Below are 54,529 nucleotides of genomic sequence, written 5' to 3' on the forward strand. Positions count from 1 at the left end.
GCCATCACCCTCCGGCACCGCGGCCCCTTCACCTCGCGCCTCTGGCTCCCCGCCATGGAGGTCGCATCCATCGACACCGCCACGGTCGACGACGTCACCTACGACGTCGCGACCGTCGACTTCGACCCTGACACCGGCTGGACGTCCCTCGTCGGCCGCCGCTGGGACGTCACCTACACGGCCGGCCACGAGGACGTCCCCGAGACCATCACGACGCTCGCGCTCCACATCGCGGCCCGTGCCCTCGGCTCCCCGCTCGGCATCACCCGCGAGCAGGCCGGCGCCGTCTCCGTCGGCCACACCCTCGTCGCACCCGGAGCGTCCGGCGGCACCGCGATCCTCCCGCACGAGGCCGAGCAGCTCGCCCCGTACCGCATCGGCGCGCTCCCGTGACCGGCCTGGTGCATCGGCACGCGCTCGCCCGCATCCGCCCCGTCATGATCGACGACGGCCGCGGCAACCAGGAGGCGACCTGGCCAGCCGACACCGAGGAGGAGCGCACCCTCCGCATCACCGGATGGGCGCTCGACTCCGGCACCACCACCGAGGACCTCGTCAACCGCGACGGCGACGAGGTCGCCTTCATCGCACGCGGCCCGATCGACGCCGACGTGCAGCGCGGCGACCGCATCCGCCTCGACTTCGACGGGCACCTCTACCTCATCGAGGGCGCGGTCGCTCGACAGCCCGGGCCCAGCCGCATCACCTCCCACACGGTGCTGCAGCTCAAGCGCTGGGAGGAGTGACCGATGGCAGGCAGCGTCATCCGCATCAGGCTGAACCGCGACGCCGTCATCGCGCTGCTCAACTCCGCCGAGGTCCGCGCCGACCTCGACCGGAGGGCACAGGCGATGCAGCAGGCCGCGCAGGCCTCCGCCGACGCGGGCGCCGAGTTCGCCGTCGTCCACACCACCATGCGCGACCGCGCCGCCGTCCGCGTCGTCACGAACAACTACGAGGCCCGGGCCGCCGAAGCTGAGCGAGGCGACCTCACGCGCGCGATCGACGCAGGCAGGGGATGACCGTGGCCGAGACCCTCGTACCCGTCGATGTCGAGGTCGAAGCGATCGCCGAGCTCAAGGCGCGCATGCCCGCACTGGGCTTCCCTGGCTTCGGCTACGGCACCCGCCTCAGCGCCGGCGACCACATCCGCGTCAACGCCATGGGCGGCGTCACCCGCGACCTCGTCACCGACCGGCCCACCATCCGGCTCGAGGTGTTCTCGGCCAGCGAGGGCACAGCGCAGCGCGCCTGCGCGTTCGCCGTCGCCGCCCTCCAAGCCGCCGGCCGCGACGGCCGCATCGGCGACGCCGTCTGCTACGGCGTCGACGTCGCCGCGCTCCCGCAGAACCTCCCGCACCCTCAGGTGCCCGACCGGTTCCGGTTCTTCGCCACGCTCACCGCCTCGCTGCGCCGCGCCACCGCCTGACCCCCACCACCCGCCCGCAGGGCATCCCCACCATGGAAGGAGCGCTCGCACATGGGCGTCAACCAGAACAACGTCTTCGTCGGCGCGCCCGACCAGGCGACGACCGGCGCGATCCTCACGGGCCCGCGCACCAACACCATCCCCGAGACCATCGACGACTTCGTCTGGGCCGGCCTCGACGACTCCGGCTACGTCGACGAGGAGGGCGTGACGATCACGCCGTCCGAGTCGACCGAGTCGATCCGCGACTGGTCGCTCCGCGTCATCCGCAAGGTGCTCACCGAGTTCGACGGCACCGTCGCCTGGTCGCACCTCGAGCTGTCGGAGGGCGCGCTCGAGAACTACATGGGCGAGGAGCAGGTCGACGTCACGCCCGCCGACGCCACCCACGGCAAGCGCACCCGCGCCGCCATCAGCGGCAAGCAGCGCCCCGTGAAGTCGTGGCACTGGAAGCTCAAGGACGGCGACCGCCGCGTGGTCGTCTTCGTGCCCCACGGCCAGGTCACCGAGCGCGGCGAGATCGCGCTGCTCGCGTCCGCGGCGATCAAGCTGCCCGTCACGCTCTCGACCTACCCCGACGCCGCCGGCAACAACATCTACATCTTCACCGACGACGGCGTCGTCGCGGCCTGACCCAGGCCGCGCCAGACAGGTGCCCGCGGCTCTCCGGGGGGTCAGCCGCGGGCACCACCACCCCTCACCTCGACCCCCACCACCCCTCGAAGGAGACCCCTCACCATGCTCGAGAAGTTCCACTACACGCTGCCCGACGGCCACCAGCTCACCCTGCCCCCGTTCGAGCAGGTGCCTGTCGGCCTCATCCGCTCGACCCGCAAGCTCGCCCCCGCCGACCAGGCCTTCACGCTCCTCGAGGGCATCATCACCGACGAGCAGGACTGGGAGCACCTCGACAAGCTCACCGGCCCCGAGTTCCAGGCCTTCCAGAAGGCGTGGAAGGAGGCCTCGCGCCTCTCGGTGGGGGAATCCTCGGCCTCCTCGACTTCGTAGAGCAGCACGAGGAGGCGGTCGAGTACGACCTGCTCACCCGCGGCTTCCGGCTCCGCGAATTCGGCAACGAACGCCACGACTGGCGCGACCTGTGGGTGCTCGTGCGGCGCCTGCAGGTCGAGCCCGGCACCGCCCTCCGGCACGCGGTGCACGGCGAGCTCTGGCCGGTCACCGACCAGCTGCTCGCCAACATCGTCGACGCGCTGAACCACGCCAACTGGCAGCGCGTTGGCAAGAAGAACGCGCCCAAGCCGAAGCGCACCCCCCGCCCCTGGGAGAAGACCAAGGCCCAGCGCATCGGCGCTGACCCCATCCCCATCTCCCAGTTCGACGACTGGTGGGAGTCGAAGTCCAAGCGGAGGTAGACCGTGGCCAACGGAGTGGAGCTCGCGACCGCCTGGGTGCGCCTCGTCCCCTCGATGGAGGGCGTGCAGGAGCAGATCGTCGGCCAGTTCGCTCCCGCCGAGCGGGCGGCGGAGGAGTCCGGGCGTCGCGCAGGCGGCCGCTTCTCCTCCGCCGCCTCCCTAGCCATCGGAGGCGCCGCGATCGGCGCCGGCCTCGTCGCTGGCTTCCGCGGCCTCTACGAGGTCGGCAGCATCTTCGACGACGTCTCCGACACCATCCGCGTCGGCACGGGCGCCGTCGGCGAGGACCTCGCCGCGCTCGAGCAGTCCGCTCGGAACGTCGGCACCACGGTGCCCGCCGAGTTCTCCGCCGTCGGCCAGACCGTCGCCGACCTCAACACCCGCATGGGCCTCACGGGCGAGGAGCTCGAGACCGTCGCCTCGCAGTACCTCGAGGCCGGCCGCATCCTCGGCCAGGACATCGACATCGCCTCCACGTCCGCCGCGTTCAACGCCTTCGGTGTCGAGCAGGACGGCGTCTCCGACGCCATGGACCGCTTCTTCCAGGTGTCGCAGGCCACGGGCGTCGGCATGAACGAGCTCGCCTCCGGCGTGCAGGCGAACGCGCCCGCGCTGCAGGCGCTCGGCTTCTCGCTCGACGACTCCGTCTCGCTCCTCGGCGCGCTCGACAAGGGCGGCCTCAACGCCAACCAGGTCATGTCGTCGCTGTCGCGCGGCCTCGTGAACCTCGCCCGCGACGGCGAGGAGCCCGCCGAGGCCTTCCAGCGCGTCACCGGCGAGCTGCAGGGCTTCGTCGACGAAGGCAACACGGCCGCCGCCATCGACCTCGCCTCGCAGGTGTTCGGCACCCGCGGCGCCTCGCAGTTCGTCGGCGCGCTGCAATCCGGCGTCCTCAACCTCGAGGACCTGCAGGCTTCCGTCGGCTCCACCGCCGACACCATCCTCGGCGCGGGCGAGGAGACGCAGGACTTCGCCGAGACCTGGCAGCTCGTGCAGAACCAGGCGCTCGCGGCGCTCGAGCCCCTCGCCTCCCAGGTGTTCGCCGCCATGGGCGAGGGCCTCGTCTTCCTGATGCCCTACCTCGAGGGCTTCGCCGCCTGGCTCGGCGAGAACCCCGACCTCCTCACCGCGCTCGCCATCGGCCTCGGCGTCGTCGCCGTCGCGCTCGGCGTCGCCGCCATCGCCCAGTGGGCGATGAACAGCGCCATGCTCGCGTCGCCGCTCACCTGGATCATCCTGGCCGTCGTCGCGCTCATCGCCGCCATCGTGCTGCTCGCCCTCAACTGGGACACCGTCGTCGCGTGGATCAGCGAGGTGTGGGGCGGCTTCGTCGGCTGGCTCACCGAGGTCGTCAACGGCTTCGTCGCATGGTGGAACAGCGTGTGGGGCGCCGTCGGCGCGTTCTTCACCGGCCTCTGGGACGGGCTCGTCGCCTGGGTCATCGAGGTGTGGGGCGGCTTCATCGGCTGGCTGCAGGACGTCGGCAACGGCCTCGCCGAGTGGTGGAACGGCCTGTGGTCCGGCATCGGTGACTTCTTCGCCGGAGTCTGGGACGGCATCGTCGCAGCCGCTCGCGGCGCCATCAACACCGTCATCGACCTCGTCAACGGCATCATCAACGCCATCAACGACGTCGCCGGCGTCATCGGCGGCGCCTTCGGCGTCGACTTCACCATCCCCAACGTGCCCCGCCTCGCGCAGGGCGCGACGATCAAGCCGCGCCGCGGCGGCACGCTCGCAGTCCTCGCCGAGGCCGGCCGGCCGGAGACCGTCGTCGACACCGGCCTCGTCAACCGGGCCCTCGCCGAGGGACTCGACGGCGAGAACGGCGGCAAATCCACCGACGCCGACCTCGCCGAGCGCATCGCCGACATCCTCTGGCAGCGCGAGCGCACCACCGCGCGAACGCTCGGGCAGGTCGCGCGCGGCTACACCGATGACGCCATGACAGGAGTGGTGCGGCGATGAGCCTGGTTCCCGGAGTGTCCCCGCTGGCCGCGTCGCTCGCGCCACGCATCACGTTCGGCTCGTTCGAGTTCGTGACCGCGTGGCACGAGCGGCCGCCCGCCGCGGCCGTCGTCGTCGCCAACGCGATGACCGGCTGGGACGACGCCCCACAGGACGACAGCGAGACGTTCGAGCACCCCTCCGGCGACGGCCTCGAGTCCGGCCTCGACCGGTACGGCGCCCGCACCATCACCGTCGCGGGCTTCATCGACGCCGACAACGTCGCGGCCCTGCAAGCGGCGAAGCGGCGCCTCAAGCGCGAGCGACGCGGCGTGCTCGTCGTCGACGACCGCGCAAGCCTCCTCGCGCTCGAGGCCGACGTGCGACGCCTCACCCTCACCTGGCAGCGCGTCACCGAGACCCACGAACGCTTCACGCTCGTGCTCCTCGCAGACGACCCGCTCCGCTACACGAACGCCACCCAGCGGCTCATCGTCGGCGCGAACACGCTGGCGAACGACGGTGACGAGCGGGCCTGGCCACTCCTCACCTTCACCGGCCCGACCGGAGCCGTCACCATCACCCATCCGGGGGGCGCCTGGACGCTCACCGCGACGGCCGCCGGCTCCACCCGCGTCGTCGACCTCCGCAACGGCGACATCTGGCAGGACGGCGTGCGCATCTTCGGCGCCGACTCCGGGCCCGCCCCGTCGATCGCGGCGGAAACCACCGCAACCTGGCAGGTCGCCAACCTCGGCTCCGGGCGGCTGGGGGCGCGACGGATCGGAGCGTACTCGTGAGGCTGCGCTACTGGATCGCCGACGCCAAGTCGGGCACCGTGCTCGCCGAAGTCAAGACGTCCGGCGGCGTGCAGCTCGGCTCGAAGCTTGGCGGCGGCACATGCTCCGTTCCCGTCTCGCTGTCGCATCTCACGACTCTGGACGGCGACCGCATGGACGTCGCCGCCGTCGTCCGCACCATGGGCTTCCTCGACGGCGGCCGCCGCACGATCGTCGCCACCGACCACGCGCAGCGGTGCGTCGGCGAGTGGCTCATCATCCGGCGGCCAAGGTCGACCGCCTCCGGCGTCGTCACCGTGACCGGCATGGAGTGGGACGGCTACCCCGCCCTCCGCTCCCTGAACGAGCACTTCGTCTACGGCGGCGCCGGCACCGATCAACTCACCCTCGCCCGGCTCCTCCTCGAGGGAGCCTTCAAGTCCTTCAACACGGGCATGGCCATCACCATCCCGACCGTCACCTCCGGCATCCGTCGGAAGATGGACCGCCGCGCCCGCTCCTGCTACTTCTCCGACGCGCTCAAGGAACTAGCGAGCCCTGACGACGGGTTCGAGTGGCGCGTCGACATCACGCCCACCTGGGACGGCACGCGGCTCGTCGCCGTCGCCCGGGCCGTCGTTTTCGGGCAGCCCACGCTCTCGCGCGTCACCTCGCTCGTGTTCGACGTCGCTGAGCCCGGCTCGCGCCGCGGCACCGCCACCGTCATCGAAGGCGGCGACGACTTCGCACGATACGCGCAGACCATCTACGGCATCGGTGCAGGGCAGGGCGACAAGCAGCTCATCGTCGGCCTCTCCGACCCGACGCTCACCAACGCCGGCTACCTGAACTCGACGAAGAACGTCTCCTTCCCCAGCGTCAAAGACGTGGACACGCTCACTGCCCTCGCGCGAGGCGCGCTCGTCGCCGCGCAGGACCTGCGAGACCCCTTCAAGGCGGTCGGCGTCCTCGAGAAGCTGCCCGACCTCCCGCGCAAGGGCGATCGCGTGCGGCTCAAGTCCGCGCCCACCTGGGCCTACCCCGAAGGCCTCGACGTCAGCGTCCGCATCGGCGAGGTCAGCCTCAACCCCAACGGCCACCAGGTGACGCTGGCGACCGTGCTGGCCATCTAGGAGGAGCGGCGTGCCCGAGTTCCCCTTCCCGACGGACGTGCACGCGGACCTCCGAGCGCTGTTCGAGCATGACCGCGTCGACGCTCAGGTCAACCACCTCGGCTACTCCTCGCTCAGCCCAGGCGAGGGCTCGGCCGAGGTGCGCGATGCATCAGGCGCCGTCATCGCCCAATTCGGGCACGCCGCGGGGAAGGCGGGCTTCCTCATGCCGCGGGGGAGCGGCTGGCAGACCATCCAGGAGTGGGTCGCCGAGGAGATAGCCTCCGGCACGCAGGCGCTCGGCACGCGCGTCACGACCCTCGAGGGGCGTGCTGACGCCCACGCCACTCGGCTGGGCTCCGCCGAGGGCCGTCTCGGCACGCTCGAGGGGCGCGCGGACTCGCACGCCTCACGCATCGGCGCGGCCGAGGGACGGCTCAACGACCACGCCACTCGCATCGGCGCGGCGGAGAACGTCAACACGGCGCAGACGAACCGGATCAACAACGTCATCGACTACGAGGCCGCCACCCGGGCGCTCCTGAAGTCGAACGTGGATGCCCTCTGGGAGCGCATCAACAGTGGCTCCGGCACGAAGCCCATCTTCCCGAGCGACCCGCCCCCCACGAAGGGATGACCGATGGACCAGTACACGCGCGAGCAGTTCCTCGCAGCGCTCGAAGCGCTCGGCCTCGACGCCGAGACCACCTCGAGCGTCTACATCGCACCCGACTGGGTCCGTGTCGAGCACACCGACCGGCCCGCCACGTCGATCCCCGTCAACACGCCCGACGAGCCCGACCAGACCGACTAGGAGCAGCAGTGCCAACCATCACCGGCAACATCGCCGACACCGGCACCACCCCGCTCGGAACCGCCCAGGACGCGCGCGTCGTCTTCCGGGTGCTCACGCCCGCGTCTGACTTCGCCGGGGCCGTCCACGTCACGCAGGACTTCGCCGTGCCTTGCACCGCGACCGGCACCTTCTCCGCCGACCTCCCCGAGTACGTCGGCGGCACCGAGGTCTGGGTCGGCATCACCTGGCGCCAGGACTCGTCCGACATCGCACCCGAGCGCGCCCGCCGCATCGACTGGCTGCCCCGCCCCATCTACCCGCCCGCCGCAGGCGGCGCGCTCGCCGACCTCCTCGGCGCCGACGCATCCACCGGCGTCTACTGGGAGGGTCCCACCCCGCCCCCCGGCCCCATGCTCTGGCTCTACATCGAGCCGAGCTTCGACCCCGACAGCGGCGCCCCGCTGCCGGTCTACACCGCCCCCGACGGCACGACCATCGAGCACGGCGAGCTCGTGGAATGGAGCGCATGACCATGGCTGGAGTTCGCAAGCGCCTCGGCATCCTCCGCGGCCCCAAGGGCACCAAGGGCGACGGCATCCGCAACCCGCGCATCAGCGGCGACAACCTCGTCGTCGACAGCGTCATCGAGGGCGCCTCGACGCCCCTCAACGTCGGCTCCGTCCGCGGCCCCCAGGGCCTCCCGGGCGCCAACGCCGTCCCCACGGCCGAGGCCATCCGCGACAACATCCTCCTCCCTGGCGTCGCCCGCACCGCCCTCGAGGCGGAGTTCACGACCCGCCGCGTCGGCGACGCAGGCCGCAAGCAGGCCGACCTGTTCGGACGCTTCCTGCGGAAGCTCGCCTACAACGAGCCCGTGCGCATCGCCTGCATGGGCGACTCGACGACCGGCGGCTACGACATCGTCTCCGCCGACAAGGTCACCGCGCCCCGCACCGCCTCCAACGGCGCCGTCGACAACTTCACGAAGTCCCCGAAGCCATGGCCGTCGGTCCTGCAGGACCGCCTCAACGACGCCTACCAGTCCGCCGTGACCGTCGTGAACCGAGGCTTCTCCGGCGACCAGGTCACCCACGCCTGGGACCACTGGAACGCCTCGGCCGGCGCAGACCTGACGACGCTCTGCTTCGGCATCAACGACAACAACTACAACGGCAGCGTGCAGGCCTTCATCGAGGGCTACGAGCGGCTCATCCTCCGCGAGCTCAACGACTACGGCTCGGCGGTCGTGATCCTCACCCCGATCAAGCAGCTCGAGACCGCGGGCGGCAAGCCCGGTATCGACGTGTACCGGCACGCGGTCATGCAGCTGGCCGAGAAGTACAGCATCCCCGTCATCGACACCAAGCAGTTCTTCGCCGGCTACGACTCGCGCACGCACTCCGACGCGCTCCACCTCAACACGTTCGGCAACAACGTCATGGGGTCGCGCCTCGCCGCCGCGTTCATCGGCTACGGGCCGCACTCGCCGTTCTCGGTGATGCACGGCAGCAAGCTCGCCGCGCGCCCCTACCTCGACAACCTGCAGATCGGCCGCAACGCGGTCGTCCAGTTCGGCGGGACCGCCACGCCCGCGGACGGCGGCGACGGCACCGGCGGGGTCCGCGCCAGGATCGGCGGCTCGCAGACCCTCGGCGTCGTCACCTACTCCTTCTACACGGAGACGGCCGACCTCGTCGCGATCCCGCAGTACATCGCGAACCCGGGCGCCGCCATCGAGATCCTGCTCGACTACAACATCGAGCAGGGCGACAACGTCAACGACCAGCTCATCGGCCTGACGCCGTCGCTCACGGACCGCGCCGTCTCGCGCATCCAGAAGACCTCCGGCGGCACCGCCATCACGCAGGCAGGGCACGCCACCGGCGTCGACGTCATCCGCATCGCTAACCCCGGATGGCACACGCTGCGCTTCTGGGGCGGCGCGTCGGGGTCGACCGCGACCGCGCTGGTCCTCGGCGTCGAGTTCGTCGACCACAACACGCTCCGCATGATGCAGCAGCTCGGCATCTGACCATCCATCACCGAGGGGGCACCGCAGCGCGCGGTGCCCCCTTCCGCGTCCCCAAGGAGACCCCGCCATGTCCGAGCCCACCGTGCCGCTCGAGCAGCAGCTCGTCGGCGAGACCGACCACTTCGACCTGCCCGACGTCGCGATCGACGTCGACGCGCAGATGCAGGAGGACGGCGTCGTGCCGACCTTCCTCGTCAGCGAGCACGACATCGCCCCCACGAGCCCCCTGGCGCCCACCGACGAGCAGGACGACGAGCAGCCCGACGACGACGGCGACGTCGATGAGGACGAGGAGGTTGCCCCGTGACCGTCTCCGCGCTCGCCGTCGGCCGCCTGCCGCTCGCCAAGACGGCCTCCGGTCACGACCGCTTCTACCGGCGCACCGGCAAGCCGCAGGGCGTCATCCTGCACCACGCCGCGACCACGTCCGACAGCGCACTCGCCGGCGCGTTCGTCTCGCCGAGGCGAGAGCTGTCCGCCAACTACGCGATGCTCCGCAACGGCGACCTCATGGCCGTGCTGCACGAGGAGTACCGCGCCTTCACGTCCGCTTCGCCGAAGGCCGACAGCTGGGGCATCACCATCGAGGTCGTCAACAGCAGCGGCGCCCCCGGCTGGCACATCAGCGAGCGGTCCTTCGACATGCTCGCCCGCTGGCTCGCCGACCTCTCCCAGCGGTGGGGGTTCCCCCTCAACCGGCACACGGTCATCGGCCACCGCGAGGTCCTCGCCCGCTTCGGGCAGGGCTACGCCACCGCCTGCCCCGGTGGAATCTGGCCCCGCATGGACGAGCTCATCGCGCTCGCCAACCGCTACCGCTCGGGCGCGTCCGGCCAGCCCGCTCCTGCCAAGCCGCCGACGCCCGCCAAGCCGTCGACACCCGCCCCGGCGAAGCCGAAGGGCGCCGCCCTCCTCGAGGGGCACGGCGTCGGCGACTCCGTCAACGTCTCGCGCTGGTACGCCTACAGCAACGCCGCCCTCACCAGCGGCAAGCGGCTGGTCAGCGGCACCTACCGCATCATCGGCGTCACCTACCGGCACCGCGGCGGCGAGCCCGTCCTGCACGTCCAGGACCCCCACGGCCGCAAGACGTGGATGCACTACTCCGCCATCGACGGCGTCATCAAGGGGGCGCCCGCGAAGCCCGCTCCGAAGCCCGCTCCCAAGCCGGCAGGCAAGAGCGTCGCGCAGATGGCCGCCGAGGTCCTCGCGGGCAAGCACGGCAACGGCCACGCGAACCGGCAGCGGTCGCTCGCCGTCAACGCCGCCACCTACGCGAAGGTGCGCGCCGAGGTCAACCGGCGCGTCTGAGGGGAGCCCCACGCATGGCGGAAGCCCCGAACCCCTGGGATCTCGTCCTCGGGCAGATCGGCAAGCTCGAGGAGAAGGTCGACCGCGTCGGCGAGCGCGTCGTGCCGCGCGACGAGTTCGAGCGGTACAAGACGCACCAGGAGAAGGCGCACGCCGAGCGCGCGGCCGCCGTCAAGGAGGTCGCGTCCGACCTCGCGGCGCACAAGGAGAAGCTCGCCGAGCGCGACCGCGCGGACACCGCGCGCGAGCAGGACGAGCGGGCACGGTGGCGGCTGTTCTGGGCGGGGGCGATCCTCTCGCCCGTCGTCGCCGGCGTGCTCGCGTGGCTGATCAGCGGAGGGATGGCCCGATGACCGACACCAGCACCCCCGAGCCGACCGAGCAGGTCGCGCTCGAGCCCATAGACGAGGCGCCACGGCCGAAGCGGAGCCTCGCCGTCGCCTCCTACGTCATGGTCGGCACGGCCGCGCTCGCGATCATCGCGCTGCCGATCGTGCTCGGCTACCTCCTCGCCGAGGAGCACGGGCGCTCCGACTACTGGCGCGCCCAGTTCATCCGGTACTGCGTCGAGGACACCGGATGCGACGCGCGCGCCGAGCTCGCGCAGGAGCCCGCCGCGCCCGCCCCCGCGGCCGAGCCACTGCCGGGGAGCCCGGCCGCGACGGCGCCCCCGGCCGTCCCGGCCGCGACGGCGTCGACGGCGAGGACGGTGAGCCGGGCGAGGACGGCCAGGACGGCCTCGACGGTGCCGCCGGGACCGCGGGCGCCGCCGGTGAGGCCGGGCCCCCGGGCGCCGACGGAGCCGCGGGCGCCGACGGCAGCCCAGGCGCGCCCGGTGTCGACGGCAAGGACGGCCGCGGCGTCGCCTCGATCACCTGCAGCACCGCGACGCCGCTCGAGCTGACGGTCACCTACACCGACGGCACCACCAGCACCATCGCCTGCACGACGCCCGTCGGGCCGGCGCCCACCACCCCGCCTGAGGAGCCAGCACCATGACCATCCCCGCCACCACCCAGCAGGCGCACCCGTGGCGCGCCGCCTGGCGTACCGCCGTCGAGGTGGGCGCCGTCCTCTCCGCTGCCGCGATCGCCGCGGGCCCGCTGCTCAGCGACTTCGTCGCGCACTTCTGGCCGGGCTCCGCAGTCGTCCCGTGGATCGCAGGCACCATCGCGTTCCTCTCGGCGCTCGCCGGACTGCTCGCCAAGCTCGCCGCGCTCCCGCAGGTCGACCGGCTCCTCGAGCTGCTCCGCCTCGGCTCGGCGCCCGGTGTCGGCCGTCACGCCAAGGAGCGCTGACCGCAACCCCATCGCACGACAACGCCCCTCCCTCGCAGGCTTCGGCCGCGAGGGAGGGGCGTTCTTCGTCGTCCGGCGCTAGTCCGCGCAGAAGATCGTGAGCGCCGACTCGATCATGAGCTCCTGGTTGGCCGGGTTGTCCGTGAACTGCGGCACGTTCACGCCCTGCCGCTTGCAGATGAGCAGAGCGGTCGCCTCGATCCAGTGGGGCTCGGGCGGGAGCGTGTCGACCCATCCGGCGGACACGGCCTCGACCAGACGGGCCTGGGCCTCCTCGACGTCGTAGGCGGCAGGCACGTTGACCTGCTGCGCGACGGGCGCAGCCGGCGCGGGCTGGGTCGTCGCGCAGCCCGCGAGGACAAGCGATGCGGTGAGGGCGGCGAGGACGAGCGCGGCAGACGGAATCGAGTTCACCTCACGAAGGTAGCGGGATGGGGGACGACACGTCGAAGACTTCTGCGGAATCCGCACCTTCCCTCATGGCGTACCACGGTGGTACGCTCACACCATGACGACCCCCGCCACCCCCCTCCGCTTCTACGTCGGCCCCCGCGGCGAGACCACGCCCGTCGTCGACATGAGCGGCGACCCGCTCGTCCCCGCTCTCCCCGCCCACATCTAGCCAGGCGGCTACGCTCGGGCGCGTGCCCGACCACTTCCTCACGCTCGCCGACATCGCCGAACGCGCGGGCCTCACGGTCGGCGCCGCCAGGCAGGCCCACAAGCGCGCGACAGCGAACCGCGCAGCAGGCGCCCCGGCCGCCGGCGACCTGCCACCCGAAGACATCCGGCTGGGGCTCACCCCCGGCTGGCGCGCCGAGCACGTCGCCGACTGGATCGCCGCGCGGCGCGACCGCTCGGGCTGACCGTCTACGCTCCCGCCATGCCGATCGCCGTACTCTGCCCGACGCATGGCCCCTTCGAGTCCCGGATGTTCCGGTCGAAGCGGGGCGGCACCGTGCAGCTGCTCAACAACCTGGAGGGATGCCCGCGCTGCGGTCGGCTGTCGCCCGTCATCGACGGCACCTACGCATTCGACGAGCGCGGCATCGCGACGGCCCTCTCGGCGCCCGCATGGTCGATCGACGCCCTCCGCGCGATCCAAGAGCCACTCCGACTCGTCGCCACGAAGCTCGCCGACCCGGCCGTCGCCGACGACGCAGCGGAGCGGATCGTCGAGCGCGTCGTGGAGATGCTCGAGAAGCGCGACGCCGCGACTGCAGCGGCCATGCGCGCGAGTACGAAGGGGAAGCCACGCAGCAAGGTGCTCGCGGTGGTCATGGCGATGCTCGTGGCTATCGGTGCGGTCGTCGACCTGCACGATGCGGGCGAGATTGCCGGCGACGTCGGTGCCGCGATCGCGGACGTCTTCGATGACCGGAAGGCGTCGAGCGACTAGGCGCGGCTGCTGTGCTTGGCGGGTCGGGCCGCGTAGCCCGGCCGATGGCCGGCGGGAGGTTCCTGCGGTGGGGCCTTCTGGGGCACGAGGGGGCGTGAGGGCGGGAGGTCGCCGCCGGAGAGCGAGCGGCGGCTGGCGTGCTCGTAGAGCGCGAGGACGCCGTCGTGGGCGTGGTCGAGGGTGCCCCAGTAACCGATGAGGCGTCGCTGGCTGCGGTCGGTCTCGGGGGAGACGGCGCGGTAGTAGGGCTCGCGGTTGGGGCCTAGGACGAGCAGCCGCACGACCGCGATGGGGCGGCCGTCGAGCGGGTGCAGCACGTCCCACTCGCACGGCCTGATCGTCACGGATTCGAACATACATTCGACCCGGCAGACACGCTAAGAGCGTCGATGCCTGATGGTCGGCCGCCAGCGTGCCGCCAGCGGTGCCCGCTGCAGGGAGTTGAGTGCGCGAGCACTGGCCCGCACGAGATCTCTCACCAGGTCGGATCCCTGACCGGCGTAACCGTGGCCATCGTTGGCGGCGTCTCGACGTGCCGAAGCCTCGCCGGCGTTCTTCGTTCGGCCGTAGCAGTCCTCGACGTTGCGGCGGAGAGCGCGCAGCGCGAGATGTTCCGCCTCGACCAAGTCTTCGATGCCGAGCGCGACGAGGGCTACCTCGACTCGCAGAAGCGCGTCCTCCATGCGGAGGCGAGCCGCGGTGATGTCCCGCCCCTTCTCGTCCCAGGCGGCTTGCCCGTCACCCGAAGGGCTCGCCGCGACGCGCGCGAAGTAGTGCCCGAATCGCACGAAGAAGTCTCGAGCTTCGTGCATGCTCGCGGCGAGAGCCGGTTCCGCGGCTTGGAGGCGACCGAGGCGATGAGCGCGGTCAGCGCGGAGCGCTTCGCCGCGCTGCGTGATGACGGCCACTGCTAGCGCTGCCACCGCGGCGATCAACGCGGCTGCGAGTGCCACCGTCGTGGCGTTGAGTTCCATGCTCGGAGTCTGCCAGTCGCGCGCCATCCCAGAAAAAGTGTTGCATCGTGTTGCACTCTAGTGCAACATCATGCTACACTTTAGATGTCGGCAGGGAAGCCGACAGGGAGGAGGAACCGGTGGAAATCATCGAGTTCCTGACCGCCACCGTTCAGGCGGCAACGGCGGTCATCCTCTTGATCGTGACACTTCGCGAAACGCGCAAGGTGCGCAAGCGGAGGAAGCGATAAGGGGAGGGCCCGAGGTGGAGAAATCACCTCGGGCCCGACCCCCACATCATAGGACCGGGAGGAGAACCATGGAAGGCCTGCAGACCATCACGCTTGTCATCTCGATCGTCGCGCTCATCGTCGCGATCGCCGCACTCGTCGTCGGGCGCCGTCGTGGCTGACGACTGGCTCAAGCGGCTCTCGACGGCGGCGGTGAACCTCGAGCAGGCGCGCAAGCAGCGGGACGAGCTGGTCGTCGAAGCTGCAGCCGCGAACGTGCCCCGCGCCCACATTGCCACCGCCGTCGGGCTCTCGCGCGCGCATGTCCACAGGCTCATCCGCGACGCCGCTGGCGCCGGCGGCGCTGATGCCTGACACCCTAAGTGGCACCCTACGGGCAGGACGATCCGCGCCGACCGGGTGCAACCGAGGGTGCTGACCCGCGGGAATCCGCTGAATCCGCGGCACCGATGACAACCGAGGCTCTGCGACCGCATCACTCGTAATGAATAGGTCGGGAGTTCGATTCTCCCAGGCGGCACCACGGAAGGCCCCCGCAGCAGCGGGGGCCTTCGTCGTGCTCGGGGCAGGCGGATTCCCAGGAAGCCGCGCTTGCCGCGCCGCGCGCGCTGCGGATATCGTTCGAGCATCGAACTTTTCGATCTTGAAAGGAAGCAGCATGGTGCGCAGCCTGGCCGATGCCCTCGGCGCTCCTGTCGAGTGGGCCCGCCCGAGCCACGACCTCTGGGTCGCGACGCAGCGCGAGGGGGAGCGCACCTGGTTCCTGGGCTTCATCGAGCTCGTCGACGACCTCCACGTCTGCGTCGACGGCTACGGCGACCTGCTCGGCAGGTTCGCGCAGATCGAGACCGCGCAGGCGGCCTTCGTCGCCGCGGCGGCGACCGCCGAGCCGGAGCCTGAGGTCGAGCTCGAGGCGGCGCCCGCTCGGGAGCCGGTGCTCGCGTGAGCATCGAGCTGCTCGTGGCGCTGCTGGCGTCCGGCGGCGGCGCCGGGCTGGTGGTGGCGGTGCTCGCCGCGCTGGAGCCTGTGCGCCCCCGGCCGCACTCCGCCCTCGACGACCGCCCTCGCCCCATCGTCTGAGCGCGGCGCGACGAGGCGGCGATCGGTAGTCTGCCCCCATGGCCCGTGGCATCCTCATCGTCGACGTCCAGAACGACTTCACCGAGGGCGGCGCCCTCGCGACCCAGGGCGGCGCCGCGGTGGCGGCGGCCATCAGCGAGCATCTGCGCACGCACGACTACGACCTCGTGATCGCGAGCCGCGACTGGCACGACGCCGACGGCGACAACGGCGGCCATTTCGCCGCGGGCGAGCCCGACTTCGTCGACTCCTGGCCCGTCCACTGCGTCGCCGGCTCGCCGGGGGCCGACTACCACCCCGCGCTCGACGCGCTCGCGATCGACGTCCACATCCGGAAGGGCCAGGGGCGGCCCGCCTACTCGGCCTTCGAGGGGGAGACCGAGGAGGGCGAGACCCTCGACGAGATCCTCGAGGAGCAGGGCATCGACGAGCTCGACGTCGTCGGCATCGCGACCGACCACTGCGTGAAGGCATCCGCCCTCGACGCCGTGCTCGCCGGTCGCGCGGTGCGCGTCATCGACGGCCTCACCTCCGCCGTCTCGGCCGAGACTCGCGCGGCGGCGCTCGACGAGCTGCGCGACAAGGGCGTGCAGGTGGTCGCGCACGCCTGAGCGCGCGTCAGGGTGGCCGGCACCCGCTTCGCCGAATAGGTAGCGTCGCTACATGTAGCATGTCTGCATGACCGAGGCTCCCGCTCCGCGCCGCCGCCTGCACACCTGGCTGCGCGTCCTCCTGCCCGCCCTGCTCGTCGTCGCCTGGATCGGGGCGGCCGCCGCGGGCGGGCCGCTCTTCGGCCGCATCGAGGAGGTCTCGTCGAACGACCAGACGAGCTTCCTGCCCGAGAGCGCCGAGTCGACGCAGGTGCAGGGGGTGCTCGGCGACTTCTTGGGCGACGACGAGCTGCCGGCGATCGTCGTCGCCGCGGCCGACCGCGCGCTCACCGACGACGACCTCGCCGCCCTCGAGGCGCTCGCGGCCGACGTCGCCGAGCAGGAGGGCGTCGTCGGCGCCTCGCCGCTCATCCCGAGCGACGACGGCCGAGCGGCCCAGCTCGTCGCGGTGCTCGACGCGTCCGAGGGCGCGCCCGAGCCGGGCGAGGCGGTGGAGGCGCTGCGCGCGGTCATCGCCGCTGCGGGGCTCCCCGCCGGCCTCGAGGTGGCCGTGACGGGCCCCGCGGGCTTCACGGCCGACATCGCCGAGGCCTTCTCCGGCATCGACGGCATCCTGCTCCTCGTGGCGCTCGCCGCGGTGCTCGTCATCCTCGTCGTGGTCTACCGCTCGCCGCTGCTGCCGATCCTCGTGCTCTCGACCTCGGTCGCGGCGCTCTCGCTCGCGATCCTCGTCGTCTTCTCGCTCGCGAAGGCCGGCGTGCTGACCCTGAGCGGCCAGACGCAGGGCATCCTCTTCATCCTCGTCGTCGGCGCCGCGACGGACTACGGCCTGCTCTACACCGCGCGCTTCCGCGAGGCGCTCGGCGAGGAGCGCTCGGCATGGCGCGCCACGGTGCGCGCGTGGCGCGGCTCGTGGGAGCCGATCCTCGCCTCGGGCGGCACCGTGATCGCGGGCCTGCTGTGCCTGCTGCTCTCGGACCTCGTCTCCAACCAGCAGCTCGGCCCCGTCGCCTCGATCGGCATCGCCGCCGCGATCCTCGCGGGCCTGACGATGCTCCCCGCGCTGCTGCTCGCGTTCGGGCGCGCCGCGTTCTGGCCGGTCGCGCCGACGCCCGAGCGCCCCCGCCGCGCCGATCCCGAGCGCGGCCTGTGGGGCCGGGTCGCCCGCCTGGTCGACCGGCGGGCCCGCGCCACCTGGATCGTCTCGGCGCTCGTGCTCGGCGCCGGCGCCGTGGGCCTCGTGCAGCTCGAGGCGGAGGGCGTGCCCTCGAGCGAGTTCGTGGTGGGGGAGTCGGAGGCCCGCGACGGCCAGGCGCTGCTCGGCGAGCACTTCCCGGGCGGCACGGGCACCCCCGCCTACGTCGTCGTCGACGAGGGGGACGCGGCGGCGGCCGCCGAGGTCGTGGGCGACGTCGAGGGCGTCGACGGCGTCGCGATCTCGAGCGCGGCCGCGCCGGGCGGTGCGATCCCCGTGCCGACGCCGCCCGGCCCCGCGTTCGCCGACGCGGCGCCCACCGTCGTCGACGGCCGCGTGCTGCTGCAGGCGACGCTCGCCGACGCCCCCGACTCCGAGGCCGCGCAGGCGACGGTCGTGGCGATCCGCGACGCCGTGCACGAGGCGAGCCCCGGCTCGCTCGTCGGCGGCACCACCGCCGCCTCGCTCGACACGAACACGACCTCCTCGCGCGACCGCGCGCTCATCATCCCCGTCGTGCTCGCCGTGATCGCGGTGATCCTCGCCCTGCTGCTGCGCTCGGTCGTCGCCGCGGCGCTGCTGCTCGTGACGACGGTGCTCTCGTTCGCCACCGCCCTCGGCGTCGGCGCGCTCATCCTGCACGCGCTCGGGATCCCGGCGATGGATCCCTCGGTGCCGCTGTTCGCCTTCGTGTTCCTCGTCGCGCTCGGCGTGGACTACAACATCTTCCTCATGACCAGGGTGCGCGAGGAGGTCGCGCACCGCGGGCACCGCGAGGGCGTCCTGGCGGGGCTGCGGGTGACGGGCGGGGTGATCACCTCGGCGGGCGTCGTGCTCGCGGCGACCTTCGCGGCGCTCGGCGTGATCCCCGTGCTGTTCCTGCTGCAGCTCGCGATCATCGTCGCGCTCGGCGTGCTCATCGACACGACGATCGTGCGCTCGCTGCTCGTGCCCGCGCTCGCGCTCGAGCTGGGGCCGCGCACCTGGTGGCCCTCGAAGCTGGCGCGCGAGCGCGCGGCCGCCGGGCGATAGCCTTGCCGAGGCGATCCCGGGCAGCCGGCCCGGTCGAGCGCCGCACCCGGAGGAGGAGCCCCATGACCGACGCCGCTCGCGAGACCGCAGTCCTCGACGCCGTCCACGGCAGCCTGTTCATCGACGGCGAGTGGATCGACGGCGAGGACGGCACGATCGAGGTGCGCGACCCCGCCACGGGCGAGGTCATCAAGACGATCGCGAACGGCTCGGTCGCCGACGGCGTGCGCGCGCTCGACGCCGCCGTCGCCGCGCAGGAGGACTGGGCGCGCACGCCCGCGCGCGTGCGCGGCGAGATCCTGCGGAAGGCCTTCGACCTGCTGCAGGAGCGCAAGGAGGAGTTCGCGCTCCTCATGACGCTCGAGATGGGCAAGCCCCTCGCGGAGGCCCGCGGCGAGGTCGCCTACGGCGGCGAGTTCCTGCGCTGGTTCTCGGAGGAGGCCGTGCGCATCGACGGCCGCTACACGATGACCCCCGAGGGCACGGGCCAGATGATCGTGAGCCACCGCCCCGTCGGCCCGTGCTTCCTCATCACGCCCTGGAACTTCCCGCTCGCGATGGCCACCCGCAAGCTCGGCCCCGCGCTCGCGGCGGGCTGCACGGCGGTCGTGAAGCCCGCGACCCTCACGCCGCTCACGACGCTCGCGCTCGTGGGGCTGCTCGAGGAGGCGGGACTGCCGAAGGGCGTCGTGAACGTCATCACGACGAAGTCGACGGGCGCGCTCTCGGAGCGGCTGCTCGGCGACGACCGCCTCCGCAAGGTCTCGTTCACGGGCTCGACGCCCGTGGGCGTGCAGCTGCTGAAGCTCGCGGCAGACAACGTGCTGAAGTCGTCGATGGAGCTCGGCGGCAACGCGCCCTTCGTCGTCTTCGAGGACGCCGACCTCGACAAGGCGGTCGAGGGCGCGATGCTCGCGAAGTTCCGCAACATCGGCCAGGCGTGCACCGCGGCCAACCGCTTCATCGTGCAGGAGTCGATCGCCGACGAGTTCGCGGCGCGCATCACCGCGAAGGTGCAGGCCATGAAGGTCGGCCGCGGCACCGAGGAGGGCGTCACCATCGGACCGCTCGTCGAGGACAAGGCGGTCGCGAACGCGAAGCGCCTCGTCGACGAGGCGGTCGCGAAGGGCGCGCGCGTCACGACGGGCGGCGAGGCCATCGACGGCCCGGGCTCGTTCTTCCAGCCCACCGTGCTCGACGGCGTCTCGCCCGACATGTCGGTCTCGATCGAGGAGATCTTCGGGCCCGTGGTCGGCATCCAGCGCTTCTCGACCGAGGACGACGCCGTGCGCCTCGCGAACGCGACGGAGTACGGCCTCGTCGGCTACGTCTTCACCGAGGACGCCAAGCGCGGCCAGCGCATGATCGAGCGGATCGACACGGGCATGATGGGCCTGAACGTGGGCGTCGTCTCGAACGCGGCGGGCCCCTTCGGCGGCGTGAAGCAGTCCGGCCTAGGCCGCGAGGGCGGCGCCGAGGGCATCCACGAGTACCTCGAGACGAAGTACACGCTCATGCCGAACCCCTTCGCCTGATCCGGCCGGCCGGCATCGTCCGGCCGGGGTCTGACGGAGGCCCGTCCCGCACCTGCGCGGGACGGGCCTCCGTCGCGTCAGACGAGATCGACGACGAGCTTGCCGGCGACGTGGCCGTCCATGAGGCGGCGGTAGGCCTCGGCGGCGCGCTCGAGCGGGAAGCGCTCGACGACGGGGATGTCGAGGTCGCCGGAGGCCGCGAGGGCCGCGAGCTCGTCGAGGGCGCCGGTGCGCTCGAGGTCGGTCGCGACGCCGCGGGCGCCGTGCGCGCCCTTCGTGGCGATCGCGATGCAGCGCTCGATCGTCACGTCGGCCTCGAGCGCCGCGGCGACCCCCTCCGCGTTCGCGCAGTCGAAGCACGCGTCGATGGGCTGCAGGTGCAGGAGGCGATCGGCGAGGCCCTCGCCGTACGCGACGGGCTCGGCGCCGAGCGACCGCAGCATCGCGTGGTTCGCGGGGCTCGCCGAGCCGATCACGCGCGCGCCGCGCAGCACCGCGAGCTGCACCGCGATGCGGCCGACGCCGCCCGCGGCGCCGTGCACGAAGAGCGTCTCGCCCGCGCGGATGCCGAGGCTCTCGACGGCGTCCCATGCGGTGCGGCCGGCGACGACGAGGCTCGCGGCGACGCCCGCGTCGAGGCCCTCGGGGATGCGCGCGATGCGCTCGCGCTCGGGCGTGACGACCGTCTGGTCCTGCATCGCGCGCGTGCGGGCGGAGCCGAGGACGCGATCGCCCACGGCCCAGCCCTCGACGCCCTCGCCGACCTCGTCGATCGTGCCGGCGATGTCGTTGCCGACCCCGAGCGGCGGCTCGAGCCCGCGCGCGGTCGCGGCGGGCGTGCCGCCGAAGATCTTCCAGTCGACGGGGTTGAGCGCTGCCGCCTCGACCCGGATCCGCACCTGGCCGGGGCCCGCGTGCGGCGCCTCGACCTCCCGCACCTCCAGGACCTCGGGGCCGCCGAACCGCTCGTGCATCACCGCTCGCATGCCCTCACGCTACGCCGCACGGGCGGCGGCGCGGCTCAGTCGGCGGGCGCGAGGAGCTGATGGGCCGCGAGCTCGCGGTAGAGCGGGGAGACGTCGAGCAGCTCGTCGTGCGTGCCCGTCGCGAGCACGCGGCCGCCGTCGAGCACGACGATCTGGTCGGCGTCGACGACCGTGGCCAGGCGATGCGCGATCACGAGCGTCGTGCGCCCCTCGCTCGCGAGGTCGAGCGCGGCCTTCAGCGAGGCCTCGTTGCGGGCGTCGAGGTTGGCGGTCGACTCGTCGAGCAGCAGCACGGGGGCGGAGGCGAGGAGCGCCCGGGCGATCGCGAGCCGCTGGCGCTCGCCGCCCGAGAGCAGCACGCCGCCCTCGCCGACCTCCGCGTCGAGCCCTGCCGGCGACCGCGAGACGAGCGAGGAGAGGTTCACGGAGGCGAGGGCCGCCTCGAGCTCGGCGTCGGTCGCGTCCGGCGCGCCGAGCCGCAGGTTGTCGCGGAGCGTGCCGGCGAGCACGGGGGCATCCTGCTCGACGTAGCCGATGCGGGCGCGGAGCGAGGCGCGGTCGACGTCGCGCACGTCGACGCCGCCGACGAGCACCCGGCCGCCCGTCGCGTCGTAGAAGCGCTCGACGAGCGCGAAGGTCGTCGACTTGCCGGCGCCCGAGGGGCCGACGATCGCCGTGCGCGTGCCCGCGGGCACCGCGAACGACACCTCATGCAGCACCTCGCGGCCCTCGCCGCCCGGGTAGGCGAAGCGCACGCCCTCGAACGCCACCATCGGCGCCGCGGGCACGGGCACGAGCGCCGCGTCGGCGTCGCCGTCAGCCTCGGAGGGCAGGCGCACGATCTCCTGGATGCGACCGAGGGCGCCGAGCGCGACCGAGATCGCCGCGATCGCGCCCGCGAGCTGGCCGAGCGGCATGATCATGAGGAAGAGGAACAGCAGGAAGCCGACGAGCTGGGCGATGCCGATCTCGCCCGTGGCGACGCGGAGGCCGCCCACGCCGAGCACGACGAGGAAGGCCAGCTGCACCGCGACGCCGAAGATCGGCACGACGAGCGCCGAGATGCGGGCGACCCGGATGCCGGCGCCGAAGGCGTCGCCTGCGCGCGCGCCGATCGTGTCGACCTCCCGCTCCGTGGCGCCCGCGGCGCGCACCGTGCGCACGGCGCCGATCGCCCGCTCGAGGGCCGAGGTGAGGTGGCCCACCTGCTCCTGGGCCGCGGCGGAGGCGCGCGTCAGCAGCGGCATGACGACGAGCATCGCGGCGATCGCGCCAGCGAGCACGAGCACGGTGAGGCCGAGCAGCAGCGGATCGATGACGAGCATGGCGATGACGGCGCCGACGATCGTGAGGAGGCCGCCGATCGACTCGACGAGGCCCTGGGTGAGCACGGCGCGCAGCAGGGTGGTGTCGGCACCGACGCGGCTCACGAGGTCGCCGAGGCGGCGGGCGTCGAACTCGGCGATCGGCAGGCGCAGCATGCGCGCGACGAGCGTGCGGCGCGTGCGCAGCACCACGTGCTCGCCCAGCACCTGCAGCAGGAAGTGCTGGAAGCCGTCGAGCAGGGCGCCAACCACGACGAGCACGAGCAGCAGCGCGGGGAGCCACTCGAGCGGCGAGGAGCGCTCGACGCGCGCGATGAGCTCCTGCGCGAGCGCGGGCTGCGCGAGCGCGGCCGCGGCGCCGAGCACCGACAGCACGATCGCCCCTGCCAGCAGGTCCTTGCGGGGGAAGAGGTAGGGCAGCAGCTCGCGCACGCTCGCGCGCGGGCCCTCGTCGCCCCGTCGTCTGCCGAAGGGTCCTCGTCGCTCGCTCATCGCCCACCATTGTCCCGCGGATGCTGGCCCTCGTGTCACCGCGGGGCGCTAGGTTGAGGAACCGTGCCAGCACCAGTCATCGAGGCCGTGGGCCTGCGGAAGCAGTACGGCGACTTCACTGCCGTCGACGGGATCGACTTCGCCATCCAGCCCGGCGAGGCCTTCGGGTTCCTGGGGCCCAACGGCGCGGGCAAGTCGACGACGATGCGGATGATCGCCGCCACCTCGACGCGCACGGCGGGCGACCTGCAGGTGCTCGGCTTCGACCCCGAGAGCCACGGGCCCGAGATCCGCGCGCAGCTGGGCATCGTGCCGCAGGCCGACCAGCTCGACGAGGAGCTGCGGGTCATCGACAACCTCGTCGTCTACGGCCGCTACTTCGGCCTCCCGCTGCCCTACGTCCGGCGCCGTGCCGAGGAGCTGCTGGAGTTCGCGCAGCTCGTCGAGAAGCGCAAGGCCCGCGTCGACGGCCTCTCCGGCGGCATGAAGCGTCGCCTCACCATCGCGCGCGGCCTCATCAACAGCCCGAAGGCCATGCTGCTCGACGAGCCCACGACGGGCCTCGACCCGCAGGCGCGCCACGTGCTGTGGGACCGCCTCTTCCGCCTCAAGGAGGAGGGCACGACGCTCGTGCTCACGACCCACTACATGGACGAGGCCGAGCAGCTCTGCGACCGCCTCGTCGTCGTCGACCAGGGCCGCATCGTCGCCGAGGGCAGCCCCTCGGCGCTCATCCGGCAGTACTCCACGAAGGAGGTGCTCGAGGTGCGCTTCGGCTCCTCGCGCAACGAGGAGGCCGCGCAGCGGATCGAGGGCATCGGGGACCGCATCGAGGTGCTGCCCGACCGCGTGCTCGTCTACGACGACGACGGCGAGGCCGCGATGTCGGCCGTGCACGAGCGCGGCCTCCAGCCCATCACGAGCCTGGTGCGGCGGTCGAGCCTCGAGGACGTCTTCCTCCGGCTCACCGGCCGCTCCCTCATCGAATGAGCGCGGTCGAGCCCGGCGGCGCGACGCGCACCGGCTGGGTCGCCGGCGACGTCGACCACGCCGCCGTCGCGGGCACCGCGCGGCGATGGGGCTGGTGGTTCGTCGCCGAGCACCGCATCCGCGCCATGCGCTCCTACGTGGTCTCGTGGGCGCTCATCGGCGTCGGCTCGCCGTTCCTGTTCCTCATGGGCCTGGGGCTCGGACTCGGCCTGCTCGTCGACGCCAACCGGGGCTCCCAGGGCGTCGACGGCGTGCCGTACCTGACGTTCCTCGCCCCGGCGCTCGCGATGGCGACGGCCATGCAGACGGCCTCGCAGGAGAACACCTACGGCGTCTTCGGCGGCTTCAAGTGGTTCCCGATGTTCTTCGCGATGCACGGCACGCCCCTCGCGCCGTGGCAGATCGTCGTGGGCTTCCAGGTCTCGGTGCTCGCGCGCGTCGTGCTGCCGCTCGCGGCGTTCGCGGGCGTGATCGCGATCTTCGGCATCGGCGACCCGCTGCGCGCCCTCCTGCTCGTGCCCATCGGGATGCTCCTCTCGACCGCCGTGGGCTTCGCGGTGATGTCGTGGGTCGCGACGCAGACGGAGGACCGCGGCCAGCTCTCGTTCATCGAGCGGTTCGTGGTGGTGCCGCTCACGCTCTTCTCGGGCACGTACTTCCCGCTCGAGACGCTGCCGATCGGCCTGCAGTGGATCGGGTGGATCTCGCCGCTGTGGCACGCTGCCGAGCTCGGCCGGGTCGCGCTCTACGGCGCCGAGCTGGCCCCCGGCATGGTGCTCGTGCACCTGCTCTACCTCGTGGCGCTCGCCGCCGTCACCTGCGGGCTCTCGATCCGCACCTTCCGCAGGAGGCTCGACCGATGACCGCGAGCGACGCCGCCGGCACCGGTGCCGGCACCGGCCTCGACGAGCGCCTGATGCAGGCGCCCGCCCCGACCATCCGCGGGCCGCTGCGCGGCCTCTACGCCGGCAACACCCGCTCCGTGGTCGCCCGCGGCCTGCAGGTGATCGCCAAGAACAACTGGCTCATCGTCGTCACCGGCTTCTTCGAGCCCGTCTTCTACCTGCTCTCGATGGGGCTCGGTCTCGGAGCGCTCATCGGCTCGGTGTCCTTCTACGGCGCCGACGTGCCGTACGCGGCGTACATCGCGCCCGCGCTCATGGCGGTGAGCGCCATGAACGGCGCCGTGTACGACTCCACGATGAACGTCTTCTTCAAGATGAACTTCGCGAAGCTCTACCAGCAGATGCTCTCGACCTCGCTCGGCCCGCTCGACGTCGCGCTCGGCGAGATCCTGCTCGCGCTCTTCCGCGGCCTGCTCTACGCGACGGGCTTCATGGTCGTCACGACGCTGCTGGGGCTGAACCTTTCGTGGACGGCGATCCTCGCGATCCCCGCCGCGCTCGTCATCGCCTTCGCCTTCGCGTCCTTCGGCATGGCGATCACGAGCTACATGAAGACGTTCCAGCACCTCGACTACGTGTACTTCGTGCTCATGCCGATGTTCCTGCTCTCGGCCACCTTCTTCCCCATCGAGGTCTACCCGCAGGGCGTGCAGTGGATCATCCAGGCGATGCCGCTGTGGCACGGCGTCGACATGGTGCGGCAGCTGACGACGGGCCTCATCCAGCCGTCGATCGGGATCCACCTGCTCTACTTCGCGGTCATGATCGTGGCGGGGCTGTGGTTCACGACGCTGCGGCTGCGGGCCCTGTTCCTGCGCTGAGCCCCGAGATCGCGCCCAGGTCGCCCGCCTAGCGTGGGGCCATGCCGCGCGTCCTCGTCTTCGCCCCCGCCCCGTCCCTCACCGTCACGATCGAGCAGCTCGGTGACGAGGCCGACGTGCACCTGCACGTGGGCGGCCAGGGGGTCTGGCAGGCGCGGATGCTCGTGGCCCTCGGCGTCGAGGTGGCACTCGTCTGCACGGTGACGGGCGAGGTGGGCCGCGTCGTGCGGCACCTGCTCGACGACGAGCGGCTCGAGGTCGTCGCGATCAAGCGCGAGGGCATCGCCCCGGCCTACGTGCACGACCGCCGCTCCGGCGAGCGGGAGGCGGTCGTCGAGGAGGACGGCTCCTCGCTCGAGCGGCACGCGCTCGACGACCTGTACTCGGCGACGCTCCGCGAGGCGGCGCGCGCCGACCTCGTCATCCTCTCCGGCCCCGACGGCGACGACGTGCTGCTGCCGGAGGTCTACCGACGGCTCGCGAGCGACGTGCGCGCGCTCGGCCGACCGGTCATGGTCGACCTCGCCGGCCCGCGGCTCGAGGCCGCGATCGAGGGCGGCCTCGACGTGCTGAAGGTGAGCCACGAGGAGCTCGTCGCCGACGGCCGCGTCGCCGACGGGGACGACGAGGCGCAGGCTGCTCGCCGCGGCGCGCGAGCCTGCACGAGGGCGGGATCGGCCTCGTCGCCGTCACGCGCGCGGCCGAGGGCTCGATCGTCGTGGGCGAGCAGGGCGCGTGGCGCGTCTCGGCGCCGAGCCTCGAGCCCGTCGACACCCGCGGCGCGGGCGACTCCTACGCGGCAGGGCTCGCCGCGGTGCTCGCGGACGGCGGCTCGCACGCCGACGCGATCCGCACCGGGGCGGCCGCGGGCGCGGTGAACGCGACGCGCCGCGGCCTCGGCACGGGCGACGCCGAGGCCGTGCGCGCCATCGCGGAGCGCGTGGAGGCTCGCGCCGCTCGGCTGACGCGGCCCGCCCGGCACGACGGAGGGCGGCGCCTCGCGGCGCCGCCCTCCGTCGATGGGTGCTGCTACGGCGCCTCGGCCGCGACCACGAGCGACGAGTGCTCGACGTACTCCTGGTCGCGCGTCTCCTTCGTGAGCCACAGCGCGATGATCGTGAGCACCGCGGCGCCCGCGAGGTAGAGGCCGACGAGGAAGGTCGACCCGCCCGCGGCCGTCCACAGCGCGGTGGCGACGAACGGCGTGAGCGCGGCGCCGAGGATCGACGAGAAGTTGTACGCGATCGCCGAGCCCGTGTAGCGCACGTTGCTCGGGAAGAGCTCGGGCAGGAACGCCGCCATCGGGCCGAAGGTGAGGCCCATGAGCGAGAAGCCGATGACGAGCAGCGCCATCGCCCCGCCGAAGCCGGCCGAGAACAGCGGCACCCAGAGGAGGCCGAACACGACGATGCCCACCGAGACCGCGCCGAGCATCTTCCGGCGGCCGAAGCGCTCGGCGAGCGGGCCCGCGACGAGCGTGAAGACGCCGAAGAACACGACGCCGACGATGAGCATCCACAGGAAGTCGGTGCGCTCGTAGCCGAGGCCCGCGACCTCCGCGTCGACCGCGCGGGTGCCGTAGGTGAGCGTGAACGTGGTCATCAGGTAGAAGAGCACGTAGGTCGCGAGCATGATGAACGTGCCCTGGATGAGCTGCACCCAGTTGCGGCGGAAGACCGCCGCCAGCGGCAGCTTCACGACCTCCTTGCGCTCGACGACCTTCGTGAACGCGGGGGTCTCGAGGAGCGAGAGGCGCACCCACAGGCCCACGATGACGAGGATCGCGGAAGCGAGGAACGGCACGCGCCAGCCCCACGCCTGGAAGTCGGCGTCGCTCATCGAGAAGGCGATGGCGATGAACGTGACGTTCGCGAGGATGAAGCCGATCGGCGCGCCCAGCTGCGGGAACGTGCCCCAGATGGCGCGCTTGCCGGGAGGGGCGTTCTCGGTGGCGAGCAGGGCCGCGCCCGACCACTCCCCGCCGAGGCCGAGGCCCTGGCAGAAGCGGAGCACGGCGAGCAGGGCGGGGGCGAGGATCTCCCAGCCGGGCGTGAGCGCGGTGGGGAGGCAGCCGATGAGGACGGTCGCGATGCCCATCGTGAGCAGCGAGGCGACGAGGGTCGCCTTCCGGCCGACGCGGTCGCCGAAGTGGCCGAAGACGATCGAGCCGACGGGGCGCGCGACGAACGCGACGCCGAAGACCGCGAACGACGACAGCAGCTGGGCCGTCGGGTCGTCCGCGGGGAAGAAGAGCGCGGGGAAGACGAGCACGGCTGCCGTCGCGTAGACGTAGAAGTCGTAGAACTCGATCGAGGTGCCGATGAGGCTGGCGAGGATGACGCGACGGGGCGTGTTCGCCTTGCCCGTCGTCTTGGTGGGGGTGGACATGCTGCTCCGGGAGGGTGGCTTCGCGACGCGTCGTGACCGGGTTGCGGGCCGTGGCGCACGGCGCGCTCGTGACGCGCCGACCGTCTCGGGAGCGTCGTCGATCCCAGGAGGCGGCATCGACCAGGCTAGCCCGGAACCCGGGCCCCGCGTGACCGCCGGGCCCGGGCGCGGCTCAGCCGCGGATCGAGCGGAGCGCGAGCGCGGCCTCGACGACCGCCTCGGCGGCCTCGCGGCCCTTGTCCTCCTTCGAGCCCGGCAGGCCCGCGCGGTCGAGGCCCTGCTGCTCGTCGTCGGTCGTCAGCACGCCGAAGCCGACCGGCTTGCCCGTGCGGATCGCGACCTCCGTGAGGCCGACGGTCGCGGCCTGCGCGACGTACTCGAAGTGGGGCGTGCCGCCGCGGACGATGACGCCGAGCGCGACGGCGCCGTCGGCGCCCGCCTCGAGCGCCGCCTGCGCGACGACCGGCAGCTCGAAGGCTCCCGGCACCGGCAGCTCGACGACCTCGGCACCCATCTCGGCGAGCGCGCGCCGCGCGCCCTCGAGCAGGCCGTCGGCGATCGTCGTGTGCCAGCGGCCGTGGACGATCGCGACCCGCAGGCCCGAGCCGTCGAGGCCGTGGTTCGTGGGGGATCCTGCTCCGGCCATCAGGCCTCTCCTGTCCGCTCGATGATCTCGGGGAGGCGGTGGCCCATGCGGTCCCGCTTCGCCTCCAGGTAGTGGGCGTTGAACTCGCCGACGCCGACGACGAGCGGCACGAGCTCGGTGACGTCGACGCCGTGCGCCTCCAGCTCCTCGCGCTTCAGGGGGTTGTTCGAGAGCAGGCGCACCCGCTCCACCCCCTGCTGCCGGATGATCGCGGCGGCCGCCCCGTACTCGCGCGCATCGGCGGGCAGGCCCAGGGCGATGTTGGCGTCGAGGGTGTCGAGGCCGTCCTCCTGCAGGCGGTACGCCTTCAGCTTGTTGATGAGGCCGATCCCGCGGCCCTCCTGGCCGCGCAGGTACACGACCATGCCGGCGCCGGCCGCCTGGATCTCCTGCAGCGCGGCGTCGAGCTGCGGGCCGCACTCGCACTTCAGCGAGTGCAGCGCCTCGCCCGTCAGGCACTCCGAGTGCACGCGCACGAGCGCCTCGGCGCCGAGCTCGCCCGCGATGATCGCGACGTGGTCGGCGCCGGTCTGGCGATCGCGGTAGGCGGCGATCCGGAACGTGCCGAATCGCGTGGGCACGCGCGTCTCGACCTCGAACGAGACGCGCGCGGTCTCGGCGGCGTCGCGGCCGCGGCACGCGGAGGGGAGGCCGCCGGCGTCGAGGTGCTCGATGAGGTCCTCGATCGTGATGACGGGGAGGTCGTGCTCCTCGCCGAAGCGGATGAGCGAGGGCAGGCGCCGCATCTCGCCGTCGTCCTCGACGAGCTCGCCGATGACGCCGACGGGCGCGAGGCCCGCGAGCTGCAGCAGCTCGACCGTGGCCTCGGTGTGCCCGGCCCGCGCGCGCACGCCGCCCTCGACGGCCCGCAGCGGCACGATGTGGCCCGGGCGCCGCAGGCTCGCGGGGGTGGAGGCCGGGTCGGCGAGCACGCGCAGCGTGTGCGCGCGGTCGTCGGCCGAGATGCCCGTGGTGGCGCGATCGGCGGCGTCGACGGTCACCGTGTAGGCGGTCTGCCGCGCGTCCTCGTTCTCGAGCACCATGAGCGGCAGCGCGAGCGCGTCGGCGCGCTCGCCCGTGAGCGGCGCGCACAGGTAGCCGGAGGTGTGGCGCACGAGGAACGCGATCGTCTCCGCGGTGGCGAGCTGGGCGGAGAGCACGAGGTCGCCCTCGTTCTCGCGGCCCTCGTCGTCGACGACGATCACGGGTCGTCCCTCGCGCAGCGCGGCGATCGCCGCGTCGATGGTGGTGATGCTCATCGGCCCTCCCGCTGGAGCATGCGCTCGACGTGGCGAGCGACGATGTCGGTCTCGATGTTCGCGCGATCGCCCTCGGCGAGCGCGCCGAGCGTGGTGGCGACGAGCGTCTCGGGGATGAGCGAGACCTCGAACCACTGCTCGGCCTCGGCGGCCTCGCTGACGGCCGAGACCGTGAGGCTCACGCCGTCGACGGCGATCGAGCCCTTGCGCACCACGAGGTGCGCGAGCGCGGGGTCGAGCCCGAAGCGCACGGTGCGCTGGCCGTCGCCGTCGCTGACCGCGACGACGCGCGCGGTGCCGTCGATGTGGCCCTGCACGATGTGCCCGCCGAGGCGGCTGCCGAGGGCGGCGGCGCGCTCGAGGTTCACGCGGTCGCCGGCGCTGCGGTCGGCGAGGGTCGACATGTCGACCGAGACCTGCATGACGTCGGCGGTGAAGCTGTCGGCCGTCTGCTCGACGACGGTGAGGCACAGGCCGTTCACCGCGATCGAGTCGCCGTGGCCGGCGTCGCTCACGGCGAGCGGGCCGCGGACCGTGAGGCGCCATGCCTCGCCTGCGCGCTCGAGCGAGACGACCTCGCCGAGCTCTTCGATGATGCCGGTGAACATCACCGCTCCTTCTCTGTCGTGGCCTCGACCAGGAGGTCGCGGCCGAGGTGCTCGAGCCGGGTCACCGCGAGGCGGCGCTGCTCGTCGATCGTCCCGACGCCGAGGTCGTCGAGGGCGGTGCGCGGGCCTCCGAGGAGGGTGGGCGCGAGGTAGACGGTGAGGCGGTCGGCGAGGCCCGCGCGCAGGAAGGCGCTCGCGAGCGTCGGCCCGCCCTCGACGTAGAGGGTCTGGATGCCGTCGGCGGCGAGCGCGCGGAGCTCGCGCTCGAGGTCGCGGGAGGCCGTGCGCAGGCCCCGCGGGTGGCGGCGGAGGGCCGCATCCTCGGGCACGGGCCGGTCGCCGAAGACGACGGGCAGCGGCTGCGGCGCGTCCTCGCCGTCGATGCGGGCGGTGAGCTGCGGGTCGTCGGCGAGCACGGTGCCGGTGCCGACGGCGATGGCGTCGTGGGCCGCGCGCTCGCGGTGCACGTGCGCGCGAGCCTCGGGGCCGGTGATCCAGCGGCTCGTGCCGTCGGCCGCGGCCGCGCGGCCGTCGAGCGACTGCGCCCACTTCACGGTGACGCGCGGGCGGCCGGTGCGCTGCACGAAGAGCCAGTCGGCGATGAGCGCCTCGCCCTCGGGCTCGCCCGTGCGCTCGACCGCGACGCCCGCTGCCGCGAGCCGCGCCGCGCCGCCGCTCGAGGCCTCGCCGGGGTCTGCGGCGGCGTGGACGACGCGCGCGATGCCGGCCTCGAGCAGCGCCTCCGCGCAGGGGCCCGTGCGACCGGTGTGGTTGCAGGGCTCGAGCGTGACGACGGCGGTCGCGCCGCGCGCGGCGCCCGGGGCGAGGCGCGAGAGCGCGTCGACCTCGGCGTGGGGGGTGCCAGCGCCGCGGTGCCAGCCCTCGGCGAGCACGTCGCCGGCGGGGGAGAGCAGGACGGCGCCCACCTGCGGGTTGATGCCGCGGGGTCCGCGCAGCGCGAGCTCGCGGGCGCGGGCCATCGCGGCCTGCTCCGCTGGCGAGATCCCTGGCATGACGTCCTCTCCGAACGCGCGCGGGGATATGGGGTCGCGGACGACCCCACGTGCGCCTCCCATCCGGACTCTCACCGTCGGTGCTGGAATTCCACCAGCTCAACCGATCGGGACACCGATCGGGTCGCGGACTCTCACCGCCGGTTCAGACTTGCACTGACCCCGGGCACGTTGCACTCCCAGCCTACAACTCGCGATCTGCGAGCCCCATTCCCGCGGCCGCGCGCGCTATTGTCATACTCAGTGCAGAAATCTGAGGACGGGAGCGGCATGGAGACCACCTGGCTCGGCGAGGGCGCCGATCATCGCGAGACCTACGCGCTGCAGCGGCGCCTCCACGCCGAGGTCGCCGACGGCACGCGCGGCCCCACCCTGCTGCTCCTCGAGCACGCGAGCGTCTACACCGCCGGCACCTCGACCCAGCCGGGCGACCTGCCCACCGACGGCAGCGAGGTCATCGAGGTCGACCGCGGGGGCCGCATCACCTGGCACGGCCCCGGGCAGCTCGTCGCCTACCCGATCGTCGCCCTGCCGGAGGCCGTCCGCGTCGTCGACTGGGTGCGGCGCCTCGAGGAGGCCGCGATCCGCGCCCTCGCCGCCCACGACCTCGCCACCGGGCGCATCGCCGGCCGCGCGGGCGTGTGGATCGCCGACGACGCGGGGGAGCGCAAGGTCGCCCAGGTGGGCGTCCGCGTGGAGCGCCGCACCTCGCTCCACGGCGTCGCCATCAACGTCGAGAACGCGCTCGCGCCCTTCGAGGCGATCGTGCCGTGCGGCATCGCCGACGCGGGCGTCACGACCCTCGCGCTCGAGACCGGACGGAGCCCCGGGGTCGAGGCGATGGGTCGCGCGTACGCCGCGGCGCTCGAGCCGCTGCTGACCTTCGAGCCCTTCGAGAGCGTGGGCGTCGCCACGCGCCCCGTGCCCGTCGTCGCCCGCGAGGCGGTGCCCGCATGACGCTCGCGCAGGACGCAGGTCGGATCGAGGCGCAGGGCGGAGGCCGTGAGGAGGCGCAGGGCGGAGGCCGGGTCGAGCCGCAGGGCCGTCGCATGCTGCGGCTCGAGGCGCGCAACGCGCAGACGCCCATCGAGCGGAAGCCCCCGTGGATCAAGACGCGGGCGCGCATGGGCCCGCAGTACACCGAGCTGCAGGAGCTCGTGCGCGACCAGGAGCTGCACACCGTCTGCCAGTCGGCGGGCTGCCCCAACATCTTCGAGTGCTGGGAGGACCGCGAGGCCACCTTCCTCATCGGCGGCGATCAGTGCACGCGCCGCTGCGACTTCTGCCAGATCGACACGGGCAAGCCCGCCCTCCTCGATCGCATGGAGCCGTTCCGCGTCGCGGAGTCGGTGCGCACCATGGGACTGCGCTACGCGACCGTGACCGGCGTCTGCCGCGACGACCTCGACGACGAGGGCATCTGGCTCTACGCCGAGACCGTGCGGCAGATCCACGCCGCGAACCCCGGCGTGGGCGTCGAGATGCTCGCCCCCGACTTCACCGGCCACCGGCACCTGCTCCAGCAGCTGTTCGACACCAGGCCCGAGGTCTTCGCGCACAACGTCGAGACGGTGCCGCGCATCTTCCGGCGCATCCGCCCCGGCTTCCGCTTCGAGCGCAGCCTCGACGTGCTGCGCTGGAGCCGCGAGGACGGCCTCGTGACGAAGTCGAACCTCATCCTCGGCATGGGCGAGACCGACGAGGAGGTCGTGGAGACCCTGCAGGAGCTGCACGACGCGGGCGTCGAGCTCATCACGATCACGCAGTACCTGCGGCCCTCGCCGCGGCACCACCCCGTGGACCGCTGGGTGGAGCCCGAGCGCTTCGCCGAGCTCGGCGAGCTGGCGATGGGCATGGGGTACGCGGGCGTGATGTCGGGCCCGCTCGTGCGCTCGAGCTACCGCGCAGGCCGCCTCTACGCGCAGGCGCTCGCGGTGCGCGGCGGCGCGGCGCCGGAGCCGATCATCACGGGCATGGGCGCCTCGTCCTCGGGCTCGCTCGCGCCCGCATCCGCGCTCGAGCGCATCCCCGCCGCCGCGGCCGCGCCGGTCTCGTCGGGCATCACGAACAACGCCCGCTGACGCGGCAGTCCCCTCGGCCCGGCACGTGGTGTGGTCGCTTCGCGCCCCTGGCGCGCGCGCGCCGACGGGCGCGAAGCGACCACAGTCGGGGCGCGGAGCGACCACACCGGGCAGCGACGCGTTGCGGTGTGGTCGGTTCGCGCCCCTGGCGCGCGCGCCGACGGGCGCGAAGCGACCACAGACGGGGCGCGGAGCGACCACACCGGCCGCCGGTGCGGCGGCGGCGTCCCGAGAGGGTCGGGCCAGGTCAGCCCAGGTCGGGCCAGGGGAGGGCCTCGGCGGGCGCCTCGCCCGACGAGGGCCGAACGGCGTGGTGCTGCTGCTCGGGGACGCCCCGGTGCAGGCCCTCGCGCACGCCGAGGTACGAGAAGCCGGCCGCCTTCGCCACCCGCATCGAGGCCGTGTTGCCCACGTAGCAGGCCCAGCGCACCTCCGGCCAGGTGAGGCAGCCGTCGGCGTGCCCCACGGCCGCGCGCACGGCGTCGGCCATGAGGCCGCGACCCTGGCCCTCCGGGTGGAGCCAGAAGCCCACCTCGACGGAGCCCTCGCGGAGGCCCAGGACGCCCATGAGCGGGCCGTGCAGGCTCTCTCGGATCGCCCAGACGCGCTCGTCGTGCTCGCCGCGCCAGCCCGCGGGCACGAACTCGCGCACGAACGCCTCCGCGTCGGCGCGGCGGTAGGGCACGGGCGTCTCGAGCCAGCGCTCGGCGGCGGGCGTCGTGCACGCCTCGAGCACGCGGTCGACGTCGCCCTCGCGAAGGGCGGTGAGCATCCCGCGGCTGCCGAGGACCGGCAGCGACGGGCCGGCGAGCGGCGCGGTCATCGGAGCCCCATCGCCTCCAGCGCTCGGCCGAGCGTCGCGTCGGCCACCTCGGCGGCGCGCTCGGCATTGTGTGCGAGGAGCCGGTCGAGCTCGGCCGGGTCGGCGAGCAGCTCGAGCGTGCGCTCGCGCACGGGCGCGAGCTCGGCGACCACGGCGTCCGCGACGGCGGTCTTGAAGGCGCCGTAGCCCTGGCCGTCGTGCTCGGCCGCCAGGTCGTCGACGCCGCGGCCGGTGGTGGCGGCGAGGATGCCGAGCAGGTTCGTGACGCCCGGCTTCGCGGCCTTGTCGGCGCGGATCGAGCCCTCGGTGTCGGTGACCGCGGAGCGGATCTTCTTCGCGGTGCGCGCGGGCTCGTCGAGCAGCCACACGACGCCCTTGTCGGTCTCGGCCGACTTCGACATCTTCGAGACCGGGTTCTGCAGGTCGTAGATGCGCGCGCCGGAGTCGAGGATGACGGGCTTCGGCACGGTGAAGGTCGTCCCGAAGCGCTTGTTGAAGCGCTCCGCGAGGTCGCGCGTGAGCTCGACGTGCTGCTTCTGGTCGTCGCCGACCGGCACCACCTGGGTGTCGTAGAGCAGGATGTCGGCCGCCATGAGGATCGGGTAGGTGAACAGGCCCACCGAGGCCGCCTCCTGCCCGCCCTTGGCGGTCTTGTCCTTGAACTGCGTCATCCGGCTGGCCTCGCCGAAGCCCGTGATCGTCGAGAGCAGCCACTGCAGCTGCGCGTGCGCGGCCACGTGCGACTGCACGTAGAGGCACGAGCGGTCCGGGTCGATGCCGCCCGCGATGTACTGCGCCGCGAGGGTGCGCACCTGCTCGCGCAGCACCGTCGGGTCCTGCGGGACGGTGATGGCGTGCAGGTCGACGATCGAGAAGAACGCGTCGAAGTCGTCCTGCATCGCGCGCCACTGCTGCAGCGCGCCGATGTAGTTGCCGAGGTGGAGCGAGCCCGACGAGGGCTGCATCCCCGAGTAGAGGCGGGGGAGTGCCATGGATGCTTCCTAGAGGTCGTAGTCGACGATGACGGGCGCGTGGTCGGACCATCGCGCGTCGTAGGCGCTGGCGCGGTCGACGCGGTAGTCGCGCGCCGTCGCCGCGAGCGCGGGGGTGGCCATCTGGTAGTCGATGCGCCAGCCGGTGTCGGTGTCGAAGGCCTTGCCGCGCTGCGACCACCACGTGTACGGGCCGTCGACGCCCGGGTGGTGGGCGCGGCCCACGTCGACCCAGCCGTGGCCGCGGCCGCGGACGCCGTCGGCGCCCGTGACCATGCCGGTGCCGAGGAAGCGGTCGAGGTACGAGCGCTCCTCCGGCAGGAAGCCGGCGTTCTTGCGGTTGGCGCGCCAGTTCTTGATGTCGAGCTCGGTGTGGCCCACGTTGAAGTCGCCCATCACGACGACGTGGTCGCTGTGCTCGCGCAGCTTCGGCAGGCGCTTCGCCATGGAGTCGAGGAAGCGGTACTTGTCGTCCTGCTTGGGGCTGCCGACCTCGCCCGAGTGCACGTAGGTCGAGACGACCGTGAGCGGCACCTCGCCGACGAGGAAGTCGGCCTCGAGCCAGCGGCCCTTCGTGTCGAAGGTCGTGAGGCCGATGTCGGTGCGGTGCCCGATCGACGGCTGGCGCGAGAGCACGGCGACGCCCGCGCGGCCCTTCGCGGTGGCCGGGTCGTGGAGCACGTGCCAGCCGGGCACGAGGGGGATGAGGTCCTCGTCCTGCGCGCGCACCTCCTGCAGCGCGACGATGTCGAAGCCGCCGGCCTCGAGCCACTCGCCCATGCCCTTGCGGAACGCGGCGCGCACGCCGTTGACGTTGACGGAGGCGATGCGGACCATGCTCCGAGCCTACCGAGGCCCGCCGACGCCCTCGGGCCGATCGCCGTGCGGCGGGCTCAGCGCCGCTTCCGCACGAGCCTGCGGTTGAGGTCGGCGATGTCGCCGCCCGCGCGGCGGTTCGCGCGCACCTCCTCGAGCAGCCGCTTCGCGTCCGCCTTCGTGAGCTGCGCGTCGATGCCGCCGGCCTGCACGAGCCGCGTGTAGGCCCGCCCGTGCGCGCCGACCGCGACGTAGGCGAGCACGAGCATGAGCACCTGCATGATGAAGCCCAGCCAGATGAGGATGATGACGGGCGCGGCGATGCCCGCGAGCAGCGGGTTGTTCTCGACGGCGCCGAAGAGGCGCGAGGCGAGCAGCTTCAGGGCGAGGAACGCGAGGGCGCACACGAGCGCCGCGGGCACGATCTGCGCGGCGGGCAGCCGCAGCCGGCCGCCGAAGCGGAACAGCAGCAGCACGATCGCGGTGTCGAGCGCCAGCTGCACCGCGATGCCGACGAGGCCGGAGGCCCAGCCGAGGCCGAGCGCGTCGGCGAGCGAGTCGGTCACCACGAGCACGCCCGCGGAGACCAGCACGAGCAGGCCGAGGGCGACGGCCACCCCGAGGTCGCCGAGCTTCAGCACCACGGCGTTCGACGGGGGCGCGCCGAGCCCGAACATGGCCCGGAACCCCTCCCGGCTCACGCCGATCCACGCGATCGCCGTCACGAGGATCGAGAGGCCCGCCACCACGCCGGCGATGTCGAGGGCGCGGGACTGCGTGAGCTGGTCGACGTCGATCGCGCCGTTGTCGCCGATGAGGCCGGGGATCGCGCCGGCGATCGAGTCGATGACGGCGTCGCGCAGCACGACGTTGTTGCCGAGCACCGCGACGAAGACCGTGAACGCCACGAACAGGGCCGCGAAGAGCGAGAGGAAGGCCGACAGCGTCATGCCCTGCGAGAGCACGGGCCCGCGCTCCTCGGCGAAGCGCTGCCACGCCTTCATGGCGCGCGAGGCCATGATCCGCTGGATGAGCTGCTGCATGCGTGCCTCCTCGTCGCAGGCGCCGCCGGCGCTCCGGTCTGCTCGTGCGGCTCGTCGTCGTGGGGCTCGTTCGCGACCTGCCAGGCCGCCAGCGTAGTGTGGCCGCATGAGTGCGCTCTCAGGGGTCGGGGTCGGTCGCGGCATCGCCGCCGCGAAGGTGCTGCGGATGCCGGAGCCGCTCGCGCCTCCTGGCGACGCGCCGCTCTCGGCGCCCGTCGAGGAGGAGCAGGCGCGCGTGCAGGCCGCGCTCGGGGACGTGGCGGCCGAGCTGCTCGCCCGTGCCGCGTCCGCGGGCGGCGAGGCCCAGCAGGTGCTCGAGGCGGCCGCCCTCATGGCGCAGGATCCCGCGATCCTCGACGACGTCCGCGCCCGCATGGACGCCGGCGCGAACGCCGAGCGCGCGACGTGGGACGCCTACGGCGGCTTCCGCGACCTGCTCCTCTCGATGGGCGGCTACATGGCCGAGCGCGCCACCGACCTCGACGACGTCGCCCAGCGCGTCGTCGCGCGGCTCCGCGGCGTGCCCGCGCCGGGCGTGCCCGCCTCCGAGGAGCCCTTCATCCTCGTGGCGCGCGACCTCGCGCCCGCCGACACGGCGACGCTCGACCTCGAGAAGACGCTCGCGCTCGTCACGCAGGACGGCGGCCCCACGTCGCACACGGCGATCCTGGCGCGCTCGAAGTCGCTGCCTGCCGTCGTGGGCGTCACGGGCCTGCTCGACGCCGTGCGCGACGGCCAGCGCGCCATCGTCGACGCACGCACGGGCTCCATCGAGCTCGATCCCTCCGACGACGCGATCGCCGCGGCGCGCGCCGAGCGCGAGGAGCGCCTCGCCGCCGCCTCGGCACCCATCACCGACGGCGCCCTCGCCGACGGCACGAAGGTGCCGCTGCTCGCGAACCTCGGCTCGCCCAAGGAGGCCGCGAACGCGGTCGCGCTGGGCGCGGAGGGCGTGGGCCTGTTCCGCACCGAGTTCCTCTTCCTCGACGCGGCCTCGGCGCCGACCGTCGAGCAGCAGACCGCCGCGTACACCGAGCTGCTGCAGGCGTTCCCCGGGAAGAAGGTCGTCGTGCGCGCGCTCGACGCCGGCGCCGACAAGCCGCTGGCGTTCCTCAACGACGCGCACGAGGAGAACCCTGCGCTGGGCCTGCGCGGCATCCGGGCGCTGCGCGCCTCGGAGCAGATCCTCCGCGACCAGCTCACGGCGCTCGCGCACGCGCAGGGCGCGACCGAGGCCGAGCTGTGGGTCATGGCGCCGATGATCGCCGACGTCGAGGAGACCGAGTACTTCGTGGCGCTCGGGCGCGAGCTGGGGCTCCGCACGGTGGGCGCGATGGCGGAGGTGCCCTCGATCGCCGTGCTCGCCGACCAGGTGCTCGAGGCCGCCGACTTCGTCTCGATCGGCACGAACGACCTGACGCAGTACACGATGGCGGCCGACCGCCAGCTCGGCTCGGTCTCGTCGTTCCAGGACCCGTGGCACCCGGCGGTGCTGCGCCTCGTCAAGCTGCTCGGCGAGGCGGGCGCCGCGAGCGGCAAGCCCGTGGGCGTCTGCGGCGAGGCGGCGGCCGACCCGGCGCTCGCGGTCGTGCTCGTGGGCCTCGGCGTCACCTCGCTGTCGATGAGCCCCTCGGCGCTCGCCGACGTGCGCGCCGAGCTGCTCACGGTGACGCTCGAGGAGGCGCGCGCGCGCGCCGCCCGCGCGATCGCTGCGCGCTCGGCCGCCGAGGCGCGGGAGCGGGCGGCCGGCTGAGCCGGACCTTCCTCGCTGGTCGAGGAGGCGCTGCCGGAGGCGCTGCCGTCACGAGGCTCTGCCGGGCGCGCAGGTCTCGTGACGCGTGCGGCTGCGCCGCGCGCTCCTCGACCGACGGTCGGTTGCGCGCGTGCCGGTGCTCCGATCAGCCCACGACGCGGGCGACGGCGGCCGCGAACGCGCGAGCGCGCTCGCGCTCCGCCTCGATCGGCGCGACCACGACCTCCTGCGCCACGACGCGCACCTGCGCCTGCAGCCGCCGCCGGGCGCGTGCCCGCCGCGCCGCCCCGATCGCGCCGCCGAGCAGCGCGCCGAGGAGCCCGAGCAGCACGCCGAGGGCGACCCCGCCGAGCAGCGCCAGCAGCGGCACCGGCCACCCGTCGAGCCACGTGCCGGTGCCCGCCACCTGCGGGATCGTCGGCGCCACCATGCCCCACAGCGGCAGCACCACCGGCAGCAGCAGCCACACGCCGCCCACGACCGCGGCGACGAGCGCGAGCCACTGGATCGCGCCCAGCAGCGGCCACCACCAGGACCCGCGCGCCCCGAGGTCGGTGCGCGCCACGGCGCGGTCGAGACTCGGCCGGCAGCGCGTCGAGCGCCTCCGCCGAGCGCTCCCGGATCGCCGTGACCCATCCGTCGGCGAGCCCCGCGGCCGCCGCATCGGCGTAGCCGCGCACCGCCTGGCCGGCCTGCGCGCGCTGCGCCGGCCCCATGGGCGGCAGCGAGGTGCGATGCAGGTCGGCGTCGCGACCGCGCTCGCGGCCCACCGCGAGGTGCAGGCGCCGCAGCGGATCGGGCGAGAGCCGCAGCAGCCAGGCGGTCACGGGCCAGCCCGTGACCTGCCCCGCGCGCTTCCGGTACGAGCCCGCCACTGCCTGCGCCACCGCATCCGCGCGCGCCGCCTCTGCGAGCCCGTGCTCGAGCGCCTGCGCCTCTGCCTTCCGCAGCGCTCCCGGCGTGCCGGCGGCCCCCAGTCGTGCCGCGCTCGCCCGGGCGTCGGCCGCGAGCCGCTCCGAGGCTGCGCGACGCCCCTCGGCGAACCGCGCGATCCGCTGCCGCAGCGCCTCCACGCCCTCGCCTGAGCGGGCCGAGACCGGCAGCACCTCGACGCGCTGGAGCCCGTCGCTGCGCAGCACACCGCCGAGCGAGGCCGCGACGCGCGGCACCTCGGCGGGCGGCAGCAGGTCGACCTGGTTGAGCACCACGGCGGTGACCGCAGCGTGCGTCGCGAGCGGGGCGATGAAGTCGCGGTGGATGACGGCGTCGGCGTACTTCTGCGGATCCACGACCCACACGAGCACGTCGACCTGGCCCGCGAGGCGCTCGGCGATCGCGCGGTGCTCGAGGGCGACGGAGTCGAAGTCGGGCAGGTCGATGAGCACGACGGGCAGCGCCGCGTCGCCCGCGAAGGGCCGATCCATGATGCGCCGCTCGCGCACCTCGAGCCAGTCGAGCAGCGGCGCCGCCCCGTGCGGCTCCCAGACGGCGGCGAGCGCCTCGGAGGTCGTGGGACGGCGCACGTGCGTGCGGGCGACGGCCTCGCCCGCGACGGCGTTCAGGAGCGAGGACTTGCCCGAGCCCGTGGCGCCGAAGAAGCCCACGACCGTGTGCGCCGAGGAGCGCGCTCGACGCTCCCGCGCGCGATCGGCGACGCGGCGCGCGGCGGCGAGCTCGGCCTCGGGCACGCGGCCCTCGCCCAGGCTCGACCGCCTCGGCGAGCGCCGCGAGCAGCGCGTCGACGTCGGGCTCCGCCCGGCGGCTCACGGCGCGCGCCCCGGGCCGCGCCAGCCCTCGCTGTCGGCGCCGGGCTCCAGCGCGCGCTGCTCCCCGGCCTCCGCCTCGACCTCGACCTCCGTCGCCGCGTCGGCCTCGGTCGCCTCCGCCTCGTCGTCGATCGCCTCGCCCTCCACGAGGTCGCTGCGCTCGAGCGCGCGGGAGGGGCCGGCGTCCGGCCGCTCCACCGCCGCCATCGCCGCGACGAGCCTCGGCGGCCGCGTCGCGCAGGGCGTCGCCGTGGGCGCCCGCCTCGACCGGGCCGAGCAGCGCATCCCACCGCGCCGCCTCCTCGTCGAGCAGCGCGCCGACGCGCCGCTCGAGGTCGGCGCGCGCCTCTGCCGCGAGCCGCCGCACGGCGTCCTCGCCGAAGATCGTCTCGAGCAGCTTCTGGCCGACGACGGCCGAGCCGCCCGCGATCGCCAGCTCGCCGCCCGTCAGCCCGCCCGTCGCGGCGAACACGACGACCATGAGGGCGACCGTGATGGCGTTGAGGCCGAGCGACATGACGCGCGCCCTCGTGCGCTTGCCGGCCGCCTGCTCCGAGACGAGCTCGACGAGGCCCTGCTGCCAGTCGCGCACGAGGCGGGCGGAGCGCTCGGCGAGATCGGGGGAGGCGTGCGAGAGGTCGTGGCCCGCGGTGAGCTCGCGGCCCGCGGCGCTGCGCCGGATGCGCTGCCAGGCGTCGGCGGCGGCGCGCTCGGCCTCGTCGACCATGACGGCGTGGAGGCCGCTCTCGAGCTCGCGCTCCACCTCGACGGTGGGTGCCGGGCGCCCCTGGAACCACGCGGTGACCTGGTCGCGCGTGCGCGAGAACCACGACTCGACCGAGCGGAAGACGTCGCTCGTGCCGACGAAGTCCTGCCAGCGGGCCAGCACCTCGCCGCGGAGCAGCGCGCCGTCCTTCGTGGCGTCGCCGATGCGGGCGGCGGCGTCGCGGTGCGCGTCGTCGATCGTGCCCCGGAGGTCGGTCGCGGTCACGAGCTGCTCGTCGCGAGCGTCGGCGACGGCGCGCGCGGTCACCGCGAGCCGGTCGACGGCGCCCGCGAGCGTGCGGCCGGCGACGCGGGCGCGCTCGGCGCGGTCGCCCGCGATGCCGGCGAGCCAGGCTGCGGATGCCGGCCACCCGCTCCGGCCCGAGCATGCCCCGCTCGTCGAGGGGCGACTCCGGCACCACGAAGACGGGAGCGGCGCCGAGGCCCCGCTCGCCGAGCATCTGGCGGAGGTCCGCCTCCACCTCGTCCTCGGCGCCCGCGGGCACGCGGTTCAGCACGATGCCGACGGTGATGTCGCGCGCGGCGGCGTCGTCGAGCAGCCGCCACGGCACGGCATCCGCATAGCGGTTGGCGGTCGTGGCGAAGAGCCAGAGGTCGGCCGCCGCGAGCAGCTGCGCGGCGAGCGCGCGGTTCTCGTCGGCGATGGAGTCGACGTCGGGCGCATCGAGGATCGCGAGGCCCGCGGGCACCCGAGCGTCGGCGACGAGCACGACCGAGCCGATGAGCGCGGCATCCGGATCCTCGCCCGCCTCGCTCGCCGGCGCCGCCCGCACGGCGCCGCGGATGCGCGCGAGCCCCGGCAGGATGCGCTGCGAGCCGAACCACGCGGCGTCGGCCGGCGCGTGCAGCAGGATCGGCTGCCGCGTCGTCGGGCGGATGACGCCCGTGCGGGTCACGGGCAGCCCGACGAGGCCGTTCACGACGGTCGACTTGCCAGCGCCGGTCGAGCCCCCGACGACGGCGAGCAGGGGAGCGTCGAGGTGCGCGAGCCGCGGCTGGACGTAGTCGTCGATCTGCCGGACCGCGGCCGCGCGCGCGTCGCGCGCGGCATCCGCGCCCGCGATCGAGAGCGGCAGGGCCACGGCGCCCAGGGCGTCGCGCAGCGCGTCGAGCCGGTCGAGCGCCGCGATGGTCGCGTCGGTCACGGCCCGAGTCTGCCCGATGCTCCTGAGCGGCGAGCGCTGCGCGGCGAGCGCTGCGCGGCGAGCCCTACAGCGTCGCCGCCTGCGTGCCGCGGCCGAGCCGCGCGGCGACGGTCATCGCGCCGATCGCGACGCACACGAGCGCCGCGGCGACCCCGATCGCGAACGACGCCGGCTCGGTCGTGAGCCGGCCGACGCCGATCCACGCGATGCCCCAGGTCATGGCGAGCGAGGGCGCGATGCGCCCGCCCGTGCGCAGCGCGATCGCACCGGCGACGAGGCCGGCGACGACGAGCATCACGATGGCCCAGACCTCCCACGCGGCGGGGCGCACGCCCCAGTCGGCCAGCAGCGCTGCGATGTTCGCGACGGTCGCGACGCTCACCCAGCCGAGGTAGAGGCCGAAGGTGCCGTCGACGACGACGGCCTCGAGCGGCCCCTCGGGCCGGCCGCGCCGCAGCTGCTCGACGATGAGCGCCACGACCACCAGGAGCGCGACGATGATGAGGGCCGTGAGGGGCAGGAGGCCCGCGATCGCGACGATGATCCACAGCGCGTTCAGCACGAGCGAGGCGACCGCGAGCCAGCCGATGGCTCGGACGCGCCTGTTGCCGCGGTTCGAGGGCAGCAGCTGCCAGACGGCGAAGAGCAGCAGGCCCAGGTAGATGACGCTCCAGATCGAGAACGCTCCGGAGGCGGGGGCGAGCGGCGTCGCGGTGGCCGAGAGGGCGCCGCCCGACGCGTTCTGCACCTCGAAGCCGCCGATCGCGCCGCCGCCGATGCCGGCCATGGCGAGGGTGACGGGGATGGCGGCGAGCACCGCCCAGGGTCGGATGCGGTCCATCCGGGTCTGCGGCCGGGACGCCGCGGTCTGCACGTTCGTCATGCAGGCACGCTACACATCCAACCTCCGCGCCCGCCGGGAGCGCGCGGAGACGACGACGGCCCGCACCACAGGGGCGCGGGCCGTCGGACGGGGGAGGGGCTAGAGCTTCACGCCCGTCATCATCGCCTGCTTGACCTCGGCGATGGCCTTGGTCACCTGGATGCCGCGCGGGCACGCATCCGTGCAGTTGAAGGTCGTGCGGCAGCGCCACACGCCCTCCTGGTCGTTGAGGATGTCGAGCCGCACCTGCGAGGCCTCGTCGCGCGAGTCGAAGATGAAGCGGTGCGCGTTCACGATCGCCGCCGGGCCGAAGTACTGGCCGTCGGTCCAGAACACCGGGCACGAGGTCGTGCATGCGGCGCAGAGGATGCACTTCGTCGTGTCGTCGAAGCGCTCGCGCTGCGCGATCGTCTGGTGGCGCTCCTTCTCGGGCTTGCCCGTGGCCTGCAGGAAGGGCTGGATCTCGCGGAAGGAGTCGAAGAACGGCTCCATGTTGACGATGAGGTCCTTCTCGAGCGGCAGGCCCTTGATCGCCTCGACGTAGATGGGCTTCGAGATGTCGAAGTCCTTCACGAGCGCCTTGCAGGCGAGGCGGTTGCGGCCGTTGATGCGCATCGCGTCCGAGCCGCACACGCCGTGCGCGCACGAGCGGCGGAACGTCAGCGACGGGTCCTGCTCCCACTTGATGCGGTGCAGGGCGTCGAGGATGCGCTCGGTCGGGTACATCTGCACGTCGTAGTCGACCCAGCGCGGCTCGTCGTCGACCTCCGGGTCGAAGCGGCGCACGATGACCGTGACCGGGAACGACTGCGGCGCCTCGACGGGCTCCGCGGCCTCCGCGGGAGCAGCGGCGGCCGGCTCGGCCGCGCCGCTCGACGTCATCGCGCTCTGCGCGTCTGCGGTCGTCGCCTCCGCGGCGGCCTCGGCCTGCGCCGTCGGATCGCCGGTCTCGGCCTCGCGCTCGAAGCCGGCGCTGTTCTCGTTCTTCTGCTCGCTCATCAGTACTTGCGCTCCGTGGGCTGGTAGTGCGTGACGCGCACCGGCTTCCAGTCGAGGCGGATGCCCTGGGCGCCCGCCGCGCCGGCGTCCGTGCGGTACGCCATCGTGTGCAGCATGTAGGTCTCGTCGTCGCGCGTCGGGTAGTCGTCGCGCATGTGGGCGCCGCGCGACTCCTTGCGGTTGATCGCCGACACCACGAGCACCTCGGCGAGGTCGAGCAGGAAGCCCAGCTCGACGGCCTCGAGGAGGTCGGTGTTGAAGCGGCGGCCGCGGTCGTGGATGCGCACGTTCGGGTAGCGCTCGCGCAGGGCGTCGATGTCGGCGAGCGCCTGCTGCAGCGTCTCCTCGGTGCGGAACACCTGGGCGTTCCGGTCCATCGTCTCCTGCAGCGCCTTGCGGATCTCGGCCACCGACTCGGTGCCCGTGCCCTCGCGCAGCTGCGCGAGCAGCTTCACGACGCCGTCGGCGGCGTTCGCGGGGAGGTCGACGAAGTCGGCGCCCTGCGCGTACGCGGCGGCGTTGTTGCCGGCGCGCTTGCCGAAGACGTTGATGTCGAGGAGCGAGTTGGTGCCCAGGCGGTTGGCGCCGTGCACCGAGACGCACGCGCACTCGCCGGCGGCGTAGAGGCCCGGCACGACGGTCTCGTTGTCGATGAGGACCTCGGCGTCGTTGTTCGTGGGGATGCCGCCCATCGCGTAGTGCGCGGTGGGGTAGACGGGCACGCGCTCGGTGACCGGATCGACGCCCAGGTAGGTGCGCGCGAACTCCGTGATGTCGGGCAGCTTCGTCTCGAGCACCTCGGCGCCGAGGTGCGTCGTGTCGAGGTAGACGTAGTCCTTGTTGGGGCCGGCGCCGCGGCCGTCGAGGACCTCCTGCACCATCGAGCGGGCGACGATGTCGCGCGGCGCGAGGTCCTTGATCGTGGGCGCGTAGCGCTCCATGAAGCGCTCGCCGGAGGCGTTGCGCAGGATCGCGCCCTCGCCGCGGGCGCCCTCGGTGAGGAGGATGCCGAGGCCCGCGAGGCCCGTCGGGTGGAACTGGTAGAACTCCATGTCCTCGAGCGGCAGGCCCTTGCGCCAGATGATGCCGACGCCGTCGCCCGTGAGGGTGTGGGCGTTCGAGGTGGTCTTGAAGATCTTGCCGAAGCCGCCCGTCGCGAAGATGACCGACTTGCCCTGGAAGACGTGGATCTCGCCCGTCGCGAGCTCGTACGCGACGACGCCCGAGACGCGCTGCACGCCGTCGACCTCCGCCATGACGAGGTCGAGCGCGTAGAACTCGTTGAAGAACTCCACGCCGTGCTTCACGCAGTTCTGGTACAGCGTCTGCAGGATCATGTGGCCCGTGCGGTCGGCCGCGTAGCAGGCGCGGCGCACGGGCGCCTTGCCGTGGTCGCGCGTGTGGCCGCCGAAGCGCCGCTGGTCGATCTTGCCCTCGGGCGTGCGGTTGAACGGCAGGCCCATGTTCTCGAGGTCGTAGACCGCGTCGATGGCCTCGCGCGTCAGGATCTCGGCCGAGTCCTGGTCGGTGAGGTAGTCACCGCCCTTGACGGTGTCGTACGTGTGCCACTCGTTGCTGTCCTCCTCCACGTTCGCCAGCGCCGCGGCCATGCCGCCCTGCGCGGCGCCCGTGTGGGAGCGCGTCGGGTAGAGCTTCGTGATGACGGCCGTCGACGCCTTGGGCGCCGACTCGATCGCGGCGCGCATGCCGGCGCCGCCCGCGCCGACGATGACGACGTCGTGCTGGTGGTAGTGGATGCCGTCGGTGACGGTCGTGGTCTCAGCCATGGAAGCGGGGGATCTCCGGGGTCGTGACTAGAGGGACGCGCAGAAGCTCGGCAGGAGCGACGGGTCTGCGGTCTCGGGGCACGGGTTGAACGTGAACGTGATGAGCGTGCCGAGGATGATGAGGATTGCCGCGGCCGCGCCGATCGCGCCGAGCGCGACCTTCCGCAGGCCGGGCTTGTGGATGTAGTCGTTGACGATCGTGCGCATGCCGTTCGAGCCGTGCAGGATCGCGAGCCACAGCATGAGGACGTCCCACCACTGCCAGAACGGGTTCGCGAGCTTGCCGCCCACGAAGCCGAAGTCGACGGCGTGGATGCCGCCGGGCGTCCAGAGCAGGTTGTAGCCCAGATGGCCGAAGATGAGCACGATCAGCACGACGCCGGAGGCGCGCATGAAGATCCAGCCGGCCTTCTCGAGGTTGGGGCCGCGGCGGCCCTTCGAGCGCGCCGGGTAGGCGTAGTTCGGGTTCTCGATGGTCGCGGTCATCAGTGGCCGCCTCCCTCGACGGGCGAGAAGACGTTGATGAGGTGCTGCGGCGTGAAGTAGCCCATGAGGACGACGACGAGGCCGATCACGATCCAGAAGAGCAGGCGCTGGTGCTTCGTCGCCCACGGCCACACGTCGACGAGGATGATGCGCAGGCCGTTCATGGCGTGCAGCACGACCGCGCCGACGAGGCCGACCTCGCCGAGGCCCATGACGGGGTTCTTGTACGTCGCGATCACCGCGTTGTACGCCTCCGGGGAGACCCGGATCAGTGCCGTGTCGAGCACGTGCACCAGGAGGAAGAAGTAGATCGCCACACCGGTGATCCGGTGCAGCACCCACGACCACATGCCCTCGTTGCCGCGGTACAGCGTTCCGCCGATCCGCTCGCGCTTGGGGGCCGGGTCGGGGAGGGTGAGGCTGCTGGTCGTGTCGGACACGCGCAATCCCTCCATCGGTAGCCGGGCTGAGTCATCCCATCCTATGCCTGCGACACGCCGGTGCCCTGACCGTGCGCCGGATCAGGCGCCGACGAGGTCGTCGGCGCCGCGCATCGCCCGGCGCGCCGCGGCGCCGTAGTGCTCGAGCAGCTGCTCCGAGACCGTCGCCCAGGAGCGCCCGAGCACGCGGCGCCTGCCGGCCTCGCCCATGCGGGCGCGCAGCGCCGGGTCGGCGGCGAGCAGCGCGACGGCGCGGCGCAGGGCGACGGCGTCGTCGGGCGCGAAGAGGAAGCCGGTGGTGCCGTGGTCGACGAGGTCGATGGGCCCACCGGCTCGCGGCGCGACGACCGGCAGGCCGCTCGCCGCGGCCTCCTGCAGCGTCTGGCCGAAGGTCTCCTCGGCGCCCGTGTGCACGAAGACGTCCATCGCGCCGTAGGCCGCGCGGAGCGTCTCGCCCGAGCGCTGCCCGAGCATCGCGGGCCGCAGCGGCGCGAGCCGGCGGCGCACGTCGTCCATCGCGGGGCCGTCGCCGACGATCGCGACCCGGATGCCCGGCACGCCCTCGAGCGCGCGGAGGCGCTCGAGGCCCTTCTCGGGAGCGACCCTGCCCACGTAGCCCACGATCGTCTCGCCGTGCGGAGCGATGCGCCGCCGCAGCGACGCCGCGTCCCTGCCGAGGCGGTGGTCCGGGTGGAAGCCGTCGAGGTCGACGCCGCGGGCCCAGCGGTGGACGCGGCGCACGCCCGCCGCCTCGAGGTCCGCGATCGCCGCGGTCGAGGGCGCGAGCGTGCGGTCGGCGGCGTTGTGGATGGCGCGGATCGCCTGCCACGCGACGGCGGCGCCCGCGCCCAGGCGGTTGCGGCGCGCGAAGCCCGCGACGTCCGTCTGGTAGACCGCGACGCTCGGCAGCCCGATCCTGCTCGCCTCGGCGACCGCCTGGCCGCCCAGCATGAAGGGGCTCGCCGCGTGCAGCACGTCGGGCTGGAAGCGGGCGAGCAGCGCGGCCACCTGGGGGCTCGGGAGCCCGACCGGGAACTGCCGGTAGGCGAACGACGGCACCTCGTGCACGGGCACGCCGCGGTAGTGCACGGGCGCGCCGCTCCTGGGCGTGATCACGATGGCCTCGCGGCCCGTGCCGACCAGGTGGTCGAGCACGCGGCAGACGGAGGTCGTCACGCCGTTGACGGTGGGCAGGAAGCTCTCGGTGACGATCGCCACCCTCTCGATGCGCACGCCTGCACGCTACGTCGTGCAAGCGACGCGGCGCGGCGCGCGCGGTGAACGGCGGATGAACGCGCCGTGGGGATCCGCTGGGACGCACCGCGGCGGCGCGCGAGGGCGCCCGCCGCCGCTCGGGGCCGGGGTGGCTAGGCTCGCTCGCGTGACCGAGATCGACGACTTCGTCAGCATCATCCCCGCCGGCGGCGTCGGCTCGAGGCTGTGGCCGCTCTCCCGAGCCGACGCGCCGAAGTTCCTCCACGACCTCACGGGCTCCGGGCGCTCGCTGCTGCGCGCGACCTACGAGCGGCTCGTGCCGCTCACCGGGCCCGGCCGCACGATGGTCGTCACCGGCCGCGCCCACCGGGCGGCGGTCGAGGCGCAGATCCCTGAGCTCGACGACGCGCACATCGTGCTCGAGGCCGATCCCCGCGACTCGACCGTGGCGATCGCGCTCGCCGCGGCGATCCTCCGGCGCCGCGAGCCCGACGTCATCGTCGGCTCCTTCGCCGCCGACCACGTCATCGACGACGAGCGCGCCTTCCGCCGGGTCGTCGCCGAGGCGGTCGTCGCGGCGCGCGGCGGCGCGATCGCGACGATCGGCATCACGCCCACGGAGCCCGCCATCGGCTTCGGCTACATCCACGCGGGCGAGCCCGCGGGCATCGAGGGCGCGCCGCGCGCCGCGACGGTGCGCGCCTTCGTCGAGAAGCCCTCGCTGCAGGTCGCGCGCGAGTACGTCGAGGGCGGCGACCACCTGTGGAACGCCGGCATGTTCATCGCGCGCGCCGACGTGCTGCTCGAGGAGCTCGCGCTCGAGGAGCCGGAGCTCGCGGCGCAGATCGAGGAGCTCGCGGAGGCCTGGGACGAGCCCGCCCGCCGCGGTCCCGCGGTCGACCGCCTGTGGCCGCAGCTGAAGAAGATCGCCATCGACTACGCGATCGCCGAGCCCGCGGCCGCGCGGGGGCGCCTCGTCGTCGTCCCGGGCGACTTCGACTGGGACGACGTGGGCGACTTCTCGGCCGTCGCGAAGCTCCACAACGGCGGGCGGCGCGGGCGCCTCGCGATCCTCGGCGATCAGGGCACGGTGCTCGCCGACTCCGCCTCGGGGATCGTGGTCTCCCAGTCCCGCCGCATCGTGTCGGTCGTCGGCATCCGCGACGTGGTGGTCGTCGACACCCCGGACGCGCTGCTCGTCACGACGACCGACAACGCGCAGCGCGTCAAGCAGGTCGTCGACGCGGTCCGCCGCAGCGGCAACACCGACGCGCTGTAGCCGCCGCGCGCTCGCCGCGCCGCGTTCGCCGCGCTGCGCCCGCCGCGCTGCGCTCGATCGGCCTGAGCGCACCGGCGGGCGCACTATGCCGCCGGCTGCCCGCTCGGCCCGATCGAACGCGGAGCGCCCCGGCGAGCACCGCCCGTGCTGCGCGCCCATCGATGGTGCCCGGCGCGCACGAAGGCGAGGATGTCCGCCTCGATCGCCGGCCACTCCTCGTGGATCTGCCGCCACGTGAGCCTCACGACGTGGTAGCCCATCGCCGCGAGCGCGCGGTCGCTGGCGCGATCCCGCTCGTACGCGACCAGGTCGGCGTGGTGCTCGACGGAGTCGCACTCCAGCACGAGGCGGTCGCCGACGGGCACGTCGACCCGCCGGCGGCCGATCCGATGCTGGATGCGGACGTCGAGGCCGAGGCTGCGGAGCCGGAAGCGCGCGAGCGACTCGGTGCCGGCCTCGGCGCGCGCATCCAGCCGTCGCAGCAGGGCGCGACGCGCGAGCGGCGCGGCGCGTGACCAGGCCTCGAGCTCGTCGAGGGAGGCGATGCCGCGGTGGAGCAGGGAGTCGCCCACGGCGACCAGCTGCTCGGCAGGAGCGCAGCGCAGGGCGCAGCGCCAGGCGGTCTCGACGTCGTCGACCGCCGCGCGCACCGCGGGGTTCCGGCCGTAGGGCCGGCACCCCTTGGCGGCCCGCCGCGCGTCGCGCTGGCCGTCGGCGCGGCGGACGTGGTCGCCCTCGCCTCGCGGCAGCCACGCGCCGTGGTGGGCGAGCGCGCTGAGGCAGCCGACGCAGCCGCCGTCGACGACCGCCGCCCGGGCCGCGGGCGTGGCCCGCCACGCGACCCAGCCGCGGCGGAGGCGCTCGAGGCGCCCTGCCGCGACAGCGCGGTCGACGACCGTGCGCGGGACGCCGGCGGCCAGCAGCTGCGCCGTGGTGAGGACGCCCTGGAAGGCGCGGAACAGCTCGAGGTGGTGCATGGCCGCAGGGTCGCGCCGCTCCCGTCGCTCGCGGGCCGCGCCGACACCGACCTGTGGACGCGCGCGGTCGCCCCGATCTCCCGGTCGGCCCGGCAGCGCGCACCCCGAGCCGCGCTCGATCGGCCCGAGCGCACCGGCGGGCGCACTGTGCGGCTGACCGCCCGCTCAGGCCCGACGAGCGCGGCAGCCCTCCCGAGCCGCGCTCGATCGGCCTGAGCGCGACGGCGGGCGCACTGTGCGGCTGGCTGTCCGCTGAGGCCGATCGAGCGCGGGCGCCCTCGGCGGGCGGGTCGCGCCGGGAGCACGCCCGCGCGGCGCGAGCCCATGCGTGCCCTGACCGCCGCCTGGCCGTATCCTGAGCGCACATCCGTCGAAGGAGTCCCCGTGCGCCGCACCGCCGCCATCGCCGTCCCCGCGCTCGCCGCGATCGCCCTGCTCGCGGGCTGCGCCACGCCGCCGCCCGCCGCCACCACGGAGGCGGGGGAGCCCGAGCCGACCTCGGCGCTCGAGTGCGCGCAGATGGTCACGAACTCCGGCGGCCTCAACGACCGCTCCTTCAACGAGACGAGCTGGGCGGGCATGCAGCGCGCCCAGGCCGAGCTGGGCGTCGAGGCGAACGTGCTCGTCTCGACCTCCGAGACCGACCTCGCCCCCAACGTGCAGGCCGCCGTCGACACGGGCTGCGGCTTCGTGCTCACGGTCGGCTACGAGCTCGCCGCCGCGACGGCCGAGCAGGCCGAGGCCAACCCCGACGTGCAGTTCGCGATCGTCGACGAGGTCGTCGAGGCGCCCAACGTCCGTCCGATCGTCTTCGACACGGCGCAGGCCGCCTTCCTCGCCGGCTACACCGCCGCCTCCGTCACCGAGACCGGCATCGTCGCCACCTTCGGCGGCGGCAACCAGCCTCCCGTCACGCTCTTCATGGACGGCTTCGCCGCCGGCATCGACGCCTTCAACGAGGCGAAGGGCCAGGACGTGCGCCTGCTCGGCTGGGACCCGGAGACGCAGGACGGCACCTTCACGGGCGACTTCGAGAACGTGCAGCTCGGCCAGACGCAGACGCAGGCCTTCCTCGCGCAGGGCGCCGACGTCATCCTCCCGGTCGCCGGCCAGGTCGGCGAGGGCGCCTTCCGCGCCTCGCTCGACGCGGGCGGCGAGGCGCTCGTCATCTGGGTCGACAACGACGGCTACGACACCCTGCCCGAGGAGTTCCGCCCGCTCCTCCTCACGAGCGTGCTGAAGAACACCGAGGACGCGGTCGTCGAGGCGATCGCGGATGCGGCCGAGGGCGGGCTCTCGGCCGAGCCCGTGATCGGCACGCTCGAGAACGGCGGCGTCGAGATCGCCCCGTTCCACGACCTCGACCCGCGCGTGAGCGCCGAGACGAAGGCCGAGCTCGATGCGCTGCGCGAGCAGATCATCGCGGGGGAGATCGTCGTGGAGTCGCCCTCGACCCCCTGATTCCTGCGTCGATGCTCAGCGGAATGCAACGATTCCGTTTCAGAACGGCGACAGCGGCACGTCGGCGCGGATGGGCGTCCTATGCTCAACCCATCCCCGCCCTGCCGCCATGCGGCGGGCATCCTTTGCACTGGAGGATCCCTTGAGGAACATCACCCGCACCGCCGCACGCGGCGGCGCCGTCGCGCTGGGCGCGATGCTGCTGCTCGCCGGCTGCGCCGCCGCCCCCGAGGCGCCGGCCGAGACGAGCGGCGGCGCCGCTGAGCCGACCGTCGACATCCAGCCCTGCATCGTCTCGGACGAGGGCGGCTTCGACGACCGCTCGTTCAACCAGCTGGGCGCCGAGGGCCTCCGCGCCGCGGCCGAGGGCCTCGGCGTCGAGCCGATCGAGGTCGAGTCGAACTCGCCGTCGGACTACGCGCCGAACCTCACGAGCGTCATCGACCAGGGCTGCAACATGGTCGTCTCGGTCGGCTTCTCGCTCGCCGAGGCGACGGGTGCCGCGGCCACCGCGAACCCCGACATCAACTTCGCGATCATCGACGACTCGTCGGTCGTGGCCGACAACGTCCAGCCGATCGTCTACGACACGGCGCAGGCCGCGTTCCTCGCCGGCTACGCCGCCGCCTCGTACTCGGAGTCGGGCATCGTCGCGACCTGGGGCGGCCTCCAGATCCCGCCGGTCACGATCTTCATGGACGGCTTCGTCGACGGCGTGAACTACTTCAACGAGCAGATGGGCGAGGACGTCACGGTCCTCGGCTGGGACGTCGACGCGCAGAACGGCTCCTTCACGGGCGGCTTCGCCGCCGGCGTCGAGGCCAAGTCGATCGCCGAGCAGTTCATCGGCCAGGGCGCCGACGTGCTCATGCCGGTCGGCGGCCCGATCTTCCTCTCGGCCGCCGAGGCCATCCGTGACCAGGGCGACGACTCGGGCATCGTGATGATCGGCGTCGACGCCGACCTCTACGAGACCTCGCCCGAGAACGCCGACCTCTTCCTCACCTCGGTGCTGAAGGGCATGTCGACGGGCGTCCAGACGGTCGTCGAGCAGGCGGCGGCAGGCGAGTTCTCGAGCGAGCCGTACGTCGGCACGCTCGAGAACGAGGGCGTGGGACTGGCCCCGTTCCACGACTTCGAGGGCTCGGTCGACCCCGAGCTGCAGGCGCAGCTCGACGAGATCACGGCCGGCATCATCGCCGGTGACATCGAGGTCGTCTCGCCCGCGAGCCCCGAGACCCCGTAGGTCCGCAGCATGCACGTGGGGGTCGGCTCCAGCCGGCCCCCACGCGCGTGAGCGCCGCCGGGTGCGCGGCACCCCCAGAACCCGGCTAGATTCACATGCGACGCCAGCGTCGTCGTCCAAGGAAGGCCCATGACCACCGAGCACCCGACCCTCGAGCTCCGCGGCATCACCAAGCGCTTCGGAGCCCTCACCGCCAACGACCAGATCTCCCTGGAGGTCCGCGCGGGCGAGATCCACTGCCTGCTGGGCGAGAACGGCGCGGGCAAGTCGACGCTCATGAACGTCCTCTACGGCCTCTACCGCGCCGACGAGGGCGAGATCCTGCTCGAGGGCGCCGCGCAGCGCTTCTCCGGCCCCGGCGACGCCATGCGCGCGGGCATCGGCATGGTGCACCAGCACTTCATGCTCATCCCCGTCTTCACCGTCGCCGAGAACGTGCTGCTCGGCCACGAGCGCAAGCTCGGCGGCCTCGCGGGCGCGCGCCAGAAGGTGCGCGAGATCTCGAAGCGGTTCGGCTTCGACATCGACCCGGACGCGCGCATCGAGGACCTGCCCGTCGGCGTCCAGCAGCGCGTCGAGATCATCAAGGCGCTCTCGCAGGACGCGAAGGTGCTCGTCTTCGACGAGCCCACCGCCGTCCTCACCCCGCAGGAGACCGACGAGCTCATGGCCGTCATGCAGCAGCTCCGCGGCGAGGGGCGCGCGATCGTCTTCATCACCCACAAGCTCCGCGAGGTGCGGGCGATCGCCGACCGCATCACGGTCATCCGCCTCGGCAAGGTCGTCGGCACCGCGAGCCCGACCTCGTCGAGCACCGAGCTCGCCTCGCTCATGGTCGGCCGCCCGGTCGAGCTCACCGTGCAGAAGGACCTGCCCGTGCTCACCGACAACCAGCTCGAGGTCACGGCGCTCACCGTGCTGGACGCGGTCGGCCAGAAGGTCGTCAACGACGTCTCCTTCACCGTCCGCGGCGGCGAGGTGCTCT

At 73.2% G+C, this 54,529-nt stretch carries 61 protein-coding genes, 3 pseudogenes and 1 riboswitch (2 of these 65 running past the window's edge); of the genes and pseudogenes, 39 read left to right on the plus strand and 25 right to left on the minus strand.

Annotation, left to right across the window (positions count from 1 at the left end):
- The 19 genes from OVA14_RS07200 to OVA14_RS07290 form a co-directional block, all read left to right on the plus strand.
- On the plus strand, positions 1 to 393 hold the 3' portion of the coding sequence (locus tag OVA14_RS07200; RefSeq protein WP_267503253.1) for a hypothetical protein. 162 nt of this gene lie to the left of the window's left edge; the window shows 393 of its 555 coding nt (coding positions 163-555); the start codon falls outside the window, past its left edge; its stop codon occupies positions 391 to 393.
- Entirely contained in the window at positions 390 to 746 is a 357-nt protein-coding gene (locus OVA14_RS07205) for a hypothetical protein (RefSeq protein WP_267503254.1), read from the plus strand. Before OVA14_RS07200 ends, OVA14_RS07205 begins: the two co-directional genes overlap by 4 nt.
- Before the next feature lie 3 nt (positions 747 to 749).
- Complete coding sequence (locus tag OVA14_RS07210; protein WP_267503255.1) at positions 750 to 1,022, plus strand: hypothetical protein; 273 nt, start codon at positions 750 to 752, stop codon at positions 1,020 to 1,022.
- Between the two features lie 2 nt (positions 1,023 to 1,024).
- Complete coding sequence (locus tag OVA14_RS07215; RefSeq protein ID WP_267503256.1) at positions 1,025 to 1,429, plus strand: hypothetical protein; 405 nt, start codon at positions 1,025 to 1,027, stop codon at positions 1,427 to 1,429.
- Positions 1,430 to 1,480: 51 nt separating this feature from the next.
- The gene (locus OVA14_RS07220; protein WP_267503257.1) at positions 1,481 to 2,062 is read left to right on the plus strand and encodes a hypothetical protein; all 582 of its coding nucleotides are present in this window, start codon (positions 1,481 to 1,483) and stop codon (positions 2,060 to 2,062) included.
- Between the two features lie 105 nt (positions 2,063 to 2,167).
- Positions 2,168 to 2,437: a hypothetical protein gene (locus tag OVA14_RS07225; RefSeq protein WP_267503258.1), complete on the plus strand. Its 270-nt coding sequence runs from the start codon at positions 2,168 to 2,170 to the stop codon at positions 2,435 to 2,437.
- Positions 2,380 to 2,802, plus strand: a complete 423-nt coding sequence (locus OVA14_RS07230) for a hypothetical protein (protein WP_267503259.1) — start codon at positions 2,380 to 2,382, stop codon at positions 2,800 to 2,802. The genes OVA14_RS07225 and OVA14_RS07230 overlap by 58 nt, the downstream gene beginning before the upstream one ends.
- 3 nt (positions 2,803 to 2,805) lie before the next feature.
- Complete coding sequence (locus OVA14_RS07235) at positions 2,806 to 4,770, plus strand: phage tail tape measure protein (RefSeq protein ID WP_267503260.1); 1,965 nt, start codon at positions 2,806 to 2,808, stop codon at positions 4,768 to 4,770.
- On the plus strand, positions 4,767 to 5,549 hold the full coding sequence (locus OVA14_RS07240; protein ID WP_267503261.1) for a hypothetical protein: 783 nt from the start codon (positions 4,767 to 4,769) through the stop codon (positions 5,547 to 5,549). Before OVA14_RS07235 ends, OVA14_RS07240 begins: the two co-directional genes overlap by 4 nt.
- Positions 5,546 to 6,661: a hypothetical protein gene (locus OVA14_RS07245; RefSeq protein ID WP_267503262.1), complete on the plus strand. Its 1,116-nt coding sequence runs from the start codon at positions 5,546 to 5,548 to the stop codon at positions 6,659 to 6,661. Before OVA14_RS07240 ends, OVA14_RS07245 begins: the two co-directional genes overlap by 4 nt.
- A gap of 10 nt (positions 6,662 to 6,671) precedes the next feature.
- Positions 6,672 to 7,277, plus strand: a complete 606-nt coding sequence (locus tag OVA14_RS07250) for a hypothetical protein (protein WP_267503263.1) — start codon at positions 6,672 to 6,674, stop codon at positions 7,275 to 7,277.
- 3 nt (positions 7,278 to 7,280) lie between these two features.
- Positions 7,281 to 7,454 carry a hypothetical protein gene (locus tag OVA14_RS07255; protein WP_267503264.1) on the plus strand — a complete coding sequence of 58 codons (174 nt, stop codon included), beginning with the start codon at positions 7,281 to 7,283 and terminating at the stop codon, positions 7,452 to 7,454.
- 8 nt (positions 7,455 to 7,462) lie between these two features.
- Positions 7,463 to 7,966 carry a hypothetical protein gene (locus tag OVA14_RS07260; RefSeq protein ID WP_267503265.1) on the plus strand — a complete coding sequence of 168 codons (504 nt, stop codon included), beginning with the start codon at positions 7,463 to 7,465 and terminating at the stop codon, positions 7,964 to 7,966.
- 2 nt (positions 7,967 to 7,968) lie between these two features.
- On the plus strand, positions 7,969 to 9,468 hold the full coding sequence (locus OVA14_RS07265) for an SGNH/GDSL hydrolase family protein (RefSeq protein ID WP_267503266.1): 1,500 nt from the start codon (positions 7,969 to 7,971) through the stop codon (positions 9,466 to 9,468).
- A 67-nt stretch (positions 9,469 to 9,535) separates the two neighbouring features.
- Positions 9,536 to 9,775, plus strand: coding sequence for a hypothetical protein (locus OVA14_RS07270; RefSeq protein WP_267503267.1), 240 nt, complete (start codon positions 9,536 to 9,538; stop codon positions 9,773 to 9,775).
- On the plus strand, positions 9,772 to 10,779 hold the full coding sequence (locus tag OVA14_RS07275; RefSeq protein ID WP_267503268.1) for an N-acetylmuramoyl-L-alanine amidase: 1,008 nt from the start codon (positions 9,772 to 9,774) through the stop codon (positions 10,777 to 10,779). Before OVA14_RS07270 ends, OVA14_RS07275 begins: the two co-directional genes overlap by 4 nt.
- 14 nt (positions 10,780 to 10,793) lie before the next feature.
- Positions 10,794 to 11,132 carry a flavin reductase family protein gene (locus OVA14_RS07280; protein ID WP_267503269.1) on the plus strand — a complete coding sequence of 113 codons (339 nt, stop codon included), beginning with the start codon at positions 10,794 to 10,796 and terminating at the stop codon, positions 11,130 to 11,132.
- Entirely contained in the window at positions 11,129 to 11,683 is a 555-nt protein-coding gene (locus tag OVA14_RS07285; protein WP_267503270.1) for a hypothetical protein, read from the plus strand. Before OVA14_RS07280 ends, OVA14_RS07285 begins: the two co-directional genes overlap by 4 nt.
- 91 nt (positions 11,684 to 11,774) lie before the next feature.
- Positions 11,775 to 12,077, plus strand: a complete 303-nt coding sequence (locus OVA14_RS07290) for a hypothetical protein (RefSeq protein WP_267503271.1) — start codon at positions 11,775 to 11,777, stop codon at positions 12,075 to 12,077.
- Positions 12,078 to 12,155: 78 nt separating this feature from the next.
- Here OVA14_RS07290 and OVA14_RS07295 read toward each other — a convergent pair whose 3' ends face one another.
- The gene (locus tag OVA14_RS07295) at positions 12,156 to 12,491 is read right to left on the minus strand and encodes a hypothetical protein (protein ID WP_267503272.1); all 336 of its coding nucleotides are present in this window, start codon (positions 12,489 to 12,491) and stop codon (positions 12,156 to 12,158) included.
- Positions 12,492 to 12,721: 230 nt separating this feature from the next.
- Between OVA14_RS07295 and OVA14_RS07300 the strand changes: the two genes are divergently transcribed.
- Positions 12,722 to 12,943, plus strand: coding sequence for a hypothetical protein (locus OVA14_RS07300; protein ID WP_267503273.1), 222 nt, complete (start codon positions 12,722 to 12,724; stop codon positions 12,941 to 12,943).
- Between the two features lie 17 nt (positions 12,944 to 12,960).
- Positions 12,961 to 13,476, plus strand: a complete 516-nt coding sequence (locus OVA14_RS07305; protein WP_267503274.1) for a hypothetical protein — start codon at positions 12,961 to 12,963, stop codon at positions 13,474 to 13,476.
- Here the strand turns inward: OVA14_RS07305 and OVA14_RS07310 are convergent.
- Together OVA14_RS07310 and OVA14_RS07315 are read right to left on the minus strand one after the other, a co-directional pair.
- A complete protein-coding gene (locus OVA14_RS07310; RefSeq protein WP_267503275.1) occupies positions 13,473 to 13,820 on the minus strand; it encodes a hypothetical protein in 348 nt (115 codons plus the stop codon). The genes OVA14_RS07305 and OVA14_RS07310 overlap by 4 nt on opposite strands.
- Before the next feature lie 33 nt (positions 13,821 to 13,853).
- Positions 13,854 to 14,450, minus strand: coding sequence for a hypothetical protein (locus tag OVA14_RS07315; protein ID WP_267503276.1), 597 nt, complete (start codon positions 14,448 to 14,450; stop codon positions 13,854 to 13,856).
- Positions 14,451 to 14,833: 383 nt separating this feature from the next.
- Here OVA14_RS07315 and OVA14_RS07320 point away from each other — a divergent pair, with 383 nt between their 5' ends.
- The 6 genes from OVA14_RS07320 (at position 14,834) to OVA14_RS07345 (ending at position 20,133) form a co-directional block, all read left to right on the plus strand.
- On the plus strand, positions 14,834 to 15,034 hold the full coding sequence (locus OVA14_RS07320; protein WP_267503277.1) for a hypothetical protein: 201 nt from the start codon (positions 14,834 to 14,836) through the stop codon (positions 15,032 to 15,034).
- A 304-nt stretch (positions 15,035 to 15,338) separates the two neighbouring features.
- On the plus strand, positions 15,339 to 15,626 hold the full coding sequence (locus OVA14_RS07325) for a hypothetical protein (protein ID WP_267503278.1): 288 nt from the start codon (positions 15,339 to 15,341) through the stop codon (positions 15,624 to 15,626).
- The gene (locus OVA14_RS07330) at positions 15,623 to 15,760 is read left to right on the plus strand and encodes a hypothetical protein (RefSeq protein ID WP_267503279.1); all 138 of its coding nucleotides are present in this window, start codon (positions 15,623 to 15,625) and stop codon (positions 15,758 to 15,760) included. Before OVA14_RS07325 ends, OVA14_RS07330 begins: the two co-directional genes overlap by 4 nt.
- Before the next feature lie 38 nt (positions 15,761 to 15,798).
- Entirely contained in the window at positions 15,799 to 16,371 is a 573-nt protein-coding gene (locus tag OVA14_RS07335) for an isochorismatase family protein (RefSeq protein WP_267503280.1), read from the plus strand.
- 67 nt (positions 16,372 to 16,438) lie between these two features.
- On the plus strand, positions 16,439 to 18,598 hold the full coding sequence (locus OVA14_RS07340; RefSeq protein WP_267503281.1) for an MMPL family transporter: 2,160 nt from the start codon (positions 16,439 to 16,441) through the stop codon (positions 18,596 to 18,598).
- 62 nt (positions 18,599 to 18,660) lie between these two features.
- Positions 18,661 to 20,133 (plus strand): NAD-dependent succinate-semialdehyde dehydrogenase, encoded by a 1,473-nt coding sequence (locus tag OVA14_RS07345; protein WP_267503282.1) that lies wholly within the window; start codon positions 18,661 to 18,663, stop codon positions 20,131 to 20,133.
- 77 nt (positions 20,134 to 20,210) lie between these two features.
- Here OVA14_RS07345 and OVA14_RS07350 read toward each other — a convergent pair whose 3' ends face one another.
- Positions 20,211 to 21,119, minus strand: a complete 909-nt coding sequence (locus tag OVA14_RS07350) for an NADP-dependent oxidoreductase (protein WP_267503283.1) — start codon at positions 21,117 to 21,119, stop codon at positions 20,211 to 20,213.
- A 35-nt stretch (positions 21,120 to 21,154) separates the two neighbouring features.
- Positions 21,155 to 22,936, minus strand: coding sequence for an ABC transporter ATP-binding protein (locus OVA14_RS07355; RefSeq protein WP_267503284.1), 1,782 nt, complete (start codon positions 22,934 to 22,936; stop codon positions 21,155 to 21,157).
- Between the two features lie 63 nt (positions 22,937 to 22,999).
- Between OVA14_RS07355 and OVA14_RS07360 the strand changes: the two genes are divergently transcribed.
- The 5 genes and pseudogenes from OVA14_RS07360 to OVA14_RS13835 all read left to right on the plus strand — a co-directional run bounded on the left by OVA14_RS07360 (position 23,000) and on the right by OVA14_RS13835 (position 26,796).
- On the plus strand, positions 23,000 to 23,926 hold the full coding sequence (locus tag OVA14_RS07360) for an ABC transporter ATP-binding protein (RefSeq protein ID WP_267503285.1): 927 nt from the start codon (positions 23,000 to 23,002) through the stop codon (positions 23,924 to 23,926).
- Positions 23,923 to 24,789, plus strand: coding sequence for an ABC transporter permease (locus OVA14_RS07365; protein WP_267503286.1), 867 nt, complete (start codon positions 23,923 to 23,925; stop codon positions 24,787 to 24,789). Before OVA14_RS07360 ends, OVA14_RS07365 begins: the two co-directional genes overlap by 4 nt.
- Before the next feature lie 53 nt (positions 24,790 to 24,842).
- Positions 24,843 to 25,652, plus strand: coding sequence for an ABC transporter permease (locus OVA14_RS07370; RefSeq protein WP_267505522.1), 810 nt, complete (start codon positions 24,843 to 24,845; stop codon positions 25,650 to 25,652).
- 41 nt (positions 25,653 to 25,693) lie between these two features.
- Positions 25,694 to 26,254 (plus strand): annotated as a pseudogene (locus OVA14_RS07375) (PfkB family carbohydrate kinase); the annotation flags it as partial.
- Positions 26,255 to 26,370: 116 nt separating this feature from the next.
- The gene (locus OVA14_RS13835; protein ID WP_420710567.1) at positions 26,371 to 26,796 is read left to right on the plus strand and encodes a PfkB family carbohydrate kinase; all 426 of its coding nucleotides are present in this window, start codon (positions 26,371 to 26,373) and stop codon (positions 26,794 to 26,796) included.
- Here OVA14_RS13835 and OVA14_RS07380 read toward each other — a convergent pair.
- The 5 genes from OVA14_RS07380 to ribD form a co-directional block, all read right to left on the minus strand.
- Positions 26,682 to 28,040, minus strand: a complete 1,359-nt coding sequence (locus tag OVA14_RS07380; RefSeq protein WP_267503288.1) for an MFS transporter — start codon at positions 28,038 to 28,040, stop codon at positions 26,682 to 26,684. The two genes, OVA14_RS13835 and OVA14_RS07380, sit on opposite strands and share 115 nt — an antisense overlap.
- A 172-nt stretch (positions 28,041 to 28,212) precedes the next feature.
- A complete protein-coding gene (ribH, locus tag OVA14_RS07385) occupies positions 28,213 to 28,686 on the minus strand; it encodes a 6,7-dimethyl-8-ribityllumazine synthase (RefSeq protein WP_267503289.1) in 474 nt (157 codons plus the stop codon).
- A complete protein-coding gene (gene ribB, locus OVA14_RS07390) occupies positions 28,686 to 29,945 on the minus strand; it encodes a 3,4-dihydroxy-2-butanone-4-phosphate synthase (RefSeq protein ID WP_267503290.1) in 1,260 nt (419 codons plus the stop codon). The genes ribH and ribB overlap by 1 nt, the downstream gene beginning before the upstream one ends.
- Positions 29,942 to 30,553 (minus strand): riboflavin synthase, encoded by a 612-nt coding sequence (locus OVA14_RS07395; RefSeq protein ID WP_267503291.1) that lies wholly within the window; start codon positions 30,551 to 30,553, stop codon positions 29,942 to 29,944. The genes ribB and OVA14_RS07395 overlap by 4 nt, the downstream gene beginning before the upstream one ends.
- Complete coding sequence (ribD, locus tag OVA14_RS07400; protein ID WP_267503292.1) at positions 30,553 to 31,533, minus strand: bifunctional diaminohydroxyphosphoribosylaminopyrimidine deaminase/5-amino-6-(5-phosphoribosylamino)uracil reductase RibD; 981 nt, start codon at positions 31,531 to 31,533, stop codon at positions 30,553 to 30,555. Before ribD ends, OVA14_RS07395 begins: the two co-directional genes overlap by 1 nt.
- Positions 31,534 to 31,612: 79 nt before the next feature.
- A riboswitch (FMN riboswitch) is annotated at positions 31,613 to 31,740 on the minus strand.
- Positions 31,741 to 31,836: 96 nt separating this feature from the next.
- Between ribD and lipB the strand changes: the two genes are divergently transcribed.
- Entirely contained in the window at positions 31,837 to 32,523 is a 687-nt protein-coding gene (gene lipB, locus OVA14_RS07405) for a lipoyl(octanoyl) transferase LipB (RefSeq protein WP_267503293.1), read from the plus strand.
- A gap of 92 nt (positions 32,524 to 32,615) precedes the next feature.
- Positions 32,616 to 33,647, plus strand: a complete 1,032-nt coding sequence (lipA, locus tag OVA14_RS07410) for a lipoyl synthase (RefSeq protein WP_267505523.1) — start codon at positions 32,616 to 32,618, stop codon at positions 33,645 to 33,647.
- Positions 33,648 to 33,894: 247 nt separating this feature from the next.
- Here the strand turns inward: lipA and OVA14_RS07415 are convergent, their stop codons facing one another.
- From OVA14_RS07415 to OVA14_RS07430, 4 genes are read right to left on the minus strand one after another with little or no spacing between them, the layout of a single operon-like run.
- Positions 33,895 to 34,470, minus strand: a complete 576-nt coding sequence (locus tag OVA14_RS07415; protein WP_267503294.1) for a GNAT family N-acetyltransferase — start codon at positions 34,468 to 34,470, stop codon at positions 33,895 to 33,897.
- Positions 34,467 to 35,462, minus strand: a complete 996-nt coding sequence (trpS, locus tag OVA14_RS07420) for a tryptophan--tRNA ligase (protein WP_267503295.1) — start codon at positions 35,460 to 35,462, stop codon at positions 34,467 to 34,469. The genes OVA14_RS07415 and trpS overlap by 4 nt, the downstream gene beginning before the upstream one ends.
- 9 nt (positions 35,463 to 35,471) lie before the next feature.
- Entirely contained in the window at positions 35,472 to 36,299 is an 828-nt protein-coding gene (locus tag OVA14_RS07425) for an exodeoxyribonuclease III (RefSeq protein WP_267503296.1), read from the minus strand.
- Positions 36,300 to 36,355: 56 nt separating this feature from the next.
- Positions 36,356 to 37,321, minus strand: coding sequence for a YihY/virulence factor BrkB family protein (locus tag OVA14_RS07430; protein ID WP_267503297.1), 966 nt, complete (start codon positions 37,319 to 37,321; stop codon positions 36,356 to 36,358).
- A 106-nt stretch (positions 37,322 to 37,427) separates the two neighbouring features.
- Here OVA14_RS07430 and ptsP point away from each other — a divergent pair, with 106 nt between their 5' ends.
- Complete coding sequence (gene ptsP, locus OVA14_RS07435; RefSeq protein ID WP_267503298.1) at positions 37,428 to 39,074, plus strand: phosphoenolpyruvate--protein phosphotransferase; 1,647 nt, start codon at positions 37,428 to 37,430, stop codon at positions 39,072 to 39,074.
- A 145-nt stretch (positions 39,075 to 39,219) separates the two neighbouring features.
- Here ptsP and OVA14_RS07440 read toward each other — a convergent pair whose 3' ends face one another.
- From OVA14_RS07440 to OVA14_RS07485, 10 genes and pseudogenes are all read right to left on the minus strand, one after another.
- Positions 39,220 to 39,639 (minus strand): hypothetical protein, encoded by a 420-nt coding sequence (locus OVA14_RS07440; RefSeq protein ID WP_267503299.1) that lies wholly within the window; start codon positions 39,637 to 39,639, stop codon positions 39,220 to 39,222.
- A 763-nt stretch (positions 39,640 to 40,402) separates the two neighbouring features.
- Positions 40,403 to 40,762 (minus strand): annotated as a pseudogene (locus OVA14_RS07445) (GTPase); the annotation flags it as partial.
- A 75-nt stretch (positions 40,763 to 40,837) separates the two neighbouring features.
- Positions 40,838 to 41,047: a hypothetical protein gene (locus OVA14_RS07450; protein WP_267503300.1), complete on the minus strand. Its 210-nt coding sequence runs from the start codon at positions 41,045 to 41,047 to the stop codon at positions 40,838 to 40,840.
- A 1,193-nt stretch (positions 41,048 to 42,240) separates the two neighbouring features.
- Positions 42,241 to 42,771 (minus strand): annotated as a pseudogene (locus OVA14_RS13505) (ABC transporter); the annotation flags it as partial.
- A 64-nt stretch (positions 42,772 to 42,835) separates the two neighbouring features.
- Positions 42,836 to 43,654 carry a tryptophan-rich sensory protein gene (locus OVA14_RS07460; RefSeq protein WP_267503301.1) on the minus strand — a complete coding sequence of 273 codons (819 nt, stop codon included), beginning with the start codon at positions 43,652 to 43,654 and terminating at the stop codon, positions 42,836 to 42,838.
- 99 nt (positions 43,655 to 43,753) lie between these two features.
- The gene (locus OVA14_RS07465) at positions 43,754 to 44,536 is read right to left on the minus strand and encodes a succinate dehydrogenase iron-sulfur subunit (protein ID WP_267505524.1); all 783 of its coding nucleotides are present in this window, start codon (positions 44,534 to 44,536) and stop codon (positions 43,754 to 43,756) included.
- A gap of 116 nt (positions 44,537 to 44,652) precedes the next feature.
- Positions 44,653 to 46,440 (minus strand): succinate dehydrogenase flavoprotein subunit, encoded by a 1,788-nt coding sequence (gene sdhA / locus OVA14_RS07470; RefSeq protein WP_267503302.1) that lies wholly within the window; start codon positions 46,438 to 46,440, stop codon positions 44,653 to 44,655.
- Between the two features lie 27 nt (positions 46,441 to 46,467).
- Positions 46,468 to 46,926, minus strand: a complete 459-nt coding sequence (gene sdhD / locus OVA14_RS07475; RefSeq protein ID WP_267503303.1) for a succinate dehydrogenase, hydrophobic membrane anchor protein — start codon at positions 46,924 to 46,926, stop codon at positions 46,468 to 46,470.
- Positions 46,926 to 47,309, minus strand: coding sequence for a succinate dehydrogenase, cytochrome b556 subunit (gene sdhC, locus OVA14_RS07480; protein WP_267505525.1), 384 nt, complete (start codon positions 47,307 to 47,309; stop codon positions 46,926 to 46,928). Before sdhC ends, sdhD begins: the two co-directional genes overlap by 1 nt.
- A gap of 138 nt (positions 47,310 to 47,447) precedes the next feature.
- On the minus strand, positions 47,448 to 48,599 hold the full coding sequence (locus OVA14_RS07485; protein ID WP_267503304.1) for a glycosyltransferase family 4 protein: 1,152 nt from the start codon (positions 48,597 to 48,599) through the stop codon (positions 47,448 to 47,450).
- A 130-nt stretch (positions 48,600 to 48,729) separates the two neighbouring features.
- On the opposite strand from OVA14_RS07485, the gene OVA14_RS07490 reads away from it, so the two are divergent.
- Positions 48,730 to 49,860, plus strand: coding sequence for a mannose-1-phosphate guanylyltransferase (locus OVA14_RS07490; protein ID WP_420710568.1), 1,131 nt, complete (start codon positions 48,730 to 48,732; stop codon positions 49,858 to 49,860).
- Between the two features lie 83 nt (positions 49,861 to 49,943).
- On the opposite strand, the gene OVA14_RS07495 is transcribed toward OVA14_RS07490, so the two are convergent.
- Positions 49,944 to 50,837: a type IV toxin-antitoxin system AbiEi family antitoxin domain-containing protein gene (locus OVA14_RS07495; RefSeq protein ID WP_267503306.1), complete on the minus strand. Its 894-nt coding sequence runs from the start codon at positions 50,835 to 50,837 to the stop codon at positions 49,944 to 49,946.
- A gap of 384 nt (positions 50,838 to 51,221) precedes the next feature.
- On the opposite strand from OVA14_RS07495, the gene OVA14_RS07500 reads away from it, so the two are divergent.
- From OVA14_RS07500 to OVA14_RS07510, 3 genes are all read left to right on the plus strand, one after another.
- Entirely contained in the window at positions 51,222 to 52,298 is a 1,077-nt protein-coding gene (locus tag OVA14_RS07500; protein WP_267503307.1) for a BMP family lipoprotein, read from the plus strand.
- 142 nt (positions 52,299 to 52,440) lie between these two features.
- Complete coding sequence (locus tag OVA14_RS07505) at positions 52,441 to 53,544, plus strand: BMP family lipoprotein (protein WP_267503308.1); 1,104 nt, start codon at positions 52,441 to 52,443, stop codon at positions 53,542 to 53,544.
- Positions 53,545 to 53,673: 129 nt separating this feature from the next.
- A protein-coding gene (locus OVA14_RS07510; protein ID WP_267503309.1) for an ABC transporter ATP-binding protein crosses the window boundary here: on the plus strand, positions 53,674 to 54,529 show its 5' portion. The gene runs 674 nt beyond the window's last position; the window shows 856 of its 1,530 coding nt (coding positions 1-856); its start codon is at positions 53,674 to 53,676; its stop codon lies beyond the right edge, outside the window.

Source organism: Agrococcus sp. SL85, from assembly GCF_026625845.1.
Classification (GTDB): Bacteria; Actinomycetota; Actinomycetes; order Actinomycetales; family Microbacteriaceae; genus Agrococcus.

Coding starts and splice junctions, on each gene's coding strand:
- OVA14_RS07210 (WP_267503255.1), top strand. CDS start 750: ATGGCAGGCAGCGTCATCCGCATCAGGCTGAACCGCGACGCCGTCATC.
- OVA14_RS07220 (WP_267503257.1), top strand. CDS start 1,481: ATGGGCGTCAACCAGAACAACGTCTTCGTCGGCGCGCCCGACCAGGCG.
- OVA14_RS07225 (WP_267503258.1), top strand. CDS start 2,168: ATGCTCGAGAAGTTCCACTACACGCTGCCCGACGGCCACCAGCTCACC.
- OVA14_RS07240 (WP_267503261.1), top strand. CDS start 4,767: ATGAGCCTGGTTCCCGGAGTGTCCCCGCTGGCCGCGTCGCTCGCGCCA.
- OVA14_RS07255 (WP_267503264.1), top strand. CDS start 7,281: ATGGACCAGTACACGCGCGAGCAGTTCCTCGCAGCGCTCGAAGCGCTC.
- OVA14_RS07265 (WP_267503266.1), top strand. CDS start 7,969: ATGGCTGGAGTTCGCAAGCGCCTCGGCATCCTCCGCGGCCCCAAGGGC.
- OVA14_RS07270 (WP_267503267.1), top strand. CDS start 9,536: ATGTCCGAGCCCACCGTGCCGCTCGAGCAGCAGCTCGTCGGCGAGACC.
- OVA14_RS07280 (WP_267503269.1), top strand. CDS start 10,794: ATGGCGGAAGCCCCGAACCCCTGGGATCTCGTCCTCGGGCAGATCGGC.
- OVA14_RS07285 (WP_267503270.1), top strand. CDS start 11,129: ATGACCGACACCAGCACCCCCGAGCCGACCGAGCAGGTCGCGCTCGAG.
- OVA14_RS07290 (WP_267503271.1), top strand. CDS start 11,775: ATGACCATCCCCGCCACCACCCAGCAGGCGCACCCGTGGCGCGCCGCC.
- OVA14_RS07305 (WP_267503274.1), top strand. CDS start 12,961: ATGCCGATCGCCGTACTCTGCCCGACGCATGGCCCCTTCGAGTCCCGG.
- OVA14_RS07315 (WP_267503276.1), bottom strand. CDS start 14,450: ATGGAACTCAACGCCACGACGGTGGCACTCGCAGCCGCGTTGATCGCC.
- OVA14_RS07325 (WP_267503278.1), top strand. CDS start 15,339: ATGGTGCGCAGCCTGGCCGATGCCCTCGGCGCTCCTGTCGAGTGGGCC.
- OVA14_RS07335 (WP_267503280.1), top strand. CDS start 15,799: ATGGCCCGTGGCATCCTCATCGTCGACGTCCAGAACGACTTCACCGAG.
- OVA14_RS07340 (WP_267503281.1), top strand. CDS start 16,439: ATGACCGAGGCTCCCGCTCCGCGCCGCCGCCTGCACACCTGGCTGCGC.
- OVA14_RS07345 (WP_267503282.1), top strand. CDS start 18,661: ATGACCGACGCCGCTCGCGAGACCGCAGTCCTCGACGCCGTCCACGGC.
- OVA14_RS07350 (WP_267503283.1), bottom strand. CDS start 21,119: ATGCGAGCGGTGATGCACGAGCGGTTCGGCGGCCCCGAGGTCCTGGAG.
- OVA14_RS07355 (WP_267503284.1), bottom strand. CDS start 22,936: ATGAGCGAGCGACGAGGACCCTTCGGCAGACGACGGGGCGACGAGGGC.
- OVA14_RS07365 (WP_267503286.1), top strand. CDS start 23,923: ATGAGCGCGGTCGAGCCCGGCGGCGCGACGCGCACCGGCTGGGTCGCC.
- OVA14_RS07370 (WP_267505522.1), top strand. CDS start 24,843: ATGCAGGCGCCCGCCCCGACCATCCGCGGGCCGCTGCGCGGCCTCTAC.
- OVA14_RS07380 (WP_267503288.1), bottom strand. CDS start 28,040: ATGTCCACCCCCACCAAGACGACGGGCAAGGCGAACACGCCCCGTCGC.
- ribH (WP_267503289.1), bottom strand. CDS start 28,686: ATGGCCGGAGCAGGATCCCCCACGAACCACGGCCTCGACGGCTCGGGC.
- ribB (WP_267503290.1), bottom strand. CDS start 29,945: ATGAGCATCACCACCATCGACGCGGCGATCGCCGCGCTGCGCGAGGGA.
- OVA14_RS07395 (WP_267503291.1), bottom strand. CDS start 30,553: ATGTTCACCGGCATCATCGAAGAGCTCGGCGAGGTCGTCTCGCTCGAG.
- ribD (WP_267503292.1), bottom strand. CDS start 31,533: ATGGCCCGCGCCCGCGAGCTCGCGCTGCGCGGACCCCGCGGCATCAAC.
- lipB (WP_267503293.1), top strand. CDS start 31,837: ATGGAGACCACCTGGCTCGGCGAGGGCGCCGATCATCGCGAGACCTAC.
- lipA (WP_267505523.1), top strand. CDS start 32,616: ATGCTGCGGCTCGAGGCGCGCAACGCGCAGACGCCCATCGAGCGGAAG.
- OVA14_RS07415 (WP_267503294.1), bottom strand. CDS start 34,470: ATGACCGCGCCGCTCGCCGGCCCGTCGCTGCCGGTCCTCGGCAGCCGC.
- trpS (WP_267503295.1), bottom strand. CDS start 35,462: ATGGCACTCCCCCGCCTCTACTCGGGGATGCAGCCCTCGTCGGGCTCG.
- OVA14_RS07425 (WP_267503296.1), bottom strand. CDS start 36,299: ATGGTCCGCATCGCCTCCGTCAACGTCAACGGCGTGCGCGCCGCGTTC.
- OVA14_RS07430 (WP_267503297.1), bottom strand. CDS start 37,321: ATGCAGCAGCTCATCCAGCGGATCATGGCCTCGCGCGCCATGAAGGCG.
- ptsP (WP_267503298.1), top strand. CDS start 37,428: ATGAGTGCGCTCTCAGGGGTCGGGGTCGGTCGCGGCATCGCCGCCGCG.
- OVA14_RS07450 (WP_267503300.1), bottom strand. CDS start 41,047: ATGGCGGCGGTGGAGCGGCCGGACGCCGGCCCCTCCCGCGCGCTCGAG.
- OVA14_RS07460 (WP_267503301.1), bottom strand. CDS start 43,654: ATGACGAACGTGCAGACCGCGGCGTCCCGGCCGCAGACCCGGATGGAC.
- OVA14_RS07465 (WP_267505524.1), bottom strand. CDS start 44,536: ATGACGTCGAGCGGCGCGGCCGAGCCGGCCGCCGCTGCTCCCGCGGAG.
- sdhA (WP_267503302.1), bottom strand. CDS start 46,440: ATGGCTGAGACCACGACCGTCACCGACGGCATCCACTACCACCAGCAC.
- sdhD (WP_267503303.1), bottom strand. CDS start 46,926: ATGACCGCGACCATCGAGAACCCGAACTACGCCTACCCGGCGCGCTCG.
- OVA14_RS07495 (WP_267503306.1), bottom strand. CDS start 50,837: ATGCACCACCTCGAGCTGTTCCGCGCCTTCCAGGGCGTCCTCACCACG.